This is a genomic window from Prescottella defluvii, assembly GCF_000738775.1.
GTDB classification, from domain to species: Bacteria; Actinomycetota; Actinomycetes; order Mycobacteriales; family Mycobacteriaceae; genus Prescottella; species Prescottella defluvii.
In genome coordinates this window covers 1-57,671 of sequence record NZ_JPOC01000066.1, presented here as the reverse complement: position 1 = coordinate 57,671, position 57,671 = coordinate 1, and the positions used below count along the sequence as shown (strand labels likewise).

At 68.0% G+C, this 57,671-nt stretch carries 46 protein-coding genes and 1 tRNA gene (1 of these 47 running past the window's edge); 21 read left to right on the top strand and 26 right to left on the bottom strand.

Annotated features, from left to right (window positions below; translation table 11 throughout):
* The 8 genes in view from IJ15_RS0121065 to IJ15_RS0121030 are tightly spaced (at most 52 nt apart) and all read right to left on the bottom strand, a layout consistent with a single transcriptional unit that may run on beyond the window.
* A protein-coding gene (locus tag IJ15_RS0121065; RefSeq protein WP_031940317.1) for a flavin-containing monooxygenase crosses the window boundary here: on the bottom strand, positions 1–647 show its 5' portion. Its footprint begins 910 nt before the window's first position; the window shows 647 of its 1,557 coding nt (coding positions 1–647); it begins with the start codon at positions 645–647; the stop codon falls past the left edge of the window.
* Positions 644–1,504: an alpha/beta fold hydrolase gene (locus IJ15_RS0121060; protein ID WP_031940316.1), complete on the bottom strand. Its 861-nt coding sequence runs from the start codon at positions 1,502–1,504 to the stop codon at positions 644–646. Before IJ15_RS0121060 ends, IJ15_RS0121065 begins: the two co-directional genes overlap by 4 nt.
* A gap of 8 nt (positions 1,505–1,512) precedes the next feature.
* On the bottom strand, positions 1,513–2,268 hold the full coding sequence (locus tag IJ15_RS0121055; RefSeq protein ID WP_031940315.1) for an aspartate/glutamate racemase family protein: 756 nt from the start codon (positions 2,266–2,268) through the stop codon (positions 1,513–1,515).
* Positions 2,265–3,599 carry a zinc-binding metallopeptidase family protein gene (locus IJ15_RS0121050; RefSeq protein WP_031940314.1) on the bottom strand — a complete coding sequence of 445 codons (1,335 nt, stop codon included), beginning with the start codon at positions 3,597–3,599 and terminating at the stop codon, positions 2,265–2,267. Before IJ15_RS0121050 ends, IJ15_RS0121055 begins: the two co-directional genes overlap by 4 nt.
* Positions 3,592–4,923: an amidase gene (locus IJ15_RS0121045; RefSeq protein WP_051919356.1), complete on the bottom strand. Its 1,332-nt coding sequence runs from the start codon at positions 4,921–4,923 to the stop codon at positions 3,592–3,594. Before IJ15_RS0121045 ends, IJ15_RS0121050 begins: the two co-directional genes overlap by 8 nt.
* The gene (locus IJ15_RS0121040; protein ID WP_031940312.1) at positions 4,920–5,798 is read right to left on the bottom strand and encodes a VOC family protein; all 879 of its coding nucleotides are present in this window, start codon (positions 5,796–5,798) and stop codon (positions 4,920–4,922) included. Before IJ15_RS0121040 ends, IJ15_RS0121045 begins: the two co-directional genes overlap by 4 nt.
* A 52-nt stretch (positions 5,799–5,850) precedes the next feature.
* Entirely contained in the window at positions 5,851–6,864 is a 1,014-nt protein-coding gene (locus IJ15_RS0121035; RefSeq protein WP_231569619.1) for an FAD-binding oxidoreductase, read from the bottom strand.
* 41 nt (positions 6,865–6,905) lie between these two features.
* Entirely contained in the window at positions 6,906–8,099 is a 1,194-nt protein-coding gene (locus IJ15_RS0121030) for a Rieske 2Fe-2S domain-containing protein (protein WP_031940310.1), read from the bottom strand.
* Positions 8,100–8,378: 279 nt separating this feature from the next.
* Here IJ15_RS0121030 and IJ15_RS0121025 point away from each other — a divergent pair, with 279 nt between their 5' ends.
* Complete coding sequence (locus IJ15_RS0121025) at positions 8,379–9,035, top strand: helix-turn-helix domain-containing protein (protein ID WP_031940309.1); 657 nt, start codon at positions 8,379–8,381, stop codon at positions 9,033–9,035.
* A 13-nt stretch (positions 9,036–9,048) separates the two neighbouring features.
* On the opposite strand, the gene IJ15_RS0121020 is transcribed toward IJ15_RS0121025, so the two are convergent.
* On the bottom strand, positions 9,049–9,786 hold the full coding sequence (locus IJ15_RS0121020) for an IclR family transcriptional regulator (protein WP_031940308.1): 738 nt from the start codon (positions 9,784–9,786) through the stop codon (positions 9,049–9,051).
* Between the two features lie 134 nt (positions 9,787–9,920).
* Here IJ15_RS0121020 and IJ15_RS0121015 point away from each other — a divergent pair, with 134 nt between their 5' ends.
* Complete coding sequence (locus tag IJ15_RS0121015) at positions 9,921–11,354, top strand: acyl-CoA synthetase (RefSeq protein ID WP_051919350.1); 1,434 nt, start codon at positions 9,921–9,923, stop codon at positions 11,352–11,354.
* The gene (locus IJ15_RS0121010; RefSeq protein ID WP_031940306.1) at positions 11,351–12,133 is read left to right on the top strand and encodes an enoyl-CoA hydratase/isomerase family protein; all 783 of its coding nucleotides are present in this window, start codon (positions 11,351–11,353) and stop codon (positions 12,131–12,133) included. The genes IJ15_RS0121015 and IJ15_RS0121010 overlap by 4 nt, the downstream gene beginning before the upstream one ends.
* A 64-nt stretch (positions 12,134–12,197) precedes the next feature.
* On the opposite strand, the gene IJ15_RS0121005 is transcribed toward IJ15_RS0121010, so the two are convergent.
* The gene (locus IJ15_RS0121005; RefSeq protein ID WP_031940305.1) at positions 12,198–13,568 is read right to left on the bottom strand and encodes an FAD-binding oxidoreductase; all 1,371 of its coding nucleotides are present in this window, start codon (positions 13,566–13,568) and stop codon (positions 12,198–12,200) included.
* Positions 13,569–13,710: 142 nt separating this feature from the next.
* On the opposite strand from IJ15_RS0121005, the gene IJ15_RS0121000 reads away from it, so the two are divergent.
* Entirely contained in the window at positions 13,711–14,394 is a 684-nt protein-coding gene (locus IJ15_RS0121000; RefSeq protein WP_031940304.1) for a GntR family transcriptional regulator, read from the top strand.
* A gap of 34 nt (positions 14,395–14,428) precedes the next feature.
* Positions 14,429–15,943 carry an adenylate/guanylate cyclase domain-containing protein gene (locus IJ15_RS0120995; RefSeq protein WP_031940303.1) on the top strand — a complete coding sequence of 505 codons (1,515 nt, stop codon included), beginning with the start codon at positions 14,429–14,431 and terminating at the stop codon, positions 15,941–15,943.
* A 15-nt stretch (positions 15,944–15,958) separates the two neighbouring features.
* Here IJ15_RS0120995 and IJ15_RS0120990 read toward each other — a convergent pair whose 3' ends face one another.
* Positions 15,959–16,192 (bottom strand): RNA-binding S4 domain-containing protein, encoded by a 234-nt coding sequence (locus IJ15_RS0120990; RefSeq protein ID WP_031940302.1) that lies wholly within the window; start codon positions 16,190–16,192, stop codon positions 15,959–15,961.
* 85 nt (positions 16,193–16,277) lie between these two features.
* Between IJ15_RS0120990 and lysX the strand changes: the two genes are divergently transcribed.
* Entirely contained in the window at positions 16,278–19,631 is a 3,354-nt protein-coding gene (lysX, locus tag IJ15_RS0120985) for a bifunctional lysylphosphatidylglycerol synthetase/lysine--tRNA ligase LysX (RefSeq protein ID WP_031940301.1), read from the top strand.
* 7 nt (positions 19,632–19,638) lie between these two features.
* The gene (locus IJ15_RS0120980; protein WP_031940300.1) at positions 19,639–20,328 is read left to right on the top strand and encodes a DUF998 domain-containing protein; all 690 of its coding nucleotides are present in this window, start codon (positions 19,639–19,641) and stop codon (positions 20,326–20,328) included.
* 82 nt (positions 20,329–20,410) lie between these two features.
* On the opposite strand, the gene IJ15_RS0120975 is transcribed toward IJ15_RS0120980, so the two are convergent.
* Together IJ15_RS0120975 and IJ15_RS0120970 are read right to left on the bottom strand one after the other, a co-directional pair.
* Entirely contained in the window at positions 20,411–20,704 is a 294-nt protein-coding gene (locus IJ15_RS0120975) for a putative quinol monooxygenase (RefSeq protein WP_031940299.1), read from the bottom strand.
* Between the two features lie 56 nt (positions 20,705–20,760).
* Entirely contained in the window at positions 20,761–21,255 is a 495-nt protein-coding gene (locus IJ15_RS0120970; RefSeq protein WP_031940298.1) for a hypothetical protein, read from the bottom strand.
* Positions 21,256–21,336: 81 nt separating this feature from the next.
* On the opposite strand from IJ15_RS0120970, the gene IJ15_RS0120965 reads away from it, so the two are divergent.
* The 5 genes from IJ15_RS0120965 to IJ15_RS0120945 all read left to right on the top strand — a co-directional run bounded on the left by IJ15_RS0120965 (position 21,337) and on the right by IJ15_RS0120945 (position 28,168).
* A complete protein-coding gene (locus IJ15_RS0120965; RefSeq protein ID WP_031940297.1) occupies positions 21,337–21,996 on the top strand; it encodes a TetR/AcrR family transcriptional regulator in 660 nt (219 codons plus the stop codon).
* 3 nt (positions 21,997–21,999) lie between these two features.
* On the top strand, positions 22,000–23,661 hold the full coding sequence (locus IJ15_RS0120960; RefSeq protein WP_031940296.1) for an FAD-binding dehydrogenase: 1,662 nt from the start codon (positions 22,000–22,002) through the stop codon (positions 23,659–23,661).
* The gene (locus tag IJ15_RS0120955; protein ID WP_031940295.1) at positions 23,658–24,461 is read left to right on the top strand and encodes an SDR family oxidoreductase; all 804 of its coding nucleotides are present in this window, start codon (positions 23,658–23,660) and stop codon (positions 24,459–24,461) included. Before IJ15_RS0120960 ends, IJ15_RS0120955 begins: the two co-directional genes overlap by 4 nt.
* 259 nt (positions 24,462–24,720) lie before the next feature.
* Positions 24,721–25,680, top strand: coding sequence for a hypothetical protein (locus IJ15_RS0120950; protein WP_051919348.1), 960 nt, complete (start codon positions 24,721–24,723; stop codon positions 25,678–25,680).
* Between the two features lie 175 nt (positions 25,681–25,855).
* Positions 25,856–28,168, top strand: coding sequence for an ATP-binding protein (locus tag IJ15_RS0120945; protein ID WP_031940293.1), 2,313 nt, complete (start codon positions 25,856–25,858; stop codon positions 28,166–28,168).
* Between the two features lie 85 nt (positions 28,169–28,253).
* On the opposite strand, the gene IJ15_RS0120940 is transcribed toward IJ15_RS0120945, so the two are convergent.
* Positions 28,254–29,126: a hypothetical protein gene (locus IJ15_RS0120940; RefSeq protein WP_231569618.1), complete on the bottom strand. Its 873-nt coding sequence runs from the start codon at positions 29,124–29,126 to the stop codon at positions 28,254–28,256.
* Between the two features lie 336 nt (positions 29,127–29,462).
* Between IJ15_RS0120940 and IJ15_RS26190 the strand changes: the two genes are divergently transcribed.
* A complete protein-coding gene (locus tag IJ15_RS26190; protein WP_031940291.1) occupies positions 29,463–30,056 on the top strand; it encodes a DUF732 domain-containing protein in 594 nt (197 codons plus the stop codon).
* 67 nt (positions 30,057–30,123) lie between these two features.
* Here IJ15_RS26190 and IJ15_RS0120930 read toward each other — a convergent pair whose 3' ends face one another.
* A complete protein-coding gene (locus IJ15_RS0120930; protein ID WP_051919345.1) occupies positions 30,124–32,361 on the bottom strand; it encodes an arylsulfatase in 2,238 nt (745 codons plus the stop codon).
* A 185-nt stretch (positions 32,362–32,546) separates the two neighbouring features.
* Here IJ15_RS0120930 and IJ15_RS25325 point away from each other — a divergent pair, with 185 nt between their 5' ends.
* Entirely contained in the window at positions 32,547–33,128 is a 582-nt protein-coding gene (locus IJ15_RS25325) for a TetR/AcrR family transcriptional regulator (protein WP_051919342.1), read from the top strand.
* A 54-nt stretch (positions 33,129–33,182) separates the two neighbouring features.
* On the opposite strand, the gene IJ15_RS0120920 is transcribed toward IJ15_RS25325, so the two are convergent.
* The 6 genes from IJ15_RS0120920 to IJ15_RS0120895 all read right to left on the bottom strand — a co-directional run bounded on the left by IJ15_RS0120920 (position 33,183) and on the right by IJ15_RS0120895 (position 45,585).
* On the bottom strand, positions 33,183–34,097 hold the full coding sequence (locus IJ15_RS0120920; RefSeq protein WP_081880856.1) for a cutinase family protein: 915 nt from the start codon (positions 34,095–34,097) through the stop codon (positions 33,183–33,185).
* A 291-nt stretch (positions 34,098–34,388) separates the two neighbouring features.
* Positions 34,389–36,131 carry an Ig-like domain-containing protein gene (locus IJ15_RS0120915; RefSeq protein WP_031940287.1) on the bottom strand — a complete coding sequence of 581 codons (1,743 nt, stop codon included), beginning with the start codon at positions 36,129–36,131 and terminating at the stop codon, positions 34,389–34,391.
* 22 nt (positions 36,132–36,153) lie between these two features.
* Complete coding sequence (locus IJ15_RS26950; protein ID WP_031940286.1) at positions 36,154–37,947, bottom strand: Ig-like domain-containing protein; 1,794 nt, start codon at positions 37,945–37,947, stop codon at positions 36,154–36,156.
* 231 nt (positions 37,948–38,178) lie between these two features.
* The gene (locus tag IJ15_RS0120905) at positions 38,179–39,642 is read right to left on the bottom strand and encodes a glutamate synthase subunit beta (protein ID WP_031940285.1); all 1,464 of its coding nucleotides are present in this window, start codon (positions 39,640–39,642) and stop codon (positions 38,179–38,181) included.
* Positions 39,635–44,230 carry a glutamate synthase large subunit gene (gene gltB, locus IJ15_RS0120900; RefSeq protein WP_031940284.1) on the bottom strand — a complete coding sequence of 1,532 codons (4,596 nt, stop codon included), beginning with the start codon at positions 44,228–44,230 and terminating at the stop codon, positions 39,635–39,637. The genes IJ15_RS0120905 and gltB overlap by 8 nt, the downstream gene beginning before the upstream one ends.
* Before the next feature lie 389 nt (positions 44,231–44,619).
* Complete coding sequence (locus tag IJ15_RS0120895; protein WP_031940283.1) at positions 44,620–45,585, bottom strand: beta-propeller fold lactonase family protein; 966 nt, start codon at positions 45,583–45,585, stop codon at positions 44,620–44,622.
* A 183-nt stretch (positions 45,586–45,768) separates the two neighbouring features.
* Between IJ15_RS0120895 and IJ15_RS0120890 the strand changes: the two genes are divergently transcribed.
* Positions 45,769–46,788, top strand: coding sequence for an FAD-dependent oxidoreductase (locus IJ15_RS0120890; RefSeq protein ID WP_031940282.1), 1,020 nt, complete (start codon positions 45,769–45,771; stop codon positions 46,786–46,788).
* A gap of 165 nt (positions 46,789–46,953) precedes the next feature.
* On the opposite strand, the gene IJ15_RS0120885 is transcribed toward IJ15_RS0120890, so the two are convergent.
* Complete coding sequence (locus tag IJ15_RS0120885; RefSeq protein WP_031940281.1) at positions 46,954–48,402, bottom strand: MFS transporter; 1,449 nt, start codon at positions 48,400–48,402, stop codon at positions 46,954–46,956.
* Between the two features lie 188 nt (positions 48,403–48,590).
* Here IJ15_RS0120885 and IJ15_RS0120880 point away from each other — a divergent pair, with 188 nt between their 5' ends.
* Entirely contained in the window at positions 48,591–49,046 is a 456-nt protein-coding gene (locus IJ15_RS0120880) for a MarR family winged helix-turn-helix transcriptional regulator (protein ID WP_031940280.1), read from the top strand.
* Between the two features lie 69 nt (positions 49,047–49,115).
* Here the strand turns inward: IJ15_RS0120880 and tatA are convergent, their stop codons facing one another.
* From tatA to IJ15_RS0120865, 3 genes are read right to left on the bottom strand one after another with little or no spacing between them, the layout of a single operon-like run.
* Positions 49,116–49,316: a Sec-independent protein translocase subunit TatA gene (gene tatA / locus IJ15_RS0120875; RefSeq protein WP_031940279.1), complete on the bottom strand. Its 201-nt coding sequence runs from the start codon at positions 49,314–49,316 to the stop codon at positions 49,116–49,118.
* Complete coding sequence (locus IJ15_RS0120870) at positions 49,316–49,990, bottom strand: Rid family hydrolase (RefSeq protein ID WP_031940278.1); 675 nt, start codon at positions 49,988–49,990, stop codon at positions 49,316–49,318. Before IJ15_RS0120870 ends, tatA begins: the two co-directional genes overlap by 1 nt.
* Before the next feature lie 29 nt (positions 49,991–50,019).
* Positions 50,020–51,597 carry a flavin monoamine oxidase family protein gene (locus IJ15_RS0120865; RefSeq protein ID WP_031940277.1) on the bottom strand — a complete coding sequence of 526 codons (1,578 nt, stop codon included), beginning with the start codon at positions 51,595–51,597 and terminating at the stop codon, positions 50,020–50,022.
* Between the two features lie 238 nt (positions 51,598–51,835).
* Between IJ15_RS0120865 and IJ15_RS0120860 the strand changes: the two genes are divergently transcribed.
* Both IJ15_RS0120860 and IJ15_RS0120855 read left to right on the top strand, forming a co-directional pair.
* Positions 51,836–53,323 (top strand): APC family permease, encoded by a 1,488-nt coding sequence (locus IJ15_RS0120860; protein ID WP_031940276.1) that lies wholly within the window; start codon positions 51,836–51,838, stop codon positions 53,321–53,323.
* The gene (locus IJ15_RS0120855) at positions 53,323–54,066 is read left to right on the top strand and encodes an IclR family transcriptional regulator (protein WP_031940275.1); all 744 of its coding nucleotides are present in this window, start codon (positions 53,323–53,325) and stop codon (positions 54,064–54,066) included. Before IJ15_RS0120860 ends, IJ15_RS0120855 begins: the two co-directional genes overlap by 1 nt.
* 130 nt (positions 54,067–54,196) lie before the next feature.
* On the opposite strand, the gene IJ15_RS0120850 is transcribed toward IJ15_RS0120855, so the two are convergent.
* Positions 54,197–54,279 (bottom strand) — tRNA-Leu (locus tag IJ15_RS0120850).
* Positions 54,280–54,474: 195 nt separating this feature from the next.
* Between IJ15_RS0120850 and IJ15_RS0120845 the strand changes: the two genes are divergently transcribed.
* From IJ15_RS0120845 to IJ15_RS0120835, 3 genes are all read left to right on the top strand, one after another.
* Positions 54,475–55,791: a DUF3662 and FHA domain-containing protein gene (locus IJ15_RS0120845; RefSeq protein ID WP_031940274.1), complete on the top strand. Its 1,317-nt coding sequence runs from the start codon at positions 54,475–54,477 to the stop codon at positions 55,789–55,791.
* A gap of 164 nt (positions 55,792–55,955) precedes the next feature.
* Positions 55,956–56,423 (top strand): FHA domain-containing protein FhaB/FipA, encoded by a 468-nt coding sequence (locus IJ15_RS0120840; protein WP_031940273.1) that lies wholly within the window; start codon positions 55,956–55,958, stop codon positions 56,421–56,423.
* A partial coding sequence (locus IJ15_RS0120835; RefSeq protein ID WP_031940272.1) for a PP2C family protein-serine/threonine phosphatase occupies positions 56,420–57,671 on the top strand: 1,252 nt, incomplete at its 3' end. The genes IJ15_RS0120840 and IJ15_RS0120835, both read left to right, overlap by 4 nt.

The window sequence follows — 57,671 nt, the reverse complement described above, 5'->3', positions numbered from 1 at the left end:
ACCGTCATCGTCGCCGACACGTCGCTGAGTGCCTCCGCGACGTCGCACGCGGACTTTCCGTAACCGACGACCAGGACGTCCTTGTCGGCCGCGTCGGCGAGTTCGTGGAAGTCCGACGCCGCACAGAGTCGGCCGCCGGCCTGCTCGTACTCGGCCGCACCGGGGTACGGGGGCACGAACGGATCGCAGAAGATCCCGTTCGCGACCACGACGCGGTCGTATCGGCCCACCTCCGTCCGGCCGGTCGCGACGTCACGGCTGGTGATCGACCACAGCCCGGTGTCGGGATCTTGGACGGCCTCGGTCACCTCGGTGCCGAGCCGCAGGTGCGGCCCCAACTCGAAGTGGTCGGCGTACGCGGCGAGGTACCGCTGCACCTGCTCACCGCTCGGCCACTCCGGGTACTCGCGCGGCATCGGGAAGTCCGAGAACGCATACGTGCCCTTGTTGTTCTGGGTCGTCACCCCCGGATAGCGCCGGGTCACGCTCCACACGCCGCCCACGTCGGGGGTCCGGTCGAACACGACGACGTCGAACCCGAACTGTTTCAACACCTTCGCCGAACACAGCCCGGCGACGCCGGCGCCGATGATGGCGATCGCGAGGGGATCCCCGGCGGATCCGCAGGGTAACCGGCCGCGTGTCACGCTCGCACCCCCGGCGCGAGCGCCTCACCGAGGAACTGGCTCACGAGATGCTGGAAGCGTGCCGCATGCTCGATCTGGGTCCAGTGCCCGCACTTGCCGAACACGTGCAGCTGCGAGTTCGGGATAGTGTCGAACATGCGCTGCGACGCCGCCACGGGGACCACCCGGTCTTCGCGGCCGTGCAGGATCAGCACTTCGTGGGCGATCTTGGCGAGGTCCTCGTCGGGCACGATCTGGGCGTCCAGCCACCGCTGCCGAGGCTCCGGGAACACCTGCTCGAAGGCTTCCTGCGCGCCCGGCCGGATCGTCGCACGGTAGCGCAGCTCGGCCAGTTCGTCGGTGACCAGAGACCGGTCGTACGCCATGATGTCCATGATCTTCTTCATGTTCTCCACGGACGGCGTGTATCCCCACAGCGCGTCGAGTTCGGGGGTGAAGTCGAACTTCACGCCGCCGGCGCCCATCAGCACGATCCGGTCGAGCCGCTCCGGGTGCCGAGTGGCCAGGTGCAGGGCCAGCCCGCCGCCGAAGGAGTTCCCGACCACGTGCACCTTCTCGATGCCCAGACCGTCGAGCAGCGACAGGATCTGGTCGATCCAGGTGTCGAAGATCTCGAAGCGGACGGGGTCGGGAAGCGACGTGTAGCCGAACCCCACCAGGTCCGGTGCGATCACCCGGAACTGTTCTGACAGAACGGGAATCAGACCTCGCCAGTTGGCCCACGCCGACACGCCGGCGCCCGAACCGTGCAGGAGCAGTACCGGAGTCCCAGTGCCGCTGCCGACGTCGTGGTAGTTCGTCTCGAAGGATCCGGTCCGCAGGGTGCGCCCGATCTCGGGATTGATCTCGGTTGTCATGGAGATTCCTAGCTCTGGAAGACGGACGCCACCGCCGACAGCAGGTCGTCCTGCGGGCGTTCGGGCGAGGGGTAGGCACGCTTGCTGTGCGAGAGTCCGGTCTGCACGAGCATTTCGCACATCTTGTAGGCGACGACACCGGGATTGAGGACCGGGACGTCGAGTACCGACGACAGGTACGCGTGGCTCTGGTGCATCGTCGTCGAGCCGAGCACGATCACGTCCGCCCCGTCCTCCGCCACGGCCGCCCGGGCCTCCCGTTCGAGCGCGGAGAACACGAAGTCTTCCTTGCCGGCGAGCAACTCCGCCGCGTCGGGCCGGACACCGATGTCACGCACCGAGGCCAGGCGACCGGCGATCCCGTTCTCGCGGGCGGCCTTGTGATACAGCTCGTGCCACTGCGGCCACATCGTGACCACCGAGAACCGCTTGCCCAGCAGGCACGCGAGCAACATGGTGGCCTGGCTCGGTGCGACGACCGGAATCGTCAACCGCGAGCGCAGCGCCGCGAGCGCGGAATCGCTCATCGAGTTGACGCACACCCCCACGTATCCCTGCTCCTGCGCACGGCACCCGGCGTCGAGGACGAAGGCATCGGCCAGGGTCGTCTCGTATGCGCTGTCGAGCGCACCGCCGCCCGCCCGGGCGGAGACGAAGACGTTCTCGAAGGCGGGGTGCACGAACTCGCCCGACAGCTGGGTGGCGAAGGCGTCCAACGCTTCTGGTGGGACAGGGACGGGCACGATGTTGAGTACACGGTTCACAGGTCGAGTTCCTCTCTGGTGCGGGTGAGGGTGTCGACGACGGCATACGCGACCGCGCGGGTCGCCATCATCACGTCTGACACCGATGCGACACCCATGCCGCCCAAACCCTCGTTCAGTTCCGCCGGGGCGGTGGTGGGTGGCCACGGGTAACCAATTCGGGCGCAAGGTATTCCGAGACGACGGATCAGCGTCCCGTCGGTCTGTCCGCCGAGCAGCGGCGTCGTTGTGTACGGACGCTGCTCGACTTCCTCCCAGCCGCGGCGGCACGACTGGATGATCCAGTTCTCCGGGTCGGTCGTGCCGCCGGGCAACGACCCGTACATCTCCCAGTCGACATCGAACTCCGGGTGCCGCCCACGGATGCCGTCGATCAACTGCGCGAACTGGTGCCGGACATCGCCGGGCGTCACCCGCGGGTTGACCCGGACGTCGAGGTAGATCTCCGTCGTCGCCGACGGGAAGGCCGGCTTGTCCGGGTTCCCCGACCGCACCGCGGAGATCCAGCCCTCGGGCACGGTCGATCCGGACGTGTTGCGTGCGGTGTATTCAGGCAGCCACGCCTCGATCTCCTGGACCACGGTCGCTGCCGGCACGATCGAGGAGCGGAATCCCGCTGTGCCCCGGGTGATTCCGGCGTATCCGAAGGTTCCACGCACCGATACCTTGAACCAGCACATGCCCGGCTCCTCGGGGTACACCGCCCACCAGGGCTTGAGCACGACTGCGTGGTCTGGCGCCATGCCGTGGGTGAGCATGTGGAACACGCCGCTGCTCATACCGACCTGATCACGGTCACTCATCGTCACGGGCATGCCACCGCCCGCGAACCCGATCGCCAGGTCGCCGGTCAGGGGCACGTCGGCGTCCACGACGGCGTGCATGACCTCGGTGAGCCCGGCGACCATGCACTTCGGGTTCGAGGCGCCGAGCCCGACGACGAGGTCGCCGTCCACCCGCGCCTCGGGAATCATGTCGGCGCGCAGCGCCTTCCCGACCCACGGGACGTCCGACTCGGGGTCGATGTGGGTGTCGATAGGCGCATAGAGCAGCAGCCGGCTGCCGCCACCGGAACCGCGCAGCTCGCCGATCGCGTTCCCGGTGTGCTCGGAGATCGGCTGGTATCGAGCGTCGATACCGACCCGATCCCGTAGGTGGGTGGCCATGAACTCCGACGCGGCCCGCTCGCGGCCCGTCGGACTGTGAATGTCGACCAGGTCGACGAGCAGGTCGCGGAAACGGCCCGCGTCCAGCCTCGCGCACACGGCCTCGTACATCTCACGCCGAGTATCGTCGAGCGGCAGCGGCCTGGTCGCTGATGCGTCAGTCATCGCTGGTCTCCTCCTCCGATACACCGGGGCGCCAGGCCAGACCCACACGGTCGGTCAGACAGGTCGCCACCCGCACCAACGCCTGGTCTGCGTGCGCGGGTGCCACCAGCTGGATACCGAGCGGCAGGCCGTGCACACCGCGGCCGGCGGGGAGGCCGACGGCGGGGCATCCGCTCACGCTCGCCAGCTTGTTGAAGACGGGGTCACCCGTGCCGGCCTCGATGGTCGGCGCCTCACCGGGCGCCGCCAACGTCACCAGCAGGTCGACCTCGGCGAACGCGCGATCCACGAACGCCCGCGCTCGCCGCAGCACCGTGCGGGCATGCTGGATCCCGCTGGCCGGGGCCTGCCGACCGGTCTGCAGGAACAAGTGCAGTTGCTCGCTGATCCGGCCCGGATACGGCCGGTGGATACGCTCGGCCAGCGCGGCGGACGCCTCGGCCGCCATTAGCAGCGTGTGCGCGTCGTCGAGTGCGGCCAGGTCGCTCGGAACCTCGACGTCGACGACGTCGGCGACCACGTCGCGCAGGCAGGAGACGAACTCCTCGAGCAGCACAGCGGCCGCCGGAGTCGCGCGGTCCTCCCACGGCGGCCGCAACACTCCGACCCGCAGTTTCCGCAGCGGGGCCAGCGTCGCGACCGGTGGCGGCGCGGTGCCGTCGGTGGCGAGGGATTCGTCGACCGCGCCCAGCCACGCGGGATGGCGTGCGAACGCCCCGACCGTGTCGAATGTGAGTGCGACAGGAAGGACGCCGTCGAAAGGCCAGCGCCCATACGTGGGCTTGAGCGTGAACACTCCGCAGAACGAGCCCGGCCGGAGCACCGACCCCGCGGTCTGGGTGCCCAACGCCAACGGCACCTGTCCGTCGGCGACGGCCGCCGCGGATCCGCTCGACGAGCCACCGGGGGTGTGCCCGAGGTGGTGCGGGTTGCGCGTCTCGGTCGGCCGGTAGGTGGCGAACTCGGTGGTGGTCGTCTTGCCCAGGATCACCGCGCCGCCGCGGCGAAGGCGCCGAACGACTTCGGCATCGTTCTCCGGTCGGTGTCCCGTCCACAGCTCGGAGCCGTACCCGGTGGGTTGGTCCCCGGTCTCGATGATGTCCTTGAGCCCGAACGGAATTCCGTGCAACGGTGAGCGGCGTTGCTCCAAGTCGCGCGCCGACGCCTGTTCCAGCGCAAGGTCGGGGTCGAGGTGCGCCCACGCCTTGATCGTCTCGTCGCGCTCCGTGATCCGTGCCAGGCAGTGTTCGACCGCCGACACGCTCCGGTTCTCGTCGGTCAGGATGCCCGCGATGGGCGAGGTGATACCGGACAACGCGATCACCCGGCCTTTTGCGGTTCGTGGCCCCACCGGGACGGTGAACGGAAGGTCTTGACCTCCCACTCGTCGGAGTCGACGAGCTCGCCGCCGTACCCGATCTCGATCGCGAACCCGGACGGTGTGCGCATGTAGAACGACGTGACCCCGTCGTTGGTGTGCCGGCCGAACGTCATCTGCAGGTCGATGCCGGCGGCGTTGATGATGTCGTAGGCCCGGCCCACGTCGTCGAGCGACGCCGCCTCGATCATCAGGTGGTTGAAGTCCCCTCCAGTGAACGAGAAACACTCGTTCATCAGGGCGAGACTGTGGTGTCGCGAATTGCAGTGCAGGAACGTCGCATCGGCGCCGTCCCAGACGATGTAGTCGGTGAGACGGAACCCCAGGACCCGGGTGTAGAAGTCCACGGCCGCCGGATAGTCCTTGCACATGAGCACCACATGCCCGAGACCCAACTGCCCGGTGACGAAGCCGCTGATCACCCCGCCGGCGCCCAGCGGCGTGTGGTCGATCGTCGGGCCGAAGCACACCTCGTTGGGGAAACCGTCCGCATCGACGAACCGGAAGGCCTCGACGGCCAACCGCTCCTCGACAGGGCCGGTCGAGATCCACTCGACCGTGATCCCCTCAGCCGCAACCCGATCGGCGAGGACCCGGAGATCCTCAGGGCTGTCGGCCTCCCAGGTGATGGACCGGATCCGGTCCTCCGACGCGGGGTACAGCGCGATCCGGTGATGGTGGTCGTCGATTCGGATCAACAGCGGATCCCGATCCGATTCGCGGGGGCGGGCGTGCAGCCCCAACAGGTCCACCAACACGTGGCGCCAGGAATCGAGGTCGGCGACATCGACGCTCAGCGCCCCCAGACGGGAAATAGTCATCTCTTGCCTCTGTTCGGAAGTCGCACGACGCCGGGCGTGGTGCGATCGCGATCTAGCTGGGAAGGAACTGCTCGGCATGGATGCGCTCCGCCGGCATTCCGAGTTCGAGCAGCCGCTCCTCGGCGGCCTGCAGCATCGCCGACGGCCCGCACAGGTACGCGGACGTCTGCGGGTCCGCGACGTCGTCGGCGGTCAGGACGCTGACCGGGTTGCCGACCAGGACGTCGGGGATCCCGACGGGTTCGTCGACGACGACCCGGGTCTCCAGGTTCCGCATGAAGCTCCGGCGCGCGGCGAGTTCGTCCAGATGGAACAGGTCGGCCCCGCGAGTGCAGCCGAAGACGAGGCGGATCGGGTGATCACCGCGAGCGGTCTGCAACGTCTCGAGCATCGACAGCATCGGTGCCAGGCCGGTGCCGCCGGCGATCATCAGGGTCGGCCCCGGATCGTCGGCGAGCCCGAATCCTCCGATGGGTCCCTCGATATCGATCTGGTCGCCGATGGCGGCTGCGCTGCGGAGGTAGTCCGACATCGCACCGGAGGAGAGCACCCTGATGGTGAACGTCAAGTTCTTCCGGTCCCGCTCACCGGATGCCATCGAGTAGGAGCGCCACTCGTCGGTACCGGGGACCCGCATCCGCACGTACTGCCCTGCCCGGAACGAGAAACGCACCGGCTTGGGGAGTTTGAGCTGCAACTCGACGACGGTCTCGCCGAGCCAGGTGATGGCACCCGCCTTGGCGGTGGTCGCGACCACCGGGTACTCGTCGAGCATCGACGCCGGGTAGTCCAGTTCCACCTCGGAGTCCGCGAACGCGTGCGACTGGCACAGCAGTCGATGTCCGGCGGCCATCTCGTCCTGACGCAACGAGTAGACACGCCCCTCGGGCATCACCACTTCGCCGCACGCGACCCGACCGACGCAGGTTCCGCAGGTACCGATCGTGCACTGACTCACCAGTCGGACACCGGCCGCGTTCGCTGCTTCGAGGATCGTGGTGCCGGCCGGCACCGGAACTATCTTGGTTCCGTCCGTGAACTTGAGGTGGACGTTGTTCGTGGTCACTGCGCACTCCGGAATAGCGTCGGTCGGGGCGATGGACAAGGTCAGGCCTCGTCCTGGAAGGGCGACTCGAAGAATCCGCGCGGGTAACGCGCCGCCATCTTGCGCCACGCGATGATGGAATAGTCCATGTCGCAGAGCATCTCGTTGTTCCATCCGTCGAATCGGGTGTAGTGCTCCTCGGTCGCCTCGCGAGCGAAGACGTCGCTGTTGTTGAAGCCCTCGAGCGCCAGCGGCAACATGAAGTTGTCGTACTTGAAGTTGAACTCCGCGATGTCCTCGTCCGTGGTCGCGCGAGTGGCGATGATCTCCCAGTACTCGTGGTGGTGGTCGTCGATCGGCACGTAGAACTCGTACTGGACGACGTCGGTGATGGGCCAGTGCTCGACCATCAGGACGCCCGGCACCCAGAGCGAGGTGCGGAAGTAGTGCGGCACCGTGCCGCGGGCCTTCATGTTGACCTTGGGGTTGTCGACGACCGGCTTGTAGAGGTCCGGGCGGTCGTAGCGGTTCATCACGCCCTTGGGACCGTCCGGGATGTCGATCTCCTCGGTGGCCGAGTCCGTGAGTGCGTTGACGCCGAGCGGCAGGACCCGATCCAGCGCCACCAGGATCTGGTTGTCCCAGTGCACGAGCAAGTGGCCCGGGTCGAGGCCGTTCTCCGCCGCGAGACGCCAGTTGCCGACGAGCTTGCGGTGGATACCCCGGATGACGATGCCCTCGTCCAGCAGGTGCGGGACGGGATTGTCGTTGGGGTCGTTGGTGACCCGAGCCGGCAGGTCGCTGCTGAGCGGCGGCGGCGTGCCGTAGTCCTCGTCCCCGACGAACACGTAGATGATCCCGTTGACTTCCTCGGCGGGGTACGTGCGGATGCCGGCGTTGCCGATGAGCGAGTCGTCGGGATTGCCGACGATCGTGGTGAGCGTGCCGTCGTCGAGGCCGTACGTGAAGCCGTGGTACCAGCACGTGATGGTGCCCTCCGACAGGCACATCGGCTTAGCGGACAGCTTCACACCGCGATGGATGCAGCGATCCGCGATCGCGTACGCCTTGCCGGCCGAACGGCGCACCGCGATGTCGTGGCCACCGATGGTGATGCCCTTGACGGTGCCGTCCTCGAGTTCGTGGGACATCAACGCGGGGTACCAGTGGTTGGCGTAGCCCCAGTCGGCCTTGACGTAGGGCGCGTACTGCCGGGTGACGCCGGCAGACGAGCCGCTGTGAGACGACGTAGTCATGGAAGAGACCTCCGTGTGGTCTGGATGAATTGGCTGTTCAGCAGCGTGGATCTGGCAGCTGCGCAAAGGCCCGGGCTGTGGGCCGGACGTTCTCAGAAGTCGAAACACCCTCGGTGTTGCGAGTCACAGTATCAGCTATCCATGGACTGTCAATAGAATTTCTATGGATCATCCATGAATGAGTGCAATGTTTGCCCCTGATACCGTTGCAACGCAGCGCGAATCGCTCCAGCTACCGCGCCGCGCAGTTGGCCCGTCGAGCGAACAGCGAAAGAGAACATGAGCAGCACCGATCCCCAGCCGCCCGGAGAGCCCGAATCGTTGGCGCCGGGACGGCGCTGGCACCTCGCGGAAAACGCGTACGAGGAGGCGCTCACAGCGTTCGAGTTCGCGATCCTGCAGGTGGAGGGCGGATTCCAGCGATTCGCCGTTCAGTCGATCCGCGTGGCCGCCGATCTCGATCTCGCATTCAACGAGATCGTGGCGCTGCACGTCGTTCGGATGCAGGAGCGATCGAAGGACACCGCGACGATCGCGCAGCTCACCAACCGTGACGACCTACCGAACCTGCAGTACAACCTGCGCAAGCTGGTGAGCACCGGCCTGCTCGAACGCAGCAAGTCCGGGACGTCGTCGGTCTTCACCGTCACCGAAAAGGGCCGGGAAGTCACCGACCGGTACGCACAGCTACGCCGCCAGACCCTGGTGTCGAACCTCGAGGAACTGAGCGACATCACCACCAAGATGCACCATGCGGTTCGCTCGATGCAGGTCCTCACCGGCCTCTACGAAGCGGCCAGCCGGGAGCTGGCCACCATCAACACCGCCGTACTGTTCGAGCCCCTGCCCGACGACGAGCCCGCGGCCGACACCGCCGCTCGACCGAAGAAGGCGGCCGGTAAGGCGCGGCCACGCACGAAGCGCGCCCAGGCTTGACCCCACTCCCCGATCAGGACAGGAACCGCTCGATTGCAGCCCGGGAGGCCAGCGCCCTCTCGCCGTATTCCCGATAGAGCTCCGGGGTCAGGCGAGATGCCGGACCGGAGACACTGAAACAGCCCCGCACGGCGCCGCTCCGACCCCGCAAGGCGACCGCGACGGCCGCGATCCCGTCGTGCAGTCCCTGATCGGTCACCGCATACCCGCGGCGTCGGACCTCCGCGATCTCGCTCCGCAACGCCTCCGGATCGGTCACCGTGCGGCCGGTGAGCGGCGTGAGCTCGGCCGACAGGAACTGCTCGACCTGGACGTCGGGGAGCGACGCCAGGTATGCCTTGCCGTTCGACGCCGCGTGCAGGGGCAGCCGAGTCCCCAACGGCAGGAACGCCCGTAGCTGGTGAGCGCTGTCGAGTCGCTCGACCAGCACCAGCGCGTCGCCGTCGGGAACTGCCAGGTGAACGGTCTCCCCCGTGTCCACCTGCAGCCGGCTCAGTTCCGGAAGCGCCACGTCCCGCAGGTCGTCCCCCGCCGAGAGGGCACTGCCCAGACTGAAGGCCTTGCCGGTGATCACCCACCGCCCCGCATCGTGGGTCGCGGGCCGCAACCATCCCGCGTCGTCCAGGGTCTTGAGGCAGCGCTGAACCGTGCTCTTCGGAACGTCGAGCCGCTTGCTGAGTTCCGACAGGCCGACCGGCTGCGCCGCCGCCACCTCCTCGAACACCCGAAGCGCGGTGAGAACGCTGTTCATTCAAGACCTTTCACACACGTCAGTTGACGTCGACCATCGCGGGCTATAGGTTAGCCGGACCACATCGTAGCACGGTGGTCCACAATGTGGACCGACACCGTCCGGTAGGGACTTCGAGAAAGGACCCTTCACCGATGACCACCCTCATGCCTCGGCCGCTGCTGAAGTCGCTCGTCGATCCGGGGGCCGGCGCCGACGACCGACCCGCGGTCCGCGTCGGAGACGACGCCCTCACCCGATCCGACCTGATCGCAGCGGCGGCCGCCGTGGCCGACGAGATCGGCGGCGCCACAAGCGTCGCCGTCGATGCGACCGCAACGATCGAGACGGTCATCGCGGTGACCGCATGCCTCATGGCCGGTGTGCCGGCGGTGCCGGTGCCACCCGACTCGGGACCCGCCGAACGCGATCACATCCTGAAGGACTCGGACGCGCAGCTCTGGCTCGGCGGTCGGCGAGAGGACGTCACGGTCCCGCACCTCCCGATCGACGCACGCGCACGATCGGGATCGACATACCCCGAACCCGATCCCGGAACCACTGCGATGATCATGTACACCTCCGGCACGACCGGGGCACCGAAGGGCGTCGTGCTCTCCCGTTCCGCCGTCGCGGCAGGGCTGGACGGGCTCGCCGAGGCCTGGGACTGGAGCCCCGACGACACCCTGGTCCACGGGCTTCCGTTGTTCCACGTGCACGGGCTAATCCTCGGCGTGGTGGGGGCACTCCGGCACGGCTCGCCGCTGGTGCACACCGTGCGCCCCACTCCGGAATCGTATGCAGCAGCAGGCGGTTCACTCTACTTCGGTGTCCCCACCGTGTGGTCCCGGGTGTGCGCCGACGAGTCGGCGGCCCGAGCGCTCGGCTCCGCCCGACTCCTGGTGTCGGGCAGCGCTCCGCTGCCGGTCCCGGTCTTCGAACGCATGCAGGCGCTCACCGGCGCGGCACCGATCGAACGCTACGGAATGAGCGAGACCATCATCACGCTGAGCACGCGGTTCGACGGTGAACGGCGCCCCGGCTGGGTGGGGCTGCCGATCCGGGGGGTCGCGGCCCGGCTGCGGGACCAGGCCGGCAACCCGGTGGCGCACGACGGAGAAACCCTCGGACAGTTGGAGATCGCAGGCGCGACCCTCTTCGACGGATATCTGGGCAACTTCGACAAGACCGCCGAGTCGATGACCGACGACGGATGGTTCAAGACCGGCGACATCGCCGTCGTCGACGAACAGGGTTTCCACCGTATCGTCGGGCGGGAGTCGATCGACATGATCAAGTCGGGTGGCTACCGGATCGGCGCCGGCGAGGTGGAACAGGCACTGCTGAACCACCCCGGCGTCAAGGAGGCCGCGGTGGTGGGCGTGCCGGACGACGATCTCGGACAGCGGATCGTCGCGTACATCGTCGGCGACTGCCAGGACCATCGCGAACTGTCCAACTTCGTCGCGCAGACACTCTCGATCCACAAGCGTCCGCGTGAGATTCGCGTCGTGGATGTTCTGCCCCGCAACGCGATGGGCAAGGTGCAGAAGAAGCTGCTCGTCGACGACTACCGGGCGGGCAGATGAGTACGACCGACGGTCCGGGCAGGATCCGGACCGCGGTCGACCGACACGTGGCGGTCATCACGATCGACCATCTGCGCCGCTACAACGCGCTCACCGGAGCGATGCTCGACAAATTGACGGCCACGCTCGACCGGCTGGCGGACGATCCCGCCGTCTCTGTGGTCCTGGTGACCGGCGCCGGGCCGCACTTCTGTGCCGGAATGGACATCCGGGAACTGCGGTCGGCGAGGGCGTCCGGCATTCGGATGGAGGACCGGGTGACCGACGCGGAGGAGGCACTCGCGGCCTTCCCCAAGCCGACGATCGCAGCGATCGCTGGATACTGCATCGGTGGTGGCGCGCAACTCGCGCTGGCCTGCGACATCCGGGTAGCCGCCGAGAACGCCGAGTTCGCGGTGACACCCGCGAAGCTCGGCGTGATCTATCCGGCCCGGACGATCACCCGACTGGTGCGGACATTGGGGCCGGCCACCGCGAAACAGCTGGTGATCACCGGGGACCGAATCGACGCCGACGTGGCGATGCGAGTCGGATTGGTCGCCGAGGTGGTAGCCGAGAACCGATTGCACTCCCGTGCAATGGCATTGACCGAATCGATTGCCACCAGGTCCGCGATCAGCCAGCGGGCAGCCAAGCAGATGATCGACGCTGCGGCCGGGGCGGGAATCGACGACGCACTCGAGCACAGCTGGGCCAGTACGCCCAATCCGGATCTGGAGATCGGACTCGACGCGTTCCTCGCCGGCGCCGTTCCGAAGTTCAGCGGTCGACTGCACTGATCCGGGCGCATCGCACAGACTCCGTCGCCGAGTCGCGTTCGCGGGCGCCGCGGTTTCTGTTCCCTCAGAAGCCGCGACCGGGGTTGAGGATGCCGGTGGGGTCGAAGACGGACTTGATGCCCGCCATCAGTTCACGTTCGGTGGCACCGACCATGGACTCCATGTACGGCTCCTTGAGGATGCCGACGCCGTGCTCGCCGGTGATGGAGCCGCCGAGGTCCAGGCAGGCGGCGACGAGGTCGTCGAAGGCTGCCCGGGCCCGGGTGGTCGCGGCGGTGTCCGCGGCGTCGAACACGATGGTGGGGTGCAGGTTTCCGTCGGCGGCGTGCCCGAAGGTGCCGATGAGCACGTCGTGACGGGCGGCGGTCGCCTCGATCGCGGCGAGCATCGCCGGCAGCTGCGGGACGGGAACGGCTAGGTCGTCGAGCAGTGTGCTGCCGCGGCGTTCGAGCGCGGTGAGCGCGACGCGTCGAGCCTGCATGAACTCCTCACCCTCGGCGGGGTCGGCGGTGTCGTAGACCTCGGTGGCGCCGGCGGCGGTGCAGGCGGCGGCGCAGCGGGCCGCCTCGGCGGCCGAGTCGCCGCCGTCGCACTGGATCAGCAGCAGCGCGCCCGCCGTCTCGTCGAGGCCCATCCGCGTCATGTCGTTGACGGCGGCGATGGTGGTGCGGTCCATCAGTTCGAGGAGGCACGGGTCCGCGACCTGCCGGATCGCGAGGACGGCGTCGATCGCCTGCGCGGTCTCGGGGAAGCTGGCGACAACGGTGGACGCCGCCGACGGCTGGGTCCGCAACCGCATCGTGGCCTCGACGATCACCGCGAGGGTGCCCTCGGATCCGACCAGCAACTGCGTGAGGTTCAGCCCGGCGACGTTCTTGCGGGTGTTGGCGCCGGTGTGGATCACCCGGCCGTCGGGCAGCACGGCCTTGATCCGGGCGACGTGGTCGGCGGTGACGCCGTACTTGGCGCAACACGTCCCGCCGGCGTTCGTGGCGAGGTTGCCGCCGATCGACGAGATGGCCCGACTGCCGGGATCGGGCACGTACCACAGGCCCCGCTGCGCGGCCGCCGCCGCGAGGTCACCGTTGATGACCCCGGGTTCGACTGTGGCGGTGCGTGCTTCGGCGTCGATCTCGATGATCGTGTCCATCCGGTCCAGGCTCAGCACGATGCAGCCGTCGATCGCGTTCGCGCCGCCCGCCAGACCGGTGCCGGCGCCGCGGGTGACGACCGGGATGCCGTGCCGGTGGGCGGTCTCGAGGGTGGCGACGACGTCGTCGACGCCGCGGGCCCGCACCACCGCCAGTGGTTGCCCGTCCGGTGTGAGCAGGGACTGATCGCGGCGGTACGCGAGCATCGCGTCCGGGTCGGTGACGACCGCGTTTCCGAGCAGAGCGGTCAACTCCGCGGCAGGTGAGGCGACATCGAGGGTCATGGGAAACCGTCCATCCGAGAACACGAGAACCACTCGATTGTCAGACAAGCACACATGAGAGTCAAGGAATCGGGCCGGGACGGGCTCCCGACCGACGACCCGTGGGAGGATCGACCGCACACGAGCGACTGGAGGATCCCGATTGGCCGGCAGAGTCTCGGCGTTGTCGATCGTCGACGCGCTGGCAGCGGAGCTCCGGCAGCGCGTCTTCGCGGGCGACCTGACGCACGCGGACGCCCTCACCGAGGCCGAGATCGCCCGCACCTACGAGGTCGCTCGTCCCACCGCGAAGGCCGCGATCGAGAAACTGGTCGGTGAGGGCCTGCTGCAGCGGGGCGCGCACAAGACCGCGCGGGTGCTGCACCTGGGCCCGGACGACGTGCGCGACATCTACCGCACCCGGGCCCGACTCGAGTCCCAGGTGCTGCGCGAACTCGCGGCCACCCGCACCGTGCCCGAATCGGCGGTGGCCGCGAACGCCGAGATCGCCTCCCTCACCGACGGTGCCCCGCTGTCGGTGGTGGACCCCGACATGCGCTTCCACACCGCGCTCGTCGACGCGATCGGCAGCCCCCGCACCAGCCGGATCTTCCGGACCCTGGTCGCCGAGGTGCGGTTGTGCATGGTCCAAGTGCAGGGCAAGCACCTGCTCACCACGTCGGGCATCGCGACCGAGCACGGGCAGATCCTCGACGCGATCGGCTCCGGGGACGCCGATCGCGCGGTCGCGACGCTGACCGCACATCTGGGCCGCGCCCGCGAACGCCTCGCCGCGGTGCTGGACGGGACGTCCGTGCCCGATGCCGGATTGTCCGAATCCGGGTAGTACGGATCGGGGGTCCGCGGCTTACGCTGGGAATATGTACCCGCCGGAAACGAGGTACGTCGAGCGTGACGGGCACGCGCTGGCATATCAGGTCTTGGGCGAGGACGACACCGACGGCAGGGACAAGGCCGACAACACGGACGTGGTCCTGTTCCTCGAGATCGGCCTCCATCCCGACCTCATGTGGACCGACCCTCACATCCACTGCGTCTTCGAACGCGCCGCGACGTTCTGTCGGATGGTGTACTTCCAGCGCCGCGGCTTCGGCCTGTCCGACCCGGTCGTTCACGTCCCCACCCTGGAACAGCAGGCCGACGACGTGCTCGCGATCATGGACGCGGCCGGGATGCGCCGCGCCACGCTGGTCGGCATCGGCAGCACCTGCGGGGCCCTCGCGCTGATCGCGGCCCGCGAACCGGACCGGGTCTCCGGACTGGTGTTCCAGCAACCGTTCGTCGAGGGCGCCCTCCGTGAGGGCGTGGACCTGCCGCGGGGGTGGACCGCGGGCGCGCGGGATCACTTCGTCGACGGCTGGCGGTCCGTCTACGACAACTGGGGGTCCGGCCAGGTCATCGCGATGTGGGACCCGACCCAGGACTCGTCGTTCAACAGGAGGCTCATGGCGCTGCTCGAGCGCTGCTCGGCCACGCCCGTCACCGCCCGCGCCCACCTCGAATGGTTGTTCCGGATCGACTACTTCGACGCACTCGCGTCCATCCAGTGCCCCACCCGCGTACTGCATTCCGCGCGCAGCGCGGTCCCCCTCGAGGCGTCGAAGCAGATCGCGAACGCGATCGAGCACGGCGCACTGCACGTGCTGCCGCCACTGCCGCCCGGCACCTCCATGGGCGAGGCCTGGATCCCGGTCCTCGAACACATCCGGGAGGTGGCGACCGGGATCCGCCGGCCCGTGGACGCCGATCGCTACCTGGCGACGGTGCTGTTCACCGACGTCGCCGGATCCACCGAGACACTCGCCCGGATCGGCGACGGCCGGTACCACGACCTGCGCGGCACGCACGAACGACAGGTGCGCAACGAGGTCGAGGAGTCGGGCGGGCGCCTGGTGAACGTCGCCGGCGACGGCACACTGAGCGTGTTCGACGGCCCCGCCGCCGCGGTCCGGTGCGGGCGCACCGTGTGCCGCCAGGCCTCGGACATGGGACTGGGCGTGCGCGCCGGGGTGCACACCGGCGAGATCGAGGGCGTCGGCATCGAGATGACGGGGATGACGGTGCACGTCGGCGCGCGCATCGGGGCGACCGCCGGCCCGGGCGAGGTACTGGTCTCCCGGACGGTGCGTGACCTCGTCGTCGGTTCCGGCCTCGCCTTCACCGACCGCGGAACCCACGACCTCAAAGGCGTGCCCGGACACTGGCGGTTGTACGCACTCACCGAAACCCGCGACGACTCCCGGGAGATGAGCCGAAACCCGTTGAACCTGAACCTGGCCGACCGTCTGATACTGGGTGCCGCACGCCGGGCACCGAACATCCTTCGCGCGGCCGGGCGGATCGCCGTCTCACACCAGCACCGGCGGGCCCGCTAGCGCGTCACTGCACCGTCACAGCGCCTCTGGGACGCTCACCCGCGCCGACATCCCACCGATCTCCACGACGTCGCCGTCGCGCAACTGCCGACCTCGACGGACCTCGACCTCGCCGTTGACGCTCACGAGTCCGTCAGCGATGACGCCCTTCGCCTCGGCGCCCGAATCGATGAGGTTGGCGAGCTTGAGAAACTGACCCAGTCGGATCGACTCGTCACGGATCGGCACAGCGTCCACAGCATCAGACATGACTCCATCATCCTCCCTACCCCCGAACGGGCCTTCGACGGCTCACACTGGAGACGGACACCACACCCGGACGGGAAGGAACTCGATGGCCACGAGCACAGGCACCCCTGCCGACCCTGTCGAGCACAAGGAGCGGCGCCGTGCCGCTCTCGCTCCGAAACGCGGACGGCTCAGCGAGGTTCCGCACATCGCGGGCCTGGTACTCGGCGTGTTCTCCGTCCTGGTGTTCCTGTGGAGCCTGTCGCCGGCGCTGCGGTACCTCGTCCACACCCCGCGCGTGTACATCGACAACTACTACTTCGACGCCCCCGACACGAGCCTGTCGTGGGCGCTGGTGGTCGGTCTCGTCGCCGCGGCCCTCGCGAGCCGCAAACGCATCGCCTGGTGGCTGCTGACCGTCTACCTGGCACTGTTCGCGATCCTCAACGCCGCCGAGGCCGTGATCGACCGGAATGTCAGCGCCGCAGTGGCGTGCGTCGTCCACATCGTGGTGATCGCCGTCCTGATCGCGTCACGCAGGGAGTTCTACACGCGGGTCCGGCGCGGTGCCGTGTGGAAGGCACTCGGGGTGCTGGTCACCGGGCTCGCGGTGGGCACGCTGGTGGGCTGGGGTCTGGTGGAACTGTTCCCCGGCACGCTGCCGTCGGGGCAACGATTCCTGTGGGCGCTCAACCGGGTCACCGCCCTCGCCGTCGTCGAGAACGAACAGTTCGACGGCAGGCCGCACGTCTTCGTCAACACGATGCTCGGTCTGTTCGGCGCCCTCGCCCTGCTCGCCGCGGTGGTCACGCTGTTCCGTTCGCAGCGGGCGTCGAACGCCTTGACCGGCGACGACGAGTCCGCGCTGCGCGGCCTGCTCGACGACTTCGGCGCCGGAGACTCCCTCGGCTACTTCGCGACCCGCCGCGACAAGGCCGTCGTGTTCGCCCCCAGCGGCAAGGCCGCGGTGACGTACCGCGTCGAGATCGGGGTGTGCCTGGGCAGTGGCGACCCGATCGGCAATCCCGAGGCGTGGCCGCACGCGATCGACGCGTGGCTCGACCTGTGCTCCGAATACGGCTGGGCACCCGCCGTGATGGGTGCGAGCGAGGCCGGGGCCACCGCCTACAAGCGGGCCGGGCTGTCGGTCCTGCAGCTGGGCGACGAGGCGATCCTCGAGACCCGCGACTTCAACCTGAACGGCCGCGAGATGCGGCAGGTGCGCCAGGCCGTGCACCGCGTCCGCAAGCAGGACGTCACCGTCCGGATCCGACGCCACCGCGACATCCCCGCCGCGGAGATGGCCGACGTGATCGCCCGCGCCGACAACTGGCGTGACACCGAGACCGAACGCGGCTTCTCGATGGCGCTCGGACGGCTCGGCGACCCGCTCGACGGCGACTGTCTGCTGGTCGAGGCGATCGGACCCGACGGCGGCGTCCTCGGGATGCTGTCGCTGGTGCCGTGGGGCACCAACGGGGTGTCACTGGACCTGATGCGCCGAAACCCCGAGGCCCCCAACGGTGTCGTCGAGCTGATGGTCGCCGACCTCGCGACCCGATCCGACGAGTTCGGGATCGTCCGGGTGTCGCTGAACTTCGCGGTGTTCCGCTCCACGTTCGAGGAGGGCGCCCGCATCGGCGCCGGCCCGATCCTGCGGGTGTGGCGTTCCCTGCTGCTGTTCTTCTCCCGCTGGTGGCAGCTCGAGGCGCTGTACCGCTCCAACGTGAAGTACCAGCCCGAGTGGGCGCCGCGGTACCTGTGCTTCGACGACAACCGGCACCTGCCGCGCGTGGGCATCGCATCTGCCGTCGCCGAGGGGTTCCTAACGCTTCCCACGTTCGGGCATCGCGCGCACGCGATCACGCACACCGGACGACGCACCGCGGTGCCGGCGGCCCTGGCGGTCACCGGCGTCCTGCACGCCGACGGCAGCGCGCCTGATGCTGCCCGCCGGACCGATGCTGCGCCGAGCGAGACCGCCCCGGAGATGGTGGGACCGCGCCGTCCCGAACAGGTACGGGTGCGGATGGACAAGCTCGCCCGCCTGGCCGACGCCGGCATCGACCCCTACCCCGTCGCGGATCCCCCGACACACACCGTCGCCGCGGCTGCGGCGTCGGCGGAAGGCACGCGGGTGCGAATCGCGGGACGGCTGTTGCGGATCCGCACGTACGGCGGTGTCGCATTCGCGGTGCTGCGGGACTGGTCCGGCGACATCCAGGTGCTCATCGAACGCACCACCGTCGGCGACCGGCTCGACGAGTTCGCCACCGACTTCGACCTCGGCGACCTCATGGAGGTGAGCGGCACCATCGGCCGCAGCCGCAAGGGCGAACTGTCGCTGCTGGCGACTGCGTGGCGGATGAACGGCAAGTGCCTGCACCCGCTGCCCGACAAGTGGAAGGGACTCACCGACGCCGAGACCCGCGTGCGGCAGCGCTACGTCGACCTCGCGATCAACCCCGAGTCGCGGCGCCTGCTGGCCGCCCGGACCGCGATCGTGAAGTCGTTGCGCGACACCCTGTCCGGCCGCGACTACCTCGAGGTGGAGACACCGATCCTGCAGCGCATCCACGGCGGCGCCAACGCGGCGCCGTTCGTCACCCACATCAACGCCTACGACCTGGACCTGTACCTGCGGATCGCGCCGGAGTTGTTCCTCAAGCGACTGTGCGTGGCCGGCATGGAGAAGGTGTTCGAGATCGGGCGGGTGTTCCGCAACGAGGGCGTCGACTTCAAACACAACCCCGAGTTCACCATCCTCGAGGCGTACGAGGCGCACAGCGACTACGAACACATGATGGTGCTGTGCCGCGAACTGATCCAGGCCGCGGCCGTCGCCGCGCACGGCAGCCAGACCGTGATGCGGCCCGGGGCCGACGGCGAACTCGTGTCCGTCGACATCTCCGGCGAGTGGCCGGTGAAGACGATGCACGGCGCGATCGCCGAGAAACTGGGCGTCGACGTCACCCCGGAGACACCGCTCGACGACCTACGGAAACTGTGCGACGCCAACGACATCGAGTACCACAAGAACTGGGACGCCGGCGCCGTCGCGCAGGAGATGTACGAACACCTGGTCGAGGGGCAGACCGAGTTTCCCACCTTCTACACCAACTTCCCGACGTCGATGTCGCCGCTGACCCGGCCGCACCCCACCATCCCGGGCGTCGCCGCGAAGTGGGACCTGGTGGCGTGGGGCATGGAACTGGGCACCGCCTACAGCGAACTCACCGATCCCGTGGACCAGCGCCGACGACTCACCGAACAGTCACTGCTCGCGGCAGGCGGCGACGCCGAGGCGATGGAACTCGACGAGGACTTCCTGCAGGCCCTCGAGCACGCCATGCCGCCCACCGGCGGCCTCGGCATGGGCGTCGACCGCGTCGTCATGCTCATCACCGGCGGCAGCATCCGGGAGTCCCTCGCCTTCCCGTTCGCCAAGCCGCGCAACTGACGTCGTCATGTCGGTACCCGGACCACTGACAGTGCGCCGATACACGATCGCCGGCCTGCTGATCGCGGGCGCAATCCTGTACTCGTCGTGGGTGCTCGCGTTCTTCCTCAACTCGGGCGAGGGCCCGTTCGAAGGGTTCGCGAGCCAACTCGCGGCGACCGACCAGAAGTACGGAATCCTCTACCGCAGTGGCGATCTGCTGACCGGGATCGTGCTCACCGGCGCCGCACTGCTGGGACTGACCCTCACCCCGCGCCGCTTCCTCACCACCGTCGGCTGGGCGGCGCTGGGCGTCTTCGCGGTCGGCACCATCGCCGATTCCCGACTCCCCCTGCGATGTTCGACGCCGGCCTGCGAGGCGACGCAGGTGCCGCTGACCCATCAGTGGCACGCCCTGACCAGCACGGTGTCGGTGACGGCCGCGGTCGTCTCGGCGGTCGCGTTCATCATCGCGATCTTCGTCTACCGCGCGCCACGGACGATGTGGTGGGCCGGACTCACCGTCGTGGTGCTGTTCCTCGTCGGCACGCTGTGGATGCTGGTCGGCGTCGACGACCCGTCCGGCAGCCACAGCTGGCTCGGCTTCGCGCAGCGCGTCGAACTGCTCTCGATGAGCGGGTGGCTGGTCCTCGTCGCCGCCACGGTCCTCAGCGACCGGGCGTGGCGGGACGTGCACGGGGCTCCTGTGACCCCGTGACCCCGTGACCCGCGTTTTGCGCACTTGTCGCGGTCCCTCGGGGGTCCGAGCAGCGATAAGTGCGCAAAACGCGGGGGAAGAACTAGAAGACGGGGCGCAGCGGGTGGATCCCGGGGGCGGCGGAGAGGTGCGAACCGAAGGCTCCGGCCGCCTCACGCATGTGCGCGGACTTCATGTGGGCGTCGAGTGCGTCCTGACCCGTCCACACCTCGACCACGACGAACGTCCCCTGCGCAGACGCCGACTCGTAGAGGTCGTACGACACACAGCCATCCTCCTTGCGAGTGGCCTCCGCGAGCGTGGTGAGCGCGGCCCGCACCACGTTCTCGGATCCGGACTTGGCCGGGATGGTCGCTACGACATGCAAATTCGACATCGAAACCCTTTTCTGTGAGCGCCGCCACAGCGTGCGGCTTCCCGACGGTACCCTGGTCAGCGCCTTAAATGCCGCAAATACGCCTGCGCCCGTTCGGAACTCCAGCCGAACACCTCGCGAAGTCCCACCGTCATCGTGGCGAGATACGGACCCGACGGCGCGGTCACGGTGACGTCCTCGCGGGCGGCGACGGAGGTGAACGTGCGCAGCGGCGTGCCGTCCCGGGTCCCGAGATCGAGGATGCGGTCGTAGCAGGGCGGTTCCTGCGAGTGGATGTCGTCGAACTGCTCGGCCGTGACCAGGTAGGCACAGGCTGCAGTGTCACCCGGTACCTCCGGGGCGTAGAACGCACGCCCGCCGCCCCATACGAGGGACTCGCCGGCGAAGTACACGGTTCCGGGGAGTCGGACGCCGATCCGGTCGGCGGGTGCGCCCGGGTCCCGGGCCCCGAGGTAGGTGCGTCCACCCCCGACCGGGCGCCCACCGCGCAGGTAGCAGTCCAGCCGGGCCCACGACATGTTGGACCCGTAACTCACGTACCAGACCTGCACAATTCCGACGGTACGCGCACCCCTCATCGGATACAGTTTTGTATCGACAGGGTTCTCTGATCCGAAAACCGGGGGTGACCAGTGCAGACGTCCCGATCTGCGAGCTCCGATCCCCAGCCCAGACGGGTCACGAAACGTCGCGCGGAGACCCGGCAACGCCTGCTCGACGCGGCCGGTGAGGTGTTCGCGGCGGAGGGGTTCGGACGCTCCACCGTCGAGCAGGTCTGCGATCGGGCCGGCTACACCCGCGGCGCGTTCTACTCGAACTTCACCTCGCTCGACGAGATGTTCCTCGCGATGTGGGAACAGCGGTCCGCGCGGATGCTCGACGGCATCCGCACTGCCCTCGCCGACGCGGCCTCGCGGTCGTCGACCATGACCGTCGAGTCTGCCGTCGCGCTCGTCCTCGCGGCCATCCCCGTCGACGACGAGTGGTACCGCATCACCGCCGAGTTCACCGCGCACGCCCTGCGCAACCCGGCCCTCACGCGAGTGATGGCGGCGCGGGAGGACGCGATCCTGCAGACGATCATGCCGATCATCGAAGGTGCCCTCGCCGCCACCGGTCGCCGCGTCGTCGATCGGGAAGCACTCGGTCGCGCGCTCGTCGCCCTCCACGACGGCACCAGCATCCAAGTCCTGATGGAACCCCACAACGAGGCGGTACGGCGGGCGCGCGAGCGCCTGTTCGTCACCGTCGTGAGTAGTTACAGCAGCAGTACCGATACGGACAGGAGATAGGCCGTGGCAACAGAAGCCGACGTCATCGTGGTCGGAGCGGGACTGGCAGGTCTGGTCGCGACACACGAACTCGTCAAGGCCGGGCGCAGGGTACTGGTCGTCGACCAGGAGAACGTCGAAAACCTGGGCGGACAGGCATTCTGGTCGCTCGGCGGACTCTTCTTCGTCGACAGTCCGGAACAGCGCCGGATGGGCATCAAGGACTCGCGTGAGCTGGCCCTGCAGGACTGGATGGGCAGCGCCGGCTTCGACCGGGACCGTGAGGACCACTGGCCCCGGCAGTGGGCCGAAGCGTACGTCGACTTCGCGGCCGGCGAGAAGCGTTCGTACCTCAACGATCTGGGCCTGCGACTGATGCCGAATGTCGGATGGGCCGAACGCGGCGCCGGACTCGCGCACGGTCACGGCAACTCGGTGCCCCGATTCCACATCACGTGGGGCACCGGCCCCGAAGTGGTGCGCGTCTTCCGTGAACCCGTGCTCGACGCCGCAGCGCGCGGTCAGGTCACGTTCCGATACCGGCACCAGGTGGACGAACTGATCGTCGAATCCGGTGCGGTGGTCGGTGTCCGCGGCACCGTTCTCGAGCCGTCCAGCGAGCCGCGGGGTGTGAAGTCCTCACGCACTCCCGCAGCCGAATTCGAGTTGCGTGCCCAGGCGGTCGTCGTCACGTCCGGCGGCATCGGCGGCAACTTCGACCTGGTGAAGAAGAACTGGCCCGTGGACCGCATGGGCCGGGCACCCGAGCGGATGATCACCGGTGTCCCCGCGCACGTCGACGGCCGCATGCTCGGGATCACCGAGGACGCCGGTGGCAACATCGTGAACCGAGATCGCATGTGGCACTACACCGAGGGCATCGTGAACTGGGATCCCATCTGGCCCAATCACGCGATCCGCATCATCCCCGGCCCGTCGTCGCTGTGGCTGGACGCGAACGGCAAGCGCCTGCCGGTACCGCTGTTCCCCGGCTTCGACACGCTCGCCACGCTGAAGCACATCCTGAGCACCGGGCAGGACCACTCCTGGTACATCCTCACGCAGTCGATCATCGAGAAGGAGTTCGCGCTGTCGGGCTCCGAGCAGAACCCCGACATGACCGGCAAGGACCTCAAGCTGCTGCTGGGTCGCGTCAAGAAGGGCGCGCCGGGCCCGGTCGAGGCCTTCAAGCAGCACGGTGAGGACTTCGTGGTCCGCGACAACCTGCGCGACCTCGTCGACGGCATGAACGCGATCAACCCCGGCCCCCCGCTGGACTACGCACAGGTGGAGCGGGAGGTGACTGCCCGTGACCGCGAGGTGGACAACACCTACTCCAAGGACATGCAGATGATGGCGATCAACAATGCGCGTTCCTACCTGCCGGACAAGGTGATTCGTGTCGCCAAGCCGCACCGTCTACAGGATCCGGCACACGGGCCGTTGATCGCGGTGCGCCTGAACCTGCTCACCCGCAAGACCCTCGGCGGACTCGAGACCAACCTGGACTCGCAGGTCATCCGCCCCGACGGCAGCGTGTTCGACGGCCTGTACGCGGCCGGTGAGGTCGCCGGGTTCGGTGGCGGCGGTGTCCACGGCTACAACGCGCTCGAGGGCACGTTCCTGGGTGGCTGCATCTTCTCCGGACGGGCCGCCGGGCGGGCGCTGGGACGGAGCCTCGGATGAGCCGGCGCACCGCCCTGGTGACGGGCGCCTCGTCCGGTATCGGCCGCGAGGTGGCCCGCCTGCTGGTGGCGCGCGGCTATCGAGTCCTCGGAACGACACGCAATCCCGATGCCCTGCCCGACAACTCGCGACTGCACGGTGTCGACTACGTCGCACTGGACCTGTCGGATCGGGCGAGCATCGAGGCGTGCGCACGGGCGGCCGGTGACGTGGACATCCTCGTCAACAACGCCGGCGAGAGCCAGATGGGCCCGTTCGAGGAACTCCCCACCGATGCGATCGACCGACTGTTCCAGGTGAACGTCCTCGGGGCGGTGCAGTTGACGCAGTTGCTGCTGCCCGGGATGCGCGAACGCGGCTACGGCCGCGTGGTGATGGTGGGCTCGATGCTCGCAAGCTTCCCGCTCGCGTTCCGATCGTCGTATGTCGCCGCCAAGTGCGCGTTGAAGGGATTCGCGTCCGCAGCCCGCCGCGAACTGAGCCCGTTCGGGGTGTGGCTGACCACCGTCGAACCGGGCACCATCGCGACCGGCATCGGCGACCGCCGCACCCGCTACCTCGACGACCGCTCCCCCTATACCGGCGACTACACAACCGTCGCGAATGCGATGCAGCGCAACGAGGACCGCGGTATCCGGGCCGAGAAGGTCGCCGAGTTGGTGGTCAAGGCCATCGAGGCGGACAAGCCGAGGCCGCTCTACGCCGTCGGCAACATGGCACCACTGGTGTTCACCGTACGGCGCCTCGCGCCACGCGCCGTCACCGAGAAGATGATGGCGCGTTTCCACGGATTGAAGTGACCGACCGGCGATAGCCGACCGGCGATAGCCGACCGGCGATAGCCGACCGGTCGCAGCACCGCGCCGCACCGCTCTGAGGAGCGGTGCGGCGCTTCTCCATGCCCCGAAAAGCACTCATGATGTCCCGTTTCGGGTGGTATACATCATTTGCCGTCCTTACCGGTAAGTAAGTTGACCGGTAGTGGGATGCTCCGTCGTCCCGGGCGGTGTTCGGTCGTTTCAGCACATTTCATTGCTTTCACAACGACTAGGAGTTCTCATGAGCGGCAGAAAGAGACGATCGACCCGGGTCGCGATCGGTTCCGGGGGTGCACTGGCGGCGACGATGATGCTGGCGCCTCTGGCGACGGCCGTACCCGGCACGACACCAGTTCCCGGCGCCGCGGTCTGCGATCCGGCCGTGTCCCAGAGTTGTGTCACCGTCGTCATCAACAGTGGCACGTTCGACAACAACGGGTTCTCGTTGCCGATCTCGGACGGCGACCTGGTGATCGCGGCCAACGGCGTCACCGTCCCCGGACGCCCCCCGAAGTCCGAACTCCGACCCCGAGACGACGGCAGCAACGGCGTCTACAGCAAGCCGATGAAGGTACCGGGCGGCGTGCTCGGCGTTGATCTACCGTTCGACAATCTGTTCGGCCTGGCGGCCGTGACCTCCCAAGTCGAGGCCACCGAAGTGCCCACCATCAACGGCATCATCACCAACTTCGACCTCACGATGCCGGTGCGACTGAAGATCAACAATCCGTTCCTCGGCGACGAGTGCTACATCGGGACACCCGAGAACCCCGTGGTCCTCGAGCTCGATCGCGCGAACACCGCCGCAGATCCGAACGTCAGTCATTCCGAGGATCCGTACCCGGCCAAGGTGGCCTGGATTTCCAACATCAAGAACACCGCCACGGAGTTCGAACTGCCCTCCGCCACCGGATGCGGGCCGTTCGGCGTGCTCAATCCGATCGTCGACTGGCGCGCAAAGGTTCCCAACTCCACCGGCACCACACTCAACACGGTCGCGACCGGATACCTGTCCGGCAGCGGGGTCGACGGTACCGATCCCGCAATCGAACCGGCGAGCGGATCGCTCACCGGATCCGGCGGTTCGAGCGACTCCGGCGAATCCAGCGGCTCCAGCGGCTCCAGCGGTTCCAGCGGCTCGAGCGGCTCGAGCGGCTCCAGCGGTTCCAGCGGCTCCAGCGGCTCCAGCGGCTCCAGCTAGCGTCTGCCCGGCCACGGGTCGGCCGTTTCGGTCCTGGACGCGGCGTGAAGATCCACCAGTCCCCGGTCCGGCACGGTCGACCCGTTGTTGCTGATTCGGCGTCGAGGTCGAAGTGCGGGCGTAGACTCTGCGGAGTACAGCACCAGCGGCACACGACAATTCGGCGCGGTCTGACATGGCGGTCACAGTTGGGAACCTCCCGGTCGAACTGACCGGTTTCGTCGGAAGGCGGTCGGAAGCCGCGGAGGTGCGGCGCCTGCTGTCGGAGTCGCACCTCGTCACTCTGACCGGTCTGGGCGGGGTGGGCAAGACCCGGCTCGCGCTCCGTGTCGCCGAGGATGCGCGGCGAGCGTTCCGCGGTGGAGCATGGTTCGTCGACCTGAGCGAGTTGCAGGAGCCCGCGCTGCTCGACCAGACGGTCATCAGTGCCCTCGACGTCCAGGACCGATCCGTTCGCTCACCGCGAGCGGTGTTGATCGAGCACCTCGGTGACCGTCAGGTGCTGCTCGTTCTGGACAATTGTGAGCACCTCATTGCGCCGGTCGCCGACCTGGTGACCGATCTGCTTCGGAGTTGTGCGGGTTTGTCCGTGCTGGCGACCAGTCGGGAACCGCTGGGTGTTCCCGGAGAGTTGGTGATGCGGGTGCCTCCGCTGGGGGTCCCGACGGAAGTGACATCCGACGCGCCTCCCACCGACGGGGCTGACGGTGATGCGATGGCGCTCTTCGAACAACGGGCACGCGCCGCCGTTCCGGATCTTCGCATCACCGAGGACACCCGTGCCGTCGTGGGCCGGATCGTTCGCCGACTCGAAGGGCTTCCCCTGCCGATCGAGTTGGCTGCCGCGCGTCTGCGTGCCATGTCGGCCGAACAGGTACTGGAACGTCTGAACGACCGTTTCCAAATTCTCACTCAGGGGAGCCGGAATGCGCCGACCCGGCAGCAGACCCTCAAGTGGAGCATCGACTGGAGCTACGACCTGTGCACACCGCAGGAGCAGTGGCTGTGGCGGCACCTGACCGAGTTCGCCGGCGGTTTCGATCTGGACGCAGTCGAGGGCGTCCTCGCCGGGGAGGTGACGGACGGGGAACTGCTGGACCTCGTCACGACGTTGGTCGACAAGTCCGTCCTCGTGCGCGAGGAGGACGACACGACCGTCCGGTATCGCATGCTCGAGACGCTGCGCGACTACGGACGCGCCCTGCTGCCCGACGAGGAGAGGACGGCACTGCAGCGTCGGATCCGTGACTGGTACCAACAGTTCGTGCTGCATGTCCGCTCCGACTGGATCGGGCCCCGCCAGGTCGACTGGACGACACGACTCGACCGTGAAGCCCCGAACATCCGGGGCGCGTTGGAGTTCAGCCTGGCCGACCCCGACTCGGTCGAGAACGCACTGTCCATCGCGAGTGTCCTGCACGACTATTGGATCGTCCGAGGGCGGTTCAGTGAAGGCCGGTACTGGCTCGATCGCGCCCTCGGTCGCGAAGGAGAATCGACGATGCTCCGCACAGAGGCGACCGCGATCGACAGTGTGCTGGCGTCCCTCCAGCGGGACGTCGACGCAGGGTCGGCCCTGGCGGCAGACGTACGTCGTGCCGCCGACGGTACGTCGGGGTCGGGTGCCCGCGCCGCGGCCGACTTCGCGACCGGGATGGATTCGATCGCAAGGGGCGACCTCCGCCGGGGAATCGGATCCCTGACTACGGCCGTCGAGTCGCTCCGCGAGAGCGTCGACCTCGTCCGACTGGTCCCGGGACTGTACTGGCTCGGATGCGCCCTCTACACCGAGGGAAACCTCACGGAAGCCTCGGTGGTCTACGAGGAACAGTTGGCGCTGACGGAATCTCGCGGTGAGATCATGTGGCACGCAATGGCCTTGTCGGACTACGGATCCGCACTGTGGCTGCGCGGCGATCACGCCCGGGGCATCGAACTGCTCCACGAAGCCCTCCGCCAACTACGCAAGCTGGAGAACAGGTTCGGCTGCGCGTGGTGCTTCGAAGAACTCGCCTGGGCCGTCGCCGACCGCGACGCGACCCTCGCGGCCGTTCTGATGGGAGCGGCCGACGCCCAGTTCACCGCGATCGGCAGCCCGATGGCAACCTTCGGGAGCCTGCTCGACCACCACGACGCCTGCGTCGAGAAGTGTCGAAAGATTCTCGGAAACAGGAGATTCGAGATTTCCTTTCGCGACGGCACATCCCTCACCCTCGACGACGTCGCCGCTCGTGCACTCGGGGAGCAGCCGAACGACCCGGCACCGCCCGAAACCGCCGACGACCCGACCTTGACGCCGCGAGAGTGGCAGGTGGCCGAACTCGTCACCCAGGGACTCACCAGCAAGGCGATCGCCGAGAAACTGGTGATCTCCCAACGGACGGTCGACGGGCACGTCGAACACATCCGCGACAAGCTCGGATTCACCTCACGCACCCAGATCGCGGCCTGGGTGCTGCAACGAGACAACGACTCCGGAAGTACATGACCCGGGTCGAGTCGTGGTGCGGCGCAGCCCGTCCGGGCGTGCTGCCGATCTGGCGAACGGTCGGCAGCACACCTGAGCCGGTCGGTCAGCTGCCGCTCGAACCACCCGAGCCGCTCGAACCGCTCGAACCACTTGAACCCGTATCGTCGCCCGCTCCGTCGAGCGGATCCGTACCGCCGGCGGTCGCGGGGAACAGGAACCCGGTCGACGTCGTCGTCAACGACGTGCCGGCCTCGGCCGGAACCTTGGCTCGCCAGTTCACGATCGGATTGAGCATCCCGAACGGACCACAGCCCGTTGCGCCGGGAAGCGCGAAGCCCTCTGCCGTGTTCTGAATGTTGTCGAGCGCTGCGGTTCCCACCGGGTAGGGCGTCTCGAGATCCGTCGTCGGTAGGTCATCCATCGGGTTCGACTTGTTCAGCTCGAACACGACCGGGTTGTCCGCTGTGCCGATGTAGCAGTTGTCGCCGAGGAACGGATTGTCGATCTTCAGACGCACCGGCAATGTCATGTCGAAATCGGTGATGATCCCGTTGAACACCGGCGTATCCACCGCCTCGACGGTCGAGGTGACCCCCGCCAGCCCGAACAAGTTATTGAACGGAAGGTCCATGCCGAGCACGCCACCCGGCACCGTGAGGGGCTTGCTGTAGACGCCGTTGCTGCCGTCGTCACGCGGAACGAAATCCACTTCGCCGAGGTTGCCGGCGATGATCATGTCGCCGGCACCGATCGGCAGGGTGAAGCCGTTGTTCGAGAAGGTGCCGTCTCGCACCACGACGGACAGGCAGGCCTCGGTGAGGTCGGGATCGCACACCGCGCCTCCCGGGACCTGGGTGGTTACCGGATCGGCCGGCGCCATGGGCGCGAACAATGCCATGGACGCACCGATCGCACCCCCCACGACGGCGACGCGCTTGCCTGCGCGCCACCACGACATAGACGAATCGTTCTTCACGCTTGCTCCTCAGTTACCGAACTAGCGACACACGCGGCCGCTTTCGCAGACGCGTAGAGGTGACGGACCACGACGGACACCCGCCCGTCGCGAACTGCGTCGAATCGATCTGCTGCGCAGCGCGGTCAGCGTTCCACAGCACCGGATACGGATCCGAGACACGCAACTGCCTGCGCCTTCGGTCCGAACTCTGCGCGAATTCCACTGTTACACGGAGTAACAGCTGGGCTGGTTTATATCACAGCGCAATGCCGACGAACGGGCAATTCACGACTTTTCCGCAGCACGAAAATTTGATCTACCAGTCGGTAGTTTTGCGTGCAAGACTGGTCAACCATGACCAGCACACGTGCAGTTACCGTCGCGGTCGCGGCTGTCGGCGTACTGCTCCTGGCCGGGTGCAGCAGTGCGGACCCGGGCACGGACCAGGCAGGACACGACGCCGCGGCGAGCAGCACGGCGCGCGACGCGTCGCCCTCGTCCACGCCGACCCAGGTGCCGACGTCCGAGCCCACGGCCCCTCCCCCGCCCTCGACCGAATCACTCACCGCTGCAGCCCCGTCCACGTCAACCTTGGTGCCGACGACACCGGTGACGACCGTGCCGGCAGCTGCTCCCCTGCCCCCGGCGCCCAGGGCGGCGGGGGGGAACGACAGTCGCTCACCCGAGCAGATCGTCGGCGACTCCGGGGAACGCGGGCAGCGCTACCTCGGCGCACTGCGTGCGGCGGGTATCCCACCGACGGGAATGGACGCCGCCGAAGTGCTGTACGCGCAGGGCACGTGCGACGCGCTGGCTCGGGGCGATTCCCGTGCGAGCGTACTGGCCGAATTCGATTCGGTCGGAGGGGCTTACGCCCAGTTCCTTCCGATGTCGGCCTCACAGATCGCGGAGGTCTACGTGTCGACGGCCGAGCGGACCTACTGCTGAACGACCGCGGTGCCGGGCCCGAGCCTGACCGCGATCCCTCCCCCTCGGTGGGGAGGGATCGCGGCGGCTACTGCACGGCCAGGGCCGTGCGTGCCACGGACGCGACGTCCTCGAGCGACTCGCTGACGAGTTCGACCGTTACCGAATGGACCACTCCCGCAATCTTGTCCGCGGGACCGTAGTCCCGGGTGACCGGTACTCCGTGGCTACGCCCGATGGTGAACAGTCCCGTACCACCGATGTAGAAGGGGGTCGAGTTCTCCAGTCGACCGGCGCAGACTTCTTCGCCGTCGACACTCACGCGGATATCGGCACCCTTTCCGAGACCGCCACCGTCGTAGTCGAATTCCATCCGGGCCTCGTGTGTGCCCGGAGGGATCGGACGATCGCTGCGAACAGTCCACACCGACAGGTCGGCGACACTGTGGCAGTATGCGATCCGCCCCCGCTCGAGGTAGAGCGTCCATCCGCCGTCCGCGCGCGCACCTTGCGCGACGAGGGCTCCGGTGCTTCCGGCAGTGTCGAGCGTGAAACTCACATCGATCGTGTGTGACCGGTTGAGTACCTTGACCGCAGCGTCGGGCAGCAACGGTGGCATCGAACCCGGATAGCTGACGACGGACGCTCGCTCTCGAACGGCTGCGTCTTCCCGCATGCGCTGCATTCGAGTGTTGTCGAGGAGCACCTGATTGGTCGCCGCGACCTGATCGAACAGCCGACGCAACTCCGCCAGCTTCTCGGGATGGTCTGCCACCACGTTGCGCGCCTGCGTCCAGTCCGATTCGGTGTCGTACAACTCCCACACATCGTTCTCGAACGCGGTGTCCGCCGCCGCCGCCTGCATGGGTACCCGATGAGCCGTGCACGCGACCCATCCCTCGTGGTAGATACCGCGATTGCCGAACACCTCGAAGTACTGGGTGGTGCGACGGTCCGCCGCCGACCCGTCGTCGAAGCTGTAGAGCATCGACGTACCGTCCATGGGCTGCTGCTCCACACCGCCGACGAACCGCGGCATCGTGATTCCGGCGGCCTCGAGGATCGTCGGTGCGATGTCGGACACGAAGTGCCACTGGGAGCGAACCTCGCCGCGCGCCTCCATTCCCGCCGGCCAGTGCACGATCAGGGGGTTTCGAGTGCCACCGTAGTGAGACGCGACCTGCTTGACCCACTGGTACGGCGTATCCATCGCCAGCGCCCAACCGAACGGGTACTGCGGAGCGGTCGTGGGGCCTCCGAGCTCGTCCGCACGTTCGATGATCCGCGCCGAGGTGTCCCGTTGTCCGTTGAAGAGAATTCCCTCGTTGACGGTGCCGGTGAGGCCGCCCTCGGCGGATGCGCCGTTGTCGCCGAGGATGTAGCAGAACAGCGTGTTGTCCAGGACGCCCATGTCCGAGAGGGCGTCCACGACTCGTCCCACCTGGGCATCGGTGTGCTCGGCGAATCCCGCGTAGAGCTCCATCAGCAGCGCCGCGGCCTGCCGGTCCTCGTCACTCAGCGTGTCCCACTCCGGGACCAGATCGAGCCACGCCGTCATCTCACCGTCGTCGGGAATCACTCCGGCGTCCTTCTGCTTGCGAAGAGTGATGTCGCGCTGCGTGTTCCATCCGTGATCGAAACGACCGGAGTACTTGTCCCGCCAGGCCTTCGGGACCTGCAACGGCGAATGCGTGGCACCGAGCGCAAGATAGGCGAAGAACGGCTTGTCCGGCGCGACGGCCTGCTGAGTCGACACCCAGTCGATCACCTTGTCGGCGAGATCCTCCGACAGGTGATAGCCCTCCTCGGGTGTCGCCGGGCAGTCGACGGGGGTCACCCCGTCGTAGAGCGCAGGGTAGTACTGGTCCGTCGAGCCGCCCAGGAAGCCGTAGAACCGCTCGAAGCCCTCACCCGTCGGCCACCGGTCGAACGGTCCCGCCGGCCCCGTCTCGACCCCGGGCGTCTGGTGCCACTTGCCGAAAGCAGCGGTGTTGTAGTTGTTCTGCCGCAACAACATTGCAATTGTCGCCGCGCTGTCCGGGCGCACACAGTTGTACCCCGGATCCTCGCTCTCGAAGTTCGTCACGGTCCCGAAACCCACCGCGTGGGGATTCCGTCCCGTCATGAGGGAGGCGCGGGTGGGCGAGCAGAGCGCAGTGGTGTGAAACCTGTTGAACCGCAGACCGGAATCGGCCAGCCTCTCGGCCGTGGGCATGGCGATCGGTCCCCCGAACGCCGACGACGCCCCGAACCCCATGTCGTCGACGAGGACGACGACGACATTCGGCGCGCCGGGCGCGCCCGACCGGTCTCGAGTATCCGCCATCTTCGCTTCCCTCCATCGAACCAGCTTCCGGCGCACCGTCCGGCGCGCATGTACACACTTGTGTACATAGGGTAGGGGAAGACGGGTTGGTGTCAAGAGACAGAGCGGATTTGCGACCCCGGTCCCGGGCGAGCGCACCCCACCGGACGCGCCGCGTCGCCAGGTCACTGACTACGCTTGCGTCCATGTCGCGATCCTCAGACACCAGTCGCCCGAACGGACCCGAGGAGGCACGCGCCGCAATCCTGCGTGCGGCCGCATCCCGGCTCGCCGACTCGGGGTCAGGTGCTTCGCTGCGAGACATCGCCGCGGATGCGGGCGTGAACCTCGGGCTCATCCACCGCTACGTCGGACGCAAGGACGACCTCATCAGCGCGGTCCTCGAGGACCGCGGATCGGTGACGGCGGCAGCAGACTCGGCACCGGACGCGACCGAAGCCGTTCGCCGAATCTTCGACACCGGCGCGAACAACGAGACGTACATCCGCATCGTGGCCTGGTTGCTGCTGGAAGACGAGCGCACTCGCCTTCTCCCCGACACCTTTCCGACCCTGGACGCCATTCGCACCAAGATCGACAGCGGTTCCTCCCAGGAGCTCGGACTCATCGCAGCCCTGGTCATCCTCTACGGATGGACGATCTTCGGTGAGCGCATCCTCGAAGGTGTCGGACGACCGGCCGGAGACAAGGACGAGGTGTACCGATACCTCACCGATCTGGCCGCTGGACTCGTCACCGCGCCGGAGAAGCCGAGCAACCTCGAATGATCCTGCACTTCAACTGATTCGGAACCAGTACCGCACCGGCCGCAGCGCGTGCCGTCAGGCGAACGACCGCAGCCAGTTCACCAGCCACGACGTCGCGGTGGCGCCACTGCGGTCGACCACATACCGGCTGTAGTCCTGGTGCGCCTGGGAACGGTAGAACGCCTCGAGCTTCTCCGCCCGATCCTCGGTGGCAGTGTCGGACGACTCGGCCTGCAGGGTCGGCATCCCGCCGGCGGCCATGAGGTCCTGCACGATCGCCACGGCCTCCTGCACGTACCGTCCGGACTCCACAGCCTGCGGCGACGAGTTCTGCGCCAGGAACCCGGCCAGGCGAGTCACGAAATCTTCCTTCGGGGTGGAGCAGTACAGGTCGCCGACGACACAGAACGTGCGCGTCTGCGGCGTGACCCAGCCGAATCCGCCGACGCGGGGGCCACCGGCCCCGTTGCCGACCACCGGCGGTCCGACCAGGATGTCGGTCTCGGACCGGCGCGGATCCGACAGCAGTCCGACCGCGGCGACCCGCGTCGGCGACACCACTCCGGTACCGGTACCGAGTTCGGCGGCGAGGTCTCCGGCGGCGTCGGCGCCCTGGCTGTAACCGACGATCGCGAACCGGGTGTTGCCGCACCGCTGCGCGACGTCGGCGATGACGCCACGGGCGTTGTCCACCGCCTGCCGCTTGGACGCGCCGTACACCTCGGTCTCCCACGGGAACGCCGTGGCCGCGTAGGACACGTAGGTGACGCCAACCGAGGACGGCAGCGGGTCGGTGACGGCCGCCAGCATGCCCGGGCCGCGGTGCTCTCCGGGATCGGTCGTGGTCTCCCACGTGCCGGGGATCGCGACGACCTGCAGGTTCGGGCATGCCGGTGCCGCCTGCGCGGACCCCGCGCCGACCAGTGCCGTCGAAGCGAAAACTGTTGCGGCGCAAACGCCGATCGCGGACAACGCCTTCTTCACACGCATCAACACCGCACCCCACTCACTGATCCGAGTGGCCACTCCCTGGCCACATGCCGTGACGTCCCCTCCCATGACAACGCCTGCGGGTGACGCGACACGTAGATACTGGCAGGTCTACGTTGCGGGGCGATGCACGATCGGTAAACGCACGTTACCGGAGAGGCCCCGGTATGTGGTGGCCTTCCTCCCGAGACGGCCGAAAGCGCCCATCCCACGGGAATTGCCACGAGGCGACATACCGGAAGGACTGCGGGCCCCCTCGAATCTCGAGGGGGCCCGCAGTTTTCACTCAGATCAGCCTCCGAGGCTGCCGAACAGTCCCGACAGGCTGCCGAAGCCTCCCGGACCGTCGGGATTGGGCAGGGTGTCGGGGTTACCGGTCACCGTGACGTTCACGGGTGCCGCAGCCGAGTCGATGAAGCCGGCGTCGGCCGTGAACTGGGCGGTGACGACGAACTCTCCCGGGTTCTGGAAGAACGTCGTCAATGTCGCGACACCGTTGGCATCCACCCGCACCGGCCCGCCGAGCAGGGTGTCACCGAGCTTGAACTGCACCGTGCCGCGCGCGTCAGCCGGGTCCAGGCGCGCGGTGAGCGTCACCGGCGAGCCCTTGTCGGTCGACGCGACCGGGTCGACCGTGATCGTGGTCGCCACGTCGGCGGCCGGCGCCTCGGTGACACTCACCGGGTACTGCAGCGAGACCGACGGGGAGATCCCGTCGGCGCCGGAGTACCGGGCGATGACCCGGTGGGTGCCGTCGGTGGTGAAGGTGTGCGCAAGCACCGCAGCACCGTCATCCATCACGTCGGCGGTGCCGACGGCGGTGCCGTCGACCTCGAAGGTCACCGTGCCGCCGGAAACACCCGGCTCGACCTTCGCGGTCAAGTTGACCGGCTGGTCACGGTAGGCATCCTGAGCCGGTCCGGTGACGGACGTGGTGGTCTGGATGTCCTGCGACGTCACCGTCACCGTCTTCGAACCCGACGACGCGTTGAAGAACTCCGCGCCCAGGAACTTCGCCCCGTAGGCGTAGTCACCGTCGACGTCGAGCGTCTCGGTCAGCGACGCCTTACCGTTCACCACGTCGACCGGCGCGCCGACGTCCTCGCCGTCACGGGTGAACTGCACCTGCCCACTGTCCGGGGTCGGGACGACCGTGGCGTTGAGCGTGAACTCGCCGCCGTTGGTCACCGCGCTGGGACCGTCCAGGTGGGTCACGGTGGCGACTGCCTGCCGCTGGATCTCGATCGTGGCCAGCGGACCGGCCCCCGCGTTCAGCGGGCCGCCGGAGGTGTTCCGCGGTGAACACTGGGTGGGAGCCCAGACGGTGCCGATGATCGGCGCGTTGGCCCGGGGCAGGAACGTCAGGAAGTTGGCGTCGTTGCCGAACTGGCCGGCGTTTCCGGCAGTGCGCAGTTTCATCGAGATTTCGCCGGCCGCGCCCGCCTTGAGGGTTGCCTTGACCTGCGGCAACTGGAACGACGTGGTGCTACCCGACGCATTCGCCTTGATACCGCCCTCGGAGTTCTTCGAGGACTTCGGTCCGTTGCCGATCGTCTCATTGTTCCCGGACAAGCGAATGATCGAGCCGTTCGTGTCCGGATTACCGCTCTCGTTGACGACGATGACGTTCGGCGCGACACCCGTGATGTTTGCCGACGTCCCGGCCACCACCTCGGCGCCGAGGAACTCCGCGTTCTCCGGCATTGCCACATCGATCTTGAGCCGCGAGATGTTCGCCAGGCTTGCGCCGGAACCCAGATCGTTGGGCACCGAGATCGGCGGCGGCGAGATCGTCACCACGAACTCCTCACCGGGCACCACAGCGGCCGGGGCGTCGACCGTCACCGACGCCGCCTGCACCTGAGTCTGCGGCCCACCGGCCAGGCTCGACGACGGCGACGCCAGACACGCGTTGTCGAACGGTGTCGTCGTCGTCTGCGCGGATGCGGCTCCCACACCCAGCACGCCCACGCCCGCGACGACCGTCGCACCCACCGCAACCGGTGCGATGTAGCGATACAGCTTGGAACTCATCGATCCTCCTGCACTCATGTCGTCAGCCCCCCAGCGATCCGGAGAACAGCCCGGTCAGCGAGCCCAAGCTTCCAGCGCTCGGGTCCGTGGTCTCCGGCGCGGCAGAGACGTTCAGCACCACAGGATTCGAGACGGTGTCCCGGAAGCCTTCACCGCCGAGGAACTTCGCGCTGAGCAACTGGGTGCCCTCGGAGTCGAGCGTGGTGGTGATGGTCGCCTTGCCGTCCACGACGGCGACCGGAGCGCCGATGGCCTCGGTGCCCTTGTAGAACTGGACGGTGCCCTGCGCATCGGCGGGGTCGACGTCCACGGTGAGCGTGACGGTCTGACCGACCACGGACAGGCCCTGGACGGTCAGCTGTGCGTCGACCGCAGTGAGCACGGGTGCGGCCGGAACGACCGTGGCCGTGAACGGGGCCGAGGTGGATGCGGAGAAGCCCTCGGTGCCGGCGAACTCCGCGACCACCTGGTAGGTGCCGGCGGTGTCGAAGGTGTGCTCGAGGACCGCGACGCCGTCGGCGGTGGCCACGTCGGCCGTGCCGACCTCGGTGCCGTCGACGGAGAACGTGACGGTGCCGCCGGTCGGGATCGGGCGGACGGTGGCCATCAGGTTGGTCGGGCTACCGGCCTCCGCGGTCACCGGTTCGACGACCACGGTGGTGGTCTGCCAATCGCCGTAGGAGACGTCGATCTGCTGGGCCGTGGCGGCCGAGTCGGCGACGCCGAAGCCGCCGGCGAAGTTGGCCGTCACCGCGAAGTTGCCCGGATCGTCGAAGCGATGGTTCAGCGTGGCCGTGCCACCGCTGACCTGGACCGGGTTGCCGACATCGGTGCCGTCGACCGCGAACTGCACGGTGCCCTGGGCGTCCGCCGGGGTGACGGTGGCCTGGAGCTGCACCGTCGAACCGGCCTCGGCCGTGGCCGGAACGGTCACGGCGGTGCTGGTCACCACCGGGCCGACCTCGACCTGCTGTGCCTCGGCCTCGGAGTCGTGGAACAGGCCGGTCGCGGTGTACTTGGCGGAGACGGAGGACGTACCCATCGTGTCGAAAGCGTGCGACAGCGTGGCCGTGCCACCGCTGACCGTGACCGGGTCACCGATCGGATTCGCACCGTCGAAGAACTGCACCGTGCCCGTAGCGGTGGACGGTGAGACGGTGGCGGTGAGGTTCGCCGGGCTGCCCTTGCCGATCGAGGCGGGCGCCGTCAACGTCATCGACGTGACCTCGCGCGGGTCCTCGACGCGAACCCACGCACCGGCCGGGTTGGCACCCGACTGCGAGCCGAACGCGTAGACGTCGAACACGAAGCCGGCGTTGTAGTCGCCCGGGGCCTGGTTCGCGGGGATCTTGTAGGTGACGGCGAAATCGACGTTGTCGAGGTAGCCCTTGTTGCCGAGAATCGGAACCGAGTTGCAGCCGCCCCCGCTGCAGTACGCCGTGACCCCTCCGGGGGCCGAGGTGACAGTCGACTGCTTGCTGACCGTGTGCGAGAGATACTCGAAACCGGCAGGTTGGACCTGTCTCATACCGGTGATGTATCGACCGATACCTGCGGTCTTCCAGATCTTGGAGGTGTAGGTCACGGTGTCGCCGGGCCGGACGACGTTGACGCCCGCCTGGCTGGGATCGACCGCAGTGCCGTTCACTGCGGTCAGGCCCAGGCTCCACCGGAGATTGTCCGCCGATCCGCTGGCCGAAGCGGGCGGTGGGTCTGCAGCCGCAGCGACGCCGGCACCGGCGCCGAGCATCACCGCCATCGCGGCGCCGGCGGCAAGCACCGGTGTCGCGATTCTACGAAGGGTTGACGAAAACACGAATCCTCCTCGGGTCGGCCGCCCCCCGCCGGCGGTGCTGTGTTGTACATCACACAGGGCGAGACCCTATCCGTTGCAGGATCGTTGCGTAAGTGTTTTCTGGTCAAGCGTCCAGAACGCCGTCCATAAACCGGACGAAGGCCCCGTTCCACGCGAGGCGATGCGTGGAACGGGGCCTCCGAGTTCGAGGGTGCGACCGGCGGGGAGCGACGTTGGTCCCCGCCGGATCGCTCAGCGCTGAGGTGCGCTGGTGGTGCGGACCGGCGCCGGGAGCGACGTCGATCCTTCGAGGAACGAGTCGACCGCGGCCGCGCAGGAGCGGCCCTCGGCGATGGCCCACACGATGAGCGACTGGCCGCGGCCCATGTCGCCGGCGACGAAGACGCCGTCGACGTTGGTGGCCCAGTCCGACGAGCGGGCGACGTTGCCGCGTTCGTTGAGGTCGACACCCAGATCGGTGAGCAGGCCCGGCTTCTCGGGGCCGACGAAGCCCATCGCGAGGAACACGATGTCGGCCTCGAGTTCGAAGTCCGAGCCCTCGACCTTCTCGAAGCGGCCGTTCACCATCGCGACCTCGTGCGCCTTCAAACCAGCGACGACTTGCCGGCCGTTCTCCTCGCGTCCGACGAATGCCTCGGTGTTGACCGAGAACACGCGCTCGCCACCCTCCTCGTGAGCGGACGACACGCGGTACATCAGCGGGTACGTCGGCCACGGGGTGGAACCGGCACGCTCGGCCGGCGGCCGGGGCATGATCTCGAACTGGTGCACGCTCTCGGCGCCCTGACGGTGGCTGGTGCCGAGGCAGTCGGCACCGGTGTCGCCGCCGCCGATGATGACGACCTTCTTGCCCTTCGCGGTGATGGTCGGCTCGGCCAGATCTCCCAGCTGCACGCGGTTCGCGATCGGCAGGAACTCCATCGCCTGATGGATGCCGTCGAGCTCACGGCCCGGGATCGGCAGGTCGCGCGCCTCGGTGGCACCGCCGGCAAGGACGACCGCGTCGAACTGCTCGCGCAGCTGCTCGGCGGTGATGTCGACACCGACGTCGACGCCGGTACGGAACACCGTGCCCTCGGCCTCCATCTGCGCCAGGCGGCGGTCGATGTGGCGCTTCTCCATCTTGAACTCGGGAATGCCGTAGCGCAGCAGGCCGCCGATGCGGTCCTCACGCTCGAACACCGTCACCGAGTGGCCGGCCCGCGTGAGCTGCTGCGCGGCGGCCAGACCCGCCGGGCCGGAGCCGACGACGGCGACCTTCTTGCCGGTGATGTGCGACGCGCGCACCGGCTGGACCCAGCCCTCGTCGAAGGCGCGGTCGATGATCTCGACCTCGACCTGCTTGATGGTCACCGCATCCTGGTTGATGCCGAGCACGCACGACGCCTCGCACGGCGCCGGGCACAGCCGGCCGGTGAACTCCGGGAAGTTGTTGGTCGCGTGCAGCCGGTCGATGCCCTCGCGCCACCGATCCTTGTGGATCAGGTCGTTCCACTCGGGAATCAGGTTTCCGAGCGGGCAACCGTTGTGGCAGAACGGGATACCGCAGTCCATGCAGCGGCTCGCCTGGTTCCGGAGGGTCTCGGGCTTGAAGTCCTCGTAGACCTCCTTCCAGTCCATCAGGCGCAGCGGCACCGGACGGCGGATGGGCAGCTCGCGCGACGTGTGCTTCAGAAAGCCGTTCGGATCACCCACGAGCTGCCTCCATGATTGCGTCGTCCACGTTCGTTCCGTTCTTCTTCGCGGTCTCGATAGCGACGAGGACCTTCTTGTAGTCGCGCGGCATGACCTTCGCGAAATGTGCCTTCTGGTGCGACCAGTCGGCGAGGATCCGAGCCGCAACCTCGGATCCGGTCTCGTCACGGTGGCGCTCGATGGCGCCGTGCAACCACTCGAAATCCTCGACGCTGAGGTCCTCGAGATCGACCAACTCGGTGTTGAGGTTGGTCCCGAAATCACGGTCCGGGTTGAAGATGTACGCGACACCGCCGGACATGCCGGCGCCGAAGTTGCGTCCGGTCTTGCCGAGGATGACCACCTTGCCGCCGGTCATGTACTCGCAGGCATGATCGCCCACACCCTCGACGACAGCGGTGGCGCCGGAGTTGCGGACCGCGAAACGCTCGCCGGCGATACCGCGGATGAGAACCTCACCTGTGGTGGCGCCGAACAGGATCACGTTGCCGCCGATGATGTTGTCCTCGGGCACGAAGCCCTCGGCCGTCTTCAGCGGCGGGCGGACAACGATGCGTCCACCGGACAGGCCCTTGCCGACGAAGTCGTTGGCGTCGCCGTGCAGCCGCAGCGTCATGCCCTTGGGCACGAACGCGCCGAAGCTGTTGCCGGCCGAACCCGTGAAGGTGATGTCGATCGTGTTGTCCGACAGACCTTCCGCGCCGTAGGCCTTCGTCACCTCGTGGCCGAGCATGGTGCCGACCGTGCGGTTGACGTTGGTGATCTCCGACGCGAACGCGACGGCCTCACCCTTGTCGAGGGCCGGACGCGCCTGCTCGATGAGCTGCTGGTCGAGCGCCTTCTCCAGGCCGTGCTCCTGTGTGCCGGAGCAGTACAGGTCCTGGTCCGCGAACGCGGACTCGACCTTGTGCAGGATCGGCGACAGGTCCAGCTTGGACGCCTTCCAGTGCTCGAGCGCCGCGGTGGTGTCGAGGACGTCGACCTGGCCGACCGCTTCCTGCAGGGTGCGGAAGCCCAGCTCGGCGAGCAGCTCACGCACCTCCTCGGCGATGAACATGAAGAAGTTCTCGACGAACTCGGGCTGGCCCGCGAAACGCTTGCGCAGCACCGGGTTCTGCGTCGCGACGCCCACCGGGCAGGTGTCGAGGTGGCACACGCGCATCATGATGCAGCCCGAGACGACCAGCGGAGCGGTCGCGAAACCGAACTCCTCGCCGCCGAGCAGCGTCGCAATCACGACGTCGCGGCCGGTCTTCATCTGACCGTCGACCTGGACCACGATGCGGTCGCGCAGACCGTTGAGCAGCAGCGTCTGCTGGGTCTCGGCCAGGCCGAGCTCCCACGGAGCACCCGCGTGCTTGAGCGAGGTCAGCGGCGACGCACCCGTGCCACCGTCGTGGCCCGAGATCAGGACGACGTCGGCGTGCGCCTTCGAGACACCCGCGGCGACGGTGCCGACACCGATCTCCGAGACCAGCTTGACATGAATACGGGCCGCGGGATTGGCGTTCTTCAGGTCGTGGATCAGCTGCGCCAGATCCTCGATCGAGTAGATGTCGTGGTGCGGCGGCGGCGAGATGAGGCCGACACCGGGGGTGGAGCCACGCACCTCGGCGACCCACGGGTACACCTTGTGCGGCGGCAGCTGGCCACCCTCACCGGGCTTGGCGCCCTGCGCCATCTTGATCTGGATGTCGGTGCAGTTGCTCAGGTAGTGCGACGTGACACCGAAGCGACCCGACGCGACCTGCTTGATCGCCGACCGACGCCAGTCACCGTTCTCGTCCGGCGTGAAACGCGACGGATGCTCTCCGCCCTCACCGGAATTCGAACGGCCACCGAGACGGTTCATCGCGATCGCGAGCGTCTCGTGCGCCTCGGCGGAGATCGAGCCGTAGCTCATCGCACCCGTCGAGAAGCGCTTGACAATCTCGCTGACGGGTTCCACTTCGGAGATCGAGATCGGCTCGCGCACATCGGTCTTGAACTTGAACAGACCGCGCAGCGACGCCAGGCGCTCCGACTGGTCGTCGACCAGCTTGGTGTACTCCTTGAAGACGTCGTACTGGCCCGTCTTGGTGGCGTGCTGGAGCTTGAACACCGTGTCCGGGTTGAACAGGTGGTACTCGCCCTCACGACGCCACTGGTACTCGCCGCCCACCTCGAGCTCGCGGTGCGCCCGCAGCTCGGGACGATCCAGGTATGCATTGGCATGGCGCACAGCGACATCAGATGCGATCTCGTCCAGGCCGATACCGCCCAGGTTGGAGTGCAGGCCCGTGAAGTACTCGTCGACGAGTTCCTGCGACAGGCCGATCACCTGGAACAGCTGGGCACCGGTGTACGACGCGAGCGTCGAGATGCCCATCTTCGACATCACCTTCAGCACGCCCTTGCCGGCGGCCTTGATGTAGTTCGCGATCGCCTTGTCGAGGCTCAGGCCCTGCAGTTGATCGCTCTGCAGCAGCTCGTCGATGGTCTCGAACGCCATGTACGGGTTGACCGCCGCGGCACCGCAGCCGAGCAACGCCGCCATGTGGTGGACCTCGCGGGCGTCACCGGATTCGACGACGAGACCGACCTTGGTACGCGTCTTCTCGCGCACCAGGTGCTGGTGCACCGCGGAGGTGAGCAGCAGCGACGGGATCGGTGCGTACTTCTCGTTGGACTCCCGGTCCGACAGCACGATGATGCGGGCGCCGCCGGCGATAGCCTCGGAAACCTTGTCGCGCACCGTGTCCAGGGCCTTGCGCAGACCCTCGCCGCCGAGGGCGACCGGGTACACGCCGCGGACGACGACGCTGCGAAAGTGCGGGAACTCGGCGTTGTCGTTGATGTGGATCAGCTTGGACAGGTCGTCGTTGTGCAGGATCGGCGACGGCAGCGCGATCTGGCGGCACGACACGGCCGACGGGCTGAGCAGGTCGGCCTCCGGGCCGATGGTGCCACCGAGGCTGGTGACGATCTCCTCGCGGATCGCGTCGAGCGGCGGGTTGGTAACCTGCGCGAACAGCTGCTGGAAGTAGTCGAACAGCATCCGCGGGCGGGCCGACAGCACCGCGATCGGGGTGTCGGTGCCCATCGAGCCCAACGCCTCGCCACCGGTGATGGCCATCGGCTTGACGAGGAGGTTCACCTCTTCGTTGGTGTACCCGAAGATCTGCTGGCGCAGCACGACCCGATCGTGGGTCATGTACGTGTACTTGCTCTCCGGCAGGTCGTCGATCTGGACGAGGCCCTCGTCGATCCACTGCTGGTACGGGTGCTCCGCGGCGAGCTCCGACTTGATCTCGTCGTCCGAGATGATGCGGCCCTGCGCGGTGTCGACCAGGAACATGCGGCCCGGCTGCAGGCGCATGCGGCGCACGATCTTCTCCGGGGCGATGTCGAGGACGCCGACCTCGGACGCCATGACGACCAGGCCGTCCTCGGTGACCCACACACGCGACGGACGCAGGCCGTTGCGGTCGAGCACGGCGCCGACGACGGTGCCGTCGGTGAAGCACACCGACGCCGGTCCGTCCCACGGCTCCATGAGCGCCGAGTGGTACTGGTAGAACGCCTTGCGCGCCGGATCCATGCTCTCGTGACGCTCCCAGGCCTCCGGGATCATCATCAGCACGGCGTGCGGCAGGCTGCGGCCACCGAGATGCAGCAGCTCGAGCACCTCGTCGAAGCGGGCGGTGTCCGAGGCGCCGGGGGTGCAGATCGGGAAGATCTTGTCGAGCGCACCCTCCCCGAAGACGTCGGACTCGATGAGCGCCTCACGGGCCCGCATCCAGTTCTCGTTGCCACTGACGGTGTTGATCTCACCGTTGTGCGCGACGCGACGGAACGGGTGCGCCAGCGGCCACGACGGGAACGTGTTGGTGGAGAAGCGCGAGTGCACCAGGCCCAGCGAGCTCTCGACACGGTCGTCCTGCAGGTCCAGGTAGAAACCCTTCAGCTGCGGGGTGGTCAGCATGCCCTTGTAGACGAACGTCTGGCCCGACAGGCTCGGGAAGTACACCGACTCGCGGCCCGGGCCGTCCTCGCCGGCACCGCCGTCGCCGAGCTCGTGCTCGACACGCTTGCGGATGACGTACGCGCGGCGCTCGAGGTCCATGTCGGTGACCGTGTCGGCGGCGGAACCGGCCGACCCGATAAACACCTGACGGAACGTCGGCATCGCGGCGCGGGCCAGCGAGCCGAGCGACGAGTCGTCGGTGGGGACCGCGCGCCAGCCGAGAACCGTCAGGCCCTCCTCGGCGACGATCTTCTCGACGCCCGCGGCCGCCTCGTCGGCGGCGGCGTCGCCCTGCGGCAGGAACGCGATGCCCGTGGCGTACGCGCCCGCGGCGGGCAACTCGAAATCGACGACGGCGCGCAGGAACCGGTCCGGAACCTGGAGCAGGATGCCGGCGCCGTCACCGGTGTTGGGCTCGGACCCCGCGGCACCACGGTGCTCGAGGTTGACGAGTGCGGTGATCGCCTTCTCGACGATGTCCCGGCTGCGACGACCGTGCATGTCGACGACGAATGCGACGCCGCACGCGTCGTGCTCGTGTGCCGGGTGGTAGAGCCCCTGAGGCCCGGGAAGATGATTCATATCTACTGCCTTCGTATGCGTAAATGCACCGACGACCAGCAGCGCTGATGGCCATACAACTGCAGAGCACGTACCGACACGACACTGTGTTCGGCACCGACCGAGAATGGCTCGCCATTGAGCCTGAGCACGGGACTGACGTCCACCCCCGGCGACGTTGCTCGAGGGCGATTCAGACGGTCATGAGTCCACCGTGTTGAGAAAAGGTTAATTCACGCCCCCGGGATAAACGCAACCAAGGTTCCCCTCTCCACGTTGTGACCTGTGGTTTTCCTCCCTGTTGCTGGGGAAATGAAGTGCACGTCACAGCCTAGGGCGAATGTTTCGCACCCGACGGGCGGACGGATTGCAGCATCGACACGATCGTCGGGCGGTGTGTCGCCGTGGTGTCACGACTCGATCGCGACCACCGACACCGAGTCGCCGTCGTAGTTCGTCACGTACGCGCGGGTGCCGTCCGGGGTGATCGCGACCGCGGACGGACTGTCGCCGACCGTGACGGTCCCGACGACGGCGTTCGCGGCGGTACCGATCACCGACACCGTGTCGCTGGCGTAGTTGGTGACGTACGCGCGGGTGCCGTCCGGCGTGACTGCCGTCCCGAACGGACTGTCGCCGACCGCGACGGACCCGACGACGGCGCCCAGCGGCAGGTCGATCACCGACACCACATCGCTGTCCCAGGCGGTGACGTAGGCGCGGACACCGTCCGGCGTGATCGCCACCCCGAACGGCCCGTCGCCGACCGCGACGGACCCGACGACGGCGTTCACCGGGACCCCGATCACCGACACGTCGTCGCTGCCCTGGTTGGCAACGTAGGCGCGGGTGCCGTCCGGGGTGACGGCGACCTCGGACGGCAGCCGGCCGACGGGGACCGTGACCACGACCGCGTTCGCGGCGGTGTCGATCACCGACACCGTGCCGCCGTCGTAGTTCGTGACGAATGCGCGGGAACCGTCGGGCGTGATCGCCACCCCCTCGGGGCTCGCACCGACGGGGACCGTCGCGGTGACCGTGCCGGTGCCGGTGTCGATCACCGACACGGTGCCGTCGTCGGAGTTGGTGACGTAGGCGCGGGAACCGTCGGGGCCGACCGCGACGTCGGTCGGAAAGCCGCCGACCGACACGATCGCGGCGACGGTCTCGGTAGCTGTGTCGATCACCGAGACAGTGCCGTCGAAGTAGTTGGTGACGTACGCGCGGGAACCGTCGGGGGCGATCGCCACCTCCGTCGGACCTCCACCGACCGTGATCGTTCCGGTCACGTTGTCCGCGTGGACAATCGGCGCGAACAGGACGAATCCCACCACGGACACGGTGACCAGTACGGCGGTCCTGGACATCGCGATCATGCGCTTTCCCTTCTCCGAGAGGGCACATCGCCGAAGTCGGACAGCGCTCCCACACCGTCACGGCGGCGCATCTTCGTTCCTCTCCATTGGACGCCGCGCAGGCGGGCCTGTAAACGCCCCGGGTGGGAGTCGTCACACAAACGGTGCCCGGACCCGCCGCCGGACCTCCGGTACGGTCCCCACATGGCTGGCACGGCAGCGATCCTCGGCGGCGGCATCGGTGGGCTCACGGCCGCCAATCATCTGACCCGGCGCGGCTGGGACGTCACGGTCTTCGAGCGATCACCCGGACCACCCACGACCGGAACGGCGCTCGGCATGTGGCCGCAGGCGATGGCCGCTCTGGACGCGGTAGATCTGGGCGACCGGGTGCGGGACCTCGGTGCCCGACAGCAGCGTGCCGCGTTCCTGCGACCCGACGGATCGGTCATCGGTCGCGTGGACAGCGACCGCCGCACCGCCTACCTGATCTCCCGGCCCGCCCTGCTCGGCGTGTTGCTCGACGGCCTGCCCGGCGAGGTCGTGCGCTTCTCGACCGCGGCGCCCGACCTGGCGACACTCGCCGGGTTCGACGTGGTCGTCGCCGCCGACGGCACCCGCAGCGCCACCCGCGACGTACTGTTCGGCTCCCGGTACCGATCCGAGTACACGGGCATGACGGCCTGGCGCGGATGGATTCCGGGCGAGACGGCCTCGGTCACCGAGACGTGGGGGCCCGGTGCGCTGTTCGGCATCACGCCCCGCGAGGGCGGACTCGTGAACTGGTTCGCGGCCGTCCGGTCCCCCGCCGACTCGACCGGTGGGCTCGAGTACCTGCGGGCCCGGTTCGGTGACTGGCACCAGGACATCCGGAAGATCCTCGAACGAGTCGATCCCGAAGTCGTACTGCACCACGACCTCTACCAGTCGCCGCCGCTGCCGTCGTACGTGCGCGGCAACGTCGCGCTGATCGGCGACGCCGCGCACTCGATGGCCCCGAACCTGGGTCGCGGCGCGTGCGAGGCGATGGTCGACGCGGTGACCCTGGGCGACCTGTTGACCGAGCACCCGGTCGCCGACGCCCTGCGCCGCTACGACCGAGCCCGGCGCAGACCGACCCGACGCCTCGTGCGGGCCTCGCGCGTCGTCGGACGGGTCGCCACCGCCGAGCGTTGGACAGGGCTGCGGGACACCGTCGTCGGGCTCGGTTCACGTTTCGCGTGAAACATCGGATCGGAAGGCGATCCGGGGTGCAGATATAGCTACTGGCCGCAGCGAGTGGACAGCTGCGGCCAGTGCAGGACGAACATTAGCATCTGTTGAACGTTTGTCTCACAGGGATCGGAACTTCTTCGCGGAGTGTCCGATCACCCGTTTCGAACGCCCCGGTCAGGCGGTGGAGGCAACCTTCTCCTCGGCGTCCGCGGCGACCGGACGGGTCGAGGCAACCGCCTTGCGGCCGGGGATCGCCGACGCGATCGCCGCGGCGATCAGCGCGACACCGCAACCGATCAGCAGACCCGTACGGAACCCGGCCTCGGTGGGCATCGTGTGCCCGCCGACGTCGACGCTCATCTGCGCCAGCACGACGCCCACGACCGCGGCGGCCACCGACGTGCCGATCGAACGCATGAGGGTGTTGAAGCTGTTGGCGGAACCCGTCTCCGACAGTGGAACCGCACTCATGATCAGGGCCGGCATGGTGCCGTAGGCAAACCCGGTACCGACACTGCAGATGCACACCACCAGCAACAGACCCCACGTCGAGCCCATGAGCAGCATCGACGATCCGTAGCCGACGGCGATGATCAGGGCGCCGACGAACAGGGTGACCTTGGGGCCACGGACCGCCGACAGCTTGGCACCGATCGGCGAGACCGCCATCATCACCAGGCCACCGGGAGCCATCCACAGACCCATCGCGAGCATCGACTGCCCCAGGCCGTAGCCCGTCGATTCCGGCAGCTGCAGCAGCTGCGGGATGATCAGCGACTGCGCGTACATGGAGAAGCCGACGACGACGGACGCCGCATTGGTCAGCAGGACCTGACGACCCGCGGTCACCCGCAGGTTCACCAGCGGATCGCTGGTGTGCAGTTCCCACCACCCCCAGGCCAGGAGCACGATCACCGCGGCGGCGAACAGGCCGAGGATCGAGGCACTGCCCCACCCCCAGACGGCACCCTTCGACACCGCGAGCAGCAGGCTCACCAGCCCGACGCCGAGACCGAGGGCGCCGACGAAGTCGAATCCCCCGGTGGCCATCGCGGGCGTGGCCGGGACGAGACGCCAGATCAGCGCGCCGATGAGGACGCTGAGCACCGCGCAGCCCCAGAACAGCGCGCGCCAACTGGTGTTCTCGATGACGGCCGCGGCGATCGGCAGGCCGAGCGCACCGCCGATGCCCATCGTCGCGCTCATCAGGGCGATCGACGACCCGAGCTTCTGCGGCGGCACCAGCTCACGGAGGGCACTGATCCCGAGCGGCACCATGCCCATGCCCAGGCCCTGCAGGCCGCGGCCGATGACCATCGGTGCGAGCGAGGTCGCCAGCGCACACGTCACCGAGCCGAGAACGAGCGGCACCGTGCAGAGCAGCAGCATCCTCCGCTTGCCGAGCAGGTCGCCGAGCCGGCCGGTGATGGGCGTCGCGACCGCTGCCACGAGCAGCGTGATGGTGATGACCCACGACGCATTGGACGCGGACGTGTCGAAGATTCGGGGCAGGTCGCCGATGAGCGGCACCACCAGGGTTTGCATGAGTGCCGCCACGATGCCGGCGACCGCCAGCACTGTGACGATGCCGCCCGAACGGGCGGTGGACGCGGAGCTGTCCACGGGACTCCCAACTTCTGGATTCGATCGGATTTCGTTACTCGAACTAGTTGCAGAGTACAACCAACTTGCATCATGCAAACAACTTGTATCGCGCAATATCCCAGGTAGGGTGATATGTCCGAATTCGGCGGGCACAATGAGAGAGCATCGAGCACCGACGAACGGTGCAAGCGCCCGAGAGGACCGGCATGGAGAAACCCACGCACCTGATCGACTTCGAGACCATGCTGCTCGGTCGACACGTGCACCACAACAGCCCACGCCCCCGGCGCAGCGGCGGCCACCTCGACAGCAGCGCCTACATCCTCCTCTGCCGCATCGACATCGAGGGCCCCATGTCGATCGGCCAACTCAGCGACGCTCTCGGACTCGACACCTCCACCCTGCACCGGCAGACCACCGCGATGCTCGGTGACGGACTCCTCGAACGTATCCCCGACCCCGACGGCGGCATGGCACGCAAGTTCCGCATCACCGCGAAGGGCAGGTCGCTCCTGGACGCGGAACGCACGGGAAGCATCGCGGCCCTCGACCGGATCATGGCGGACTGGGACGCCGAGGACGTCGCCGCCTTCGCCGCCTACCTCGAGCGGTTCAACACCGCCATCGAACGAACAGTCGGACGCCCGTGGCCGCGGCCGTGACCCACCGGCCACCGAACGCGGAGAAGCCGCGCAACGCCTCAGCGTTGCGCGGCTTCTCCGCTTCGTGAACTACGCCGACAGGCGCTTCGCGCCCTCCGGCACCTCCAACTCGGTGGATTTCTCGTCCGCCTGCAACTCGCCCACCTCGCTCTTGAGGATCCGCAGCGACCGGCCCAGGCCGCGCGCGGCGTCGGGCAACTTCTTCGACCCGAAAAGCACCAGCAGCACCACCGCCACGATCGCCCAGTGGCCGGGGCTCAGGGCACCCATCAGGACGGCTGCTTGCCGTCGGGGTAGACCGCGTCCACCTCGACCTCGACCAGCCAGCCCTCGACCGGCAGCGTGCCGACCTCGAGCGCGAAACGGGTGGGACGGGCGCTGTTCCGCTCGATCGGGGCGGCGGGAGCCGCGGTACCCATCGGCACCAGCTCGGTGTCACCGGTGTCGAGGTTGGTGTTGGCGAAGAACTGTCGGTAGGCGCGGTTCCATCCCGCGTAGTCGGCCCGGTCGGTGCCGGGGGCGTTGTCGAGGAACACCCGCATCGTGACGACGTCCTCGAGCGTCAGCCCCTGCGCTTCGAGATTGTCGCGAATCTTCTTCAGGACGCCGATGCCCTGCGCCTCGGTGACGGTCACCCCGGCGGGCAGCACTCCCCCGCTGAACTGGCTGTCGATGTAGGACTCCGGAGTGCCCTCGGGGGCAGCCTTGTTCGCCGCGGAGGGGCCGAGACCACTGGTCTTGTAGACGGCGGTGTTCGCACCGATCGCGACGCCCTCCGCGATCATCGGATTGGCCTGCCCCGCCGCGATGATCGACTTCGAGACGAACGTGCTCTCCGGGGTGGTCTCGGCCTCGGCCGTGTCGGACGAGCACGCGGTGGCGGTGACGAGCAGCGCGGACGCGGCGAGGGTGGCGGCGAACGTCTTGCGGGCAACGGATCTCATGGTGTCTCCTCTACGAATACGACTGGGGTTCATGCGGTCTGAGCGACACGCTGGTGGATACTGGTCACCACGTCGCGAGCCGACGTGAACGCGCCGTGCTGCCACGCGATCGCATTGGACAGGTGGTCGCCCGCGAAGTAGATGCGGTCCACCGGCTCGAGCAGCTTGGTGTACTCCGCGGTCGCCGCACCGCCGTGCGAGTCGCCGGCCCCGGCCCACGACGCCCACGCCGACTCCGAATACTTGGTGCGCCGCCACGACCCGGAGAACGACGACGAGATGTCGCGGGTGTACTTGTCGCCGTGGATCTCCGAACCCTCGGCGAGCGCCTTCGCCAGCCGCTGCCGGTGCGTGAGCGACTCGAACCCGAGTTGGCGCCGGCCCGTGCTGTAGTACGCGACCACGACGCCACGATCGGAGTTGTAGTGGTCGTACGGGAACATGATCTGCGAGATGTCACGGTCGGTGTTCGACGCGCCGCCGTAGATCCGGTCCTCGATCTCCCACCAGCGACGCGAGTACTCGATGCCGAGCTTGCCCGACGACGTCGGCTTCGCCGCCCGCAGTGCGGTGATCACGTCCGACGGCAGGTTGTTGTCGAGGCGCTCGATGAGGTTCGGCGGGATGGTGCAGATCGCGTAGTCGGCGGTGACGGACTTGCGCTGCCCGCCGACGCTGTAGTCCACCGTCACCCCGTCGGGAGTGTTCTTCATCGCGGTGACCTCGGCGCCGTAGACGAGACTGTCCCCGATCTCCTCCGCGAAGCGGTAGTAGATGCGGTCCATGCCGCCCACCGGCGTCAGCATCGTCATCGCCTGGTCGTACTCGAAGTCGAAGGCGAAGTTGCGGCCGATGCCGCTCTGGATGACGTCCTTCATCGCGAACGGCTGCTTCTGCGTGCCGAAGTTCAGCCCGGCACCGGGCTCGGAGTCGTAGCCACGACGCGGCGAACCGAGGTAGCGGCCGTCGTCGGACAGGTCACCCAAGCCGGACAGGAACTCCGACAGCTTGTCCTTGTCTTCCTTGGTGAGGACGTCGTCGAGCGCGCCCAGGTTGGTGGCCTTCTGCAGCAACTCCGAGACGTACCCGAACGTGTCCGCCTTCGCGGCACGGTAGGTGACGGACTGGCCGGCCAAGGGCTGACTGCCGGTGTAGTTGACCATCGTGTTGGCGTTCTGGTTACCGAAGATCTGCAGCTCGACACCCAGTTCGCGGCAGTAGTCGAGGGTGATGTGGCCCTGTGGGACGCGGGTTCCGCCGAGGTTGTAGTAGTGCCCCTCGGAGAACGTGCACTTCTGCGTCTCACCGTTGAGGTCGGTCTCCTCCGTCCCGGCGCGCACCGACCAGATCCGGCCCCCGGGACGGGTCCGGGCCTCGAGCACGGTGACCTTGTAGCCGGCCTTGCGCATCTCGTACGCCGCGCACAGACCCGCGGGTCCACCGCCGAGGATCACCACCGAGTGATCGCCCTTCACCGACCCGACCAGATCACCCGGAGTCAGCGACTGGAAGCGATTGGGCGTGCCCGCCGTGGCCGGAGCCAGACCGATCGAGGACATCGCCCCGTACGCCAGGCCCGCGCCTCCCGTGACGCCGAGTGCCTGCATGAAAGATCTACGTGTGAATGCCATTTCACGCTCCCAAGTGTCCGCCCGGTGATCCGGGTGTTCTGTTGGGACTCATCCTGGCGACAGTGCGGGTCGAGCAGTTGTCGCCCGTGGAACGGTTCCGAGTGGCCGACTGAGAACACGGGTCACCGCGCGTGCACGACATCTCAGTCGAGTGCGATCGCCGGAAGCATCCGCGCAATATCCCTGTTACACAGCCGGACTAGCGTCACGCGCTATGTCCGCACTCACAGACGCGATCGCGCGCTCGTTCACCGCCGGTGAACCCGCACGACCTGCACTGTCGCCGATGCGGGCACTCGGGCGCCGCCAACTGTCGGGGATCGAGGTGCTGGCGCAGTCGGTCGCGACCACCGCGCCGGCGGTGTCGATGGTGGTGTTGCCGGTCACCATCCTCACCCACGGCCACCTGATCGGCGGCATGCTGACGATCCTGGTCGCCACGATCGCGGTCACCCTCATTGCCTTCTGCCTGTCGCAGTTCACCCGGCGCATGGCTGCGGCCGGCGGGCTGCACAGCTTCGCGTTCCGCGGAGCAGGTTCCCGGGCGGCACTCACCGCAGCGGTCGCGATGCTGGTCAAGTACATCGGCAGCGCCGTCATGACGCTCTACCACGGTGGGCAGGCGGTGATCGCGCTGCTCGCCTTCGCGGGCATCGGCGCACCGGCATCGATCGTGTATCCCGTTCTGGCGGTGTGCATCCTACTGTGCCTGGTGCGCGGCGTGCGATTCGCCGCGATCGCCATCCTCGTCGTCGAGAGCTGTTCGCTCGCATTCATCGTGGGGTTGATGCTGTTCGGCGACAACGCATCCCAGATCGCCGTCCTGCCCGAACCGTCCGGGAGCGGCGTGCTGGCCCTGATGCTGGCCGCGTTGTTCGCGCTCGCCGGGTTCGAGAGCGCCGCATTCTTCGGCCCCGAAGCCCGCCGTCCACTCGTCACCGTCACCCGCACCGTGCTGCTGACGCCGGTGATCTGCGGATCGCTGTTCGTGTTCGCCGGCTGGGCCGCCTGGACCGGACGCAGCGACACCCTCGTCAACGCCTACCTGCACGGCACCGCGACGGGGGTGAGCCCCGCCGTGGTGATCGCACTGAACGTCGGGCTGTGCTGCTCGTGGCTCGCATCGGCGATGGCGTCGTCGAATGCCGCTTCCCGCCTGGTGTATTCACTCGGCATCGAACGTGTCCTGCCACCGTGGTGTGCCCGCGTGCACCGGTCGTTCCGGACACCCGACGTCGCGCTGACACTCGTCGTCGGAGTCGTCCTGCTCGGCGGCGGCGCCTTCGCGCTGTTCGGTACCGGCGTGATCTTCGGCGACCTGCGACTGGTGGTCCGCGGTGCGGTGATCGTCGCCTACGTCGTGGTCGCCGTGGCATCGGTGCGGTTCCTCAGCCGGATCGGCGAACAGACACCCGGGGTGCTCGCCGCCGGCGCACTCGGCAGCGCCGCCGGAGGGCTGGTGCTCGGATACCTGCTGTACGTCAACGTGCTCGACGCGTCGTACGTCGTCCCCATCGCGGTCGCGGTGATCCTCGCATCGGGGCTGACGTGGCGCGCGCACCTGCGTCGACGACGCCCCGACGCCCTGCTGCGGATGGGCGCGTTCGACAGCGCCGAGACCGCCGACGTCCTGCCGGGCGCGGGCATGTTCGCCGCCGACGCGACCGGGGCGACGATCCTCGTCGGCCGGAACGGGCACTGATGGCGGTCCGCGACCTCGGCGGCAACGAACCACGCGCGGTGCAACGCGCCCTCGCGCTGCTCGAGGCCGCCGCCCGACTGGGCTCCGGCGCGTCGGCGAAGGACATCGCGGCCCTCGCGGGCATCCCGCCGGCGACCGCCTACCGGCTGCTGAACCTGCTCGTCGCCGACGGCTACCTCGTCCGGATCGCCGACCTGTCCGGATTCGCGCTGGGCCGTCGTACCCGCGAATTGGCCGATGCCGCAGAACGAGCCGCCCCCGTCGACAACAGCGTCGTGCTCGAGGAACTCCGGGCACAGGTGCGGTGCGGGGTGTATCTGGCGTCGTACACGACCGGCAGGGTGCGCCTGGTGGACCGCGACCCCGACCACGAACTCACCGGCGAACGAACCCTGGTGGCCGCACCGCACGCGTCCGCGATCGGCAAACTGCTGCTCGCGTGGCGCCCCGACGTCCCGTCCGGCCCGCTCCGGAAGGTCACCACCCGCACCATCACCGACCCGGACGCCCTGGAACTGGAACTGTCGGTGATCCGGCGCGGCGAGCCCGCCCGCGAGGTCGACGAGATCCGCATCGGACGCTCCGCCGTCGCCGTCCCCATCCACGACGGACACCGAACCGTCGTCGGATGCCTCGCCGCGATCGGACCCACCGGTCGACTCGCCGTCGACGACGCCGAACTCGCCGAACTGCTGCGGGCCTATGCGGGGCGAGTCGTCGCGGTTGCCCCGCAGTCGGCCTGAGCGCCCACTCGTCGTCGCAACCGACGGGATCCCGCGCCTATCGAGAAGGAATGCGCGCACAGGCTCATCGAAGAACCCGGAAACGACAAAGGCCGCGAGTTCCGGAGAACTCGCGGCCTTGTGCCTATTGTGGGCGAAGGGGGACTTGAACCCCCACGTCCCGAAGGACACTGGCACCTGAAGCCAGCGCGTCTGCCATTCCGCCACTCGCCCGAGCGACGTGGAAAACACTAGCATGCACACTTCGGAAACAACGATTCGTGCAGGTGAGAGCCGGAAAACACAATCTCGGGGCGGCTACCGACCCGCTTCCGCCAGGGTGTCCGGATATCATGCAGGGGCGGCCGCAGGGAGCATTGCGGCCGCGACACGCAGACAGACCGCGACCAACAACAGCAAGGTTATGCCGTGGGGATCGTTCAACGTTTCGAGCGCAAGCTTCAGGGGGCCGTCGGCGACGCCTTCGCACGCGTCTTCGGCGGCGGCGTCGTACCCCAGGAAGTGGAAGCCGCGCTGCAGCGCGAGGCCACCGACCGCGTCCAGCAACTCGACGGCGGCCACTACCTGGCCCCGAACAGTTACGTGATCACGATCAACGAGTCCGATCACGAGAAGTTGGCGTCGGATCACGAGCTGACTGTGAAATCTTTTGCGCGACACCTCGAGGGATACATCCGCGAACAAGGGTGGCAGACCTACGGTGACATCGACGTCCGTTTCGAGGCGTCACCGACACTGCACACCGGGCAGTTCCGCACCATGGGATCGGTGAATCCGGATGCCCGCCGCGACAAGGCCGGCGGGTCCGGGCCTGATCCTCGGGCAGGACGCGCCCCCGTACCCGTTTCACCGACCTCAGGAGCAGGCCCCATGACGCAGAACTCCGGCTACGAACCCGGCCGCGAACCCCGGGACGACCGCGGCCAGGACCGCGAGTACCCGCACAACGGCAGCGCGCACCCGGGCCAGGATCAGCAGTCTGCCCAGGACGGCGGCCACCAGCAGGACTACCAGCAGGGTTACGGCCAGCAGGCGTACGGGGCCGCACCGCAGGGCGGCTACCCGCAGGACGCCGGATATCCGCAGCAGGGCGGCTACGACCAGGGCGGGTACCAGCAGGACTACCAGCAGCAGTACGACCCGCAGCAGCCGTACCCGGGCCAATACCCCGGCTACCAGCAGGACTACAACCAGCCCGGATACGACCAGGGCTACCAGAACCAGGGATACGAGCAGGACTACCAGGGCGGCTACGACCCGAACTACGACCAGCAGGGATACAGCCAGCAGGGATACGACCAGCAGGGCTACCAGGGCGGCTACGACCAGGCCGGGTACAACCAGGCCTACCCACAGCAGGGCTACGACCAGCAGGGATACAGCCAGCAGGGATACGACCAGGGCTACCAGGCCGGCTACGCCCCCGAGGCCGGACGCACCCTCACCGCGACCCTGCAGCTCGAGGACGGCAGCGGACGCTTCCATCAGCTGCGCGAGGGCAGCAACATCGTCGGACGCGGACAGGACGCACAGTTCCGCCTCCCGGACACCGGTGTGTCCCGCCGCCACCTCGACGTCCGTTGGGACGGCCAGGTCGCGATGCTGACGGATCTGGGCTCCACGAACGGCACCACCGTCAACGGCGCGCCCGTCCAGGACTGGCAGCTCGCGGACGGTGACGTGATTCGCGCCGGGCACTCCGAAATCCTGGTGCGTATCCTCTGACCACCTGAGACAGCCCACACCAACAGCGCACGCCGCGACTCGGAACACCCGGGTGCGGTGGAAGATCATGATCACCATCGGCGGCTTCCACATATGATGCAGCCAGCTGAAAATGCCCCGGCTGCGTATCCGCGCGGCCGTGCCCCCGAAGGAGGTGTCGAGCAGTGCAGGGACTGATTCTCCAACTGACGCGAGCTGGCTTCCTGCTGCTGCTCTGGCTCTTCGTCTGGGCCGTCATCAAGACGCTGCGCAGCGACATCTACGCCGGTGCCGGCGGTGGCCGCGCGGCGCCGCGCTACACCCGCACCGCGTCGGTGCTGCCGTCGCTCGGCAGGCAGAAGGTCGCGAAGAACCTCGTGGTGACCCAGGGCGCCCTCGCGGGCACCCGCATCACGCTCGGAACGCAGCCGGTCCTCATCGGTCGCGCCGACGACTCGACACTGGTGCTCACCGACGACTACGCGTCGACCCGGCATGCGCGGCTGTCGCCCCGCGGCGCCGACTGGTACGTCGAGGATCTGGGCTCCACCAACGGCACCTATCTGGATCGGGCGAAGGTCACCACCGCGGTGCGCGTCCCACTGGGCACGCCGGTGCGTGTCGGCAAGACCGTGATCGAGCTGCGCCCGTGACCCTGGTTCTCCGCTACGCGGCCCGCAGCGACCGCGGTCTCGTCCGCGCCAACAACGAAGACTCCGTGTACGCCGGTGCCCGGCTGCTCGCGCTCGCCGACGGCATGGGCGGGCACGCGGCCGGTGAGGTCGCATCGCAGCTGATGATCGCGGCGCTGGCGCACCTCGACGACGACGAGCCCGGCGAGGACCTGCTCGGCAAGCTCGACGCCGCCACCCACGAGGGCAACGCGACCATCGCCGACCACGTCGAGGAGGATCCCGAGCTCGAGGGCATGGGCACCACCCTCACCGCGATCCTGTTCGCGGGCAGCCGGCTCGGGCTCGTGCACATCGGCGACTCCCGCGCCTACCTGCTGCGCGACGACCAGCTCACCCAGATCACCCGCGACGACACGTTCGTCCAGTCCCTCGTCGACGAGGGCCGGATCACCGCCGAGCAGGCGCACACCCATCCGCAACGGTCCCTGATCATGCGCGCGCTCACCGGCAACGAGATCGAGCCGACGCTGACGATGCGCGAGGCCCGCGCCGGCGACCGGTATCTGCTGTGCTCGGACGGTCTCTCCGACGTCGTCAGCGACGAGACCATCGCGAACACGATGCGTGAGGGCACCAACGACGAATGCGCCGACCGGCTCATCGAGCTGGCGCTGCGCAGCGGCGGGCCCGACAACGTCACGGTCATCGTGGCCGACGTCATCGACCTCGACTACGGCCAGAGTCACCCGATCGTCGGGGGCGCCGCCTCCGACGACGACGAGGAGGACACCCCGCCGCCGAACACCGCCGCCGGCCGGGCCGCAGCGATGCGCCCGCCGCGGGCCACCCCCAAGCGGGTCGCGCCGGCACCGGAGGCCCCGCCGAAGAAGTCGCACAAGCTGCGCTGGACACTGCTCGGCCTCGGCCTGATCGTGGTCCTCGTCGCCGGGCTGCTCGTGGGCCGGACGATGATCCGCAGCTACTACTACGTGGGTGCCTCCGACGACCGGGTCACGGTGCTGCGCGGGATCCCCGGTTCGATCCTCGGATACCAGCTTCAGGAGAGTGCGCTCGTCGGCTGTGTCGCCGACGACGGTGCCCTCACGCTCGTCGACCCCCATCAGCTGCCCGACAAGTGCCGGGTGATGAAGGTCGACGACCTGCAGCCGTCCGCGCGCGAGCAGGTCCGGGCCGGTCTGCCGTCGGGCACCGAGGCCGACGCCACCGATCAGATGCGCCGCCTCGCCGACGGCGACCTGCTGCCGG

Bases quoted from the DNA above. Each gene is read 5' to 3' on its own strand.
- IJ15_RS0121060 (WP_031940316.1), bottom strand. From the start codon at position 1,504: ATGACAACCGAGATCAATCCCGAGATCGGGCGCACCCTGCGGACCGGA.
- IJ15_RS0121050 (WP_031940314.1), bottom strand. From the start codon at position 3,599: ATGACTGACGCATCAGCGACCAGGCCGCTGCCGCTCGACGATACTCGG.
- IJ15_RS0121040 (WP_031940312.1), bottom strand. From the start codon at position 5,798: ATGACTATTTCCCGTCTGGGGGCGCTGAGCGTCGATGTCGCCGACCTC.
- IJ15_RS0121030 (WP_031940310.1), bottom strand. From the start codon at position 8,099: ATGACTACGTCGTCTCACAGCGGCTCGTCTGCCGGCGTCACCCGGCAG.
- IJ15_RS0121025 (WP_031940309.1), top strand. From the start codon at position 8,379: ATGAGCAGCACCGATCCCCAGCCGCCCGGAGAGCCCGAATCGTTGGCG.
- IJ15_RS0121020 (WP_031940308.1), bottom strand. From the start codon at position 9,786: ATGAACAGCGTTCTCACCGCGCTTCGGGTGTTCGAGGAGGTGGCGGCG.
- IJ15_RS0121015 (WP_051919350.1), top strand. From the start codon at position 9,921: ATGACCACCCTCATGCCTCGGCCGCTGCTGAAGTCGCTCGTCGATCCG.
- IJ15_RS0121010 (WP_031940306.1), top strand. From the start codon at position 11,351: ATGAGTACGACCGACGGTCCGGGCAGGATCCGGACCGCGGTCGACCGA.
- IJ15_RS0121005 (WP_031940305.1), bottom strand. From the start codon at position 13,568: ATGACCCTCGATGTCGCCTCACCTGCCGCGGAGTTGACCGCTCTGCTC.
- IJ15_RS0120995 (WP_031940303.1), top strand. From the start codon at position 14,429: ATGTACCCGCCGGAAACGAGGTACGTCGAGCGTGACGGGCACGCGCTG.
- IJ15_RS0120990 (WP_031940302.1), bottom strand. From the start codon at position 16,192: ATGTCTGATGCTGTGGACGCTGTGCCGATCCGTGACGAGTCGATCCGA.
- lysX (WP_031940301.1), top strand. From the start codon at position 16,278: ATGGCCACGAGCACAGGCACCCCTGCCGACCCTGTCGAGCACAAGGAG.
- IJ15_RS0120980 (WP_031940300.1), top strand. From the start codon at position 19,639: ATGTCGGTACCCGGACCACTGACAGTGCGCCGATACACGATCGCCGGC.
- IJ15_RS0120975 (WP_031940299.1), bottom strand. From the start codon at position 20,704: ATGTCGAATTTGCATGTCGTAGCGACCATCCCGGCCAAGTCCGGATCC.
- IJ15_RS0120955 (WP_031940295.1), top strand. From the start codon at position 23,658: ATGAGCCGGCGCACCGCCCTGGTGACGGGCGCCTCGTCCGGTATCGGC.
- IJ15_RS0120950 (WP_051919348.1), top strand. From the start codon at position 24,721: ATGAGCGGCAGAAAGAGACGATCGACCCGGGTCGCGATCGGTTCCGGG.
- IJ15_RS0120945 (WP_031940293.1), top strand. From the start codon at position 25,856: ATGGCGGTCACAGTTGGGAACCTCCCGGTCGAACTGACCGGTTTCGTC.
- IJ15_RS26190 (WP_031940291.1), top strand. From the start codon at position 29,463: ATGACCAGCACACGTGCAGTTACCGTCGCGGTCGCGGCTGTCGGCGTA.
- IJ15_RS0120930 (WP_051919345.1), bottom strand. From the start codon at position 32,361: ATGGCGGATACTCGAGACCGGTCGGGCGCGCCCGGCGCGCCGAATGTC.
- IJ15_RS25325 (WP_051919342.1), top strand. From the start codon at position 32,547: ATGTCGCGATCCTCAGACACCAGTCGCCCGAACGGACCCGAGGAGGCA.
- IJ15_RS0120920 (WP_081880856.1), bottom strand. From the start codon at position 34,097: ATGCGTGTGAAGAAGGCGTTGTCCGCGATCGGCGTTTGCGCCGCAACA.
- IJ15_RS0120915 (WP_031940287.1), bottom strand. From the start codon at position 36,131: ATGAGTTCCAAGCTGTATCGCTACATCGCACCGGTTGCGGTGGGTGCG.
- gltB (WP_031940284.1), bottom strand. From the start codon at position 44,230: ATGAATCATCTTCCCGGGCCTCAGGGGCTCTACCACCCGGCACACGAG.
- IJ15_RS0120895 (WP_031940283.1), bottom strand. From the start codon at position 45,585: ATGATCGCGATGTCCAGGACCGCCGTACTGGTCACCGTGTCCGTGGTG.
- IJ15_RS0120890 (WP_031940282.1), top strand. From the start codon at position 45,769: ATGGCTGGCACGGCAGCGATCCTCGGCGGCGGCATCGGTGGGCTCACG.
- IJ15_RS0120880 (WP_031940280.1), top strand. From the start codon at position 48,591: ATGGAGAAACCCACGCACCTGATCGACTTCGAGACCATGCTGCTCGGT.
- tatA (WP_031940279.1), bottom strand. From the start codon at position 49,316: ATGGGTGCCCTGAGCCCCGGCCACTGGGCGATCGTGGCGGTGGTGCTG.
- IJ15_RS0120870 (WP_031940278.1), bottom strand. From the start codon at position 49,990: ATGAGATCCGTTGCCCGCAAGACGTTCGCCGCCACCCTCGCCGCGTCC.
- IJ15_RS0120865 (WP_031940277.1), bottom strand. From the start codon at position 51,597: ATGCAGGCACTCGGCGTCACGGGAGGCGCGGGCCTGGCGTACGGGGCG.
- IJ15_RS0120860 (WP_031940276.1), top strand. From the start codon at position 51,836: ATGTCCGCACTCACAGACGCGATCGCGCGCTCGTTCACCGCCGGTGAA.
- IJ15_RS0120855 (WP_031940275.1), top strand. From the start codon at position 53,323: ATGGCGGTCCGCGACCTCGGCGGCAACGAACCACGCGCGGTGCAACGC.